The following is a 55891-nucleotide window of genomic DNA, read 5'->3' as shown; positions in this document are numbered from 1 at the left end:
GCCGTCCTGCAGCGTGCCCTCGACCGGCGGGAGGTCCAGCGGCGACGGCAGGAAGTCGATCACCGCGTCGAGCATGGGCTGGACGCCCTTGTTCTTGAACGCGGAGCCGCAGAGGATCGGGTAGGCGGTGCCCTCGGCAACGATCTTGCGGAGGCCGGCCTTGATCTCCTCGACGGACAGGTCGCCCTGCTCGAAGTACTTCTCGGTCAGGTCGTCGTCGGTCTCGGCGACGGCCTCGAGCAGCGCCTCGCGGAACTCCTGCGCCTTCTCGACGAGATCCGCGGGGATCTCCTCGATCGCGTAGTCCTCGCCCTTCTGGACCTCGCCGCGCCAGGTCAGAGCGCGCATCTCGATCAGGTCGACGACGCCGATGAAGTCGCTCTCGGCACCGATCGGGATCTGGATCGGGAGGGGCTTGGCGCCCAGGCGCTCGGAGATGGTGCGGATGGTGAAGTAGAAGTCCGCGCCGAGCTTGTCCATCTTGTTGACGAAGCAGATGCGCGGGACGTCGTACTTGGTCGCCTGCCGCCAGACCTGCTCGGACTGCGGCTCGACGCCCTCCTTGCCGTCGAAGACGGCAACGGCGCCGTCGAGGACGCGCAGGTTGCGCTCGACCTCGACGGTGAAGTCGACGTGGCCGGGCGTGTCGATCAGGTTGATCTGGTGGTTCTTCCAGTAGCAGGTCGTCGCGGCCGACGTGATCGTGATGCCGCGCTCCTGCTCCTGCTCCATCCAGTCCATCACGGCAGCGCCGTCGTGGACCTCGCCGATCTTGTAGCTGATCCCGGTGTAGAACAGGATCCGCTCAGTCGTCGTGGTCTTGCCCGCGTCGATGTGGGCCATGATCCCGATGTTGCGGACCTTGGCAAGATCAGTGAGCACGTCCTGTGCCACGGGTCTTTCCCCTGTCTTGAGCTTGTGGGCTCACTAGGGCTGGGAGCGCCCGGCCTGACCGGCAGGCCGGGCGGCACATCACCAGCGGTAGTGGGCGAAGGCCTTGTTGGACTCGGCCATCTTGTGAGTGTCCTCACGGCGCTTGACGCTCGCACCGAGACCGTTGCTCGCATCGAGCAGCTCGTTCATCAGACGCTCGACCATGGTCTTCTCACGGCGCTGCCGGGAGAAGGTGATCAGCCAGCGCAGCGCCAGCGTGGTGGAGCGGCCGGGCTTGACCTCGATCGGCACCTGGTAGGTCGCACCACCGACGCGGCGGCTCTTGACCTCCAGCGAGGGCTTCACGTTGTCCAGCGCGCGCTTCAGCGTGACGACCGGGTCGGTGCCGGTCTTCTCGCGAGCACCCTCGAGGGCTTCGTAGACGATCTTCTCGGCCACGGAGCGCTTGCCGTCCACCAGCACCTTGTTGATGAGCTGGGTCACGAGCGGCGAGCTGTAGACCGGGTCAGAGATAAGCGGCCGCTTCGGGGCCGGTCCCTTGCGGGGCATCAGCTCTTCTCCTTCTTCGCGCCGTAGCGGCTGCGAGCCTGCTTGCGGTTCTTGACACCCTGCGTGTCGAGAGAGCCACGGATGATCTTGTAGCGAACACCCGGCAGGTCCTTCACACGACCACCGCGCACGAGCACCATCGAGTGCTCCTGGAGGTTGTGACCCTCACCGGGGATGTAGGCCGTGACCTCGATACCGCTGGTCAGCTTCACGCGAGCGACCTTGCGCAGTGCGGAGTTCGGCTTCTTGGGGGTGGTGGTGTAAACGCGGGTGCACACACCGCGCCGCTGCGGCGAGCCCTTGAGGGCCGCCGTCTTCTGCTTGGCCACCTTGTCCTGGCGGCCCTTGCGGACCAGCTGCTGGATCGTTGGCATTCGCCGGCTGCTTCTTCCGTCTTCTGCGGGTTCCCCTTGCGGTTCACCCTCGTGTTTCTTGATCCCTCTCTGCACCCGAGGTCGGGCGTGTCGCCCGCTACTCAGGTCCGCAAGCAACAGTTCGACTGCCACCGCGAGTGGAGGACACCGCGGCCTCACGGGCACGCGGAGCGGCCCGACATGGGTCGGGCACGAGTAGCAAAGATACCCGCCCACGTCTACCTGGGTCAAAACGGGGGTACCGCTCCCGCCCGTGCAGTAGACATGGTCCGCACATCAAGCTCTACCTGGGGGAAGCGGTTTTGTCACAGCCCACCGCCGCCTCGTCACCCGACCGTGCGGTCAGCGCCGCGCAGGACCCGGTGGTCCGGCCGCGGACGCCGGCTCCCGGCCGTGGGCGGTGCGACTTTCGCCACAGCAGCTGTCCGACGTCCGCGTCCCGGAGGTGTGAGGCCATGTCGAAGCACCACTTCGCCGTGCGGAAGCTCGTCGCGGTCACCGCGTTGGCGCTGGTCGTCTCCGGCTGCTCGCTCTGGACCGAGCAGCCCGGCGTCGGCGAGTGCGCCAAGGTCGTGGACCTGTCCCGCGACAAGGCCGAGCTGACGAAGGTGGACTGCGCCGCGCAGGACGCCACCTACCGGCTGGTGTCCATCGAGCGCGGCGTCACCGCGCCCTGCCCCGGCGGCGACTACGTGGAGGAGGCGTCGGCGCGCAACCGCAAGACCAAGCGCAAGACGCGGGAGTGCTACTCGCTGAACGTGCACCAGGGCGACTGCCTCCAGCAGGTCGGCGACTTCGACACCAAGCTCGCCTGCGGCACCGGCACCCGCAGGGTCACCAAGGTGGTCGACGGCAGGTCGGACCGGTCGTTGTGCGGTCCCGACGACGACACCAGGACCTACGACCGGCCGCCGACGACGATCTGCATCACCAAATGATCCATACGCCCGACAGGCCGCAGAGGCGTTCGGTACGTTGCCGCAGTGCTCGATGACGAACAGCTAGCGGCTCGTAACGCAGAGTTGCGCGGCACGCTCGACACCCTGATGCGGGAGCTCAAGCAGCGCACGGACGGGTTGCGGGACGCACAGGCGGCGATCGCGGCGATGTCGGGTGTCGCGTCCTCACCGGACGGCAACGTCGTGGTGACCGTGGACGCGACCGGTGTGCTGGACGAGCTGGAGCTGGGCCCGCGGGCGTTCGACCGGGTGACCCCCGAACAGCTGGCGCAGACGATCACGCAGGTGGCCCGCCGTGCCGCGATGAACGTGCGCGAGCAGGTCAACGCCGAGATGGCCCCGCTCACCTCGGAAGAGGGCATGGTCGACCTGCCGGACGTCGTGCCGGGCGCACCGTCGCTGAAGGACTTCTTCAAGGTCGAGCAGCGCGAGGAGCCCGCCGCTCCGCCACCACCGTCCGATGAGGACTTCGGCTCCTCGGTGCTGCGCCGCGAGGCCCGCCCGGTGCAGCGCGCCGGTTCCGCCGAGTCCGACGACGAGGACTTCGGCGGCGACTCGATCATGGGCAGGGGCCACCGCTGGTGAGCGGGCACACGTGGATGGAAGCGGCCGGCGTGCGCTCGGCCGCGGCGAAGATGGGCCACGCGGGCGAGGAGATGGGCACGCACGCGGCGGCGCTGGCCCGCGGTCTCGACGCCGAGGGCCAGTGCTGGGGCAACGACGAGGCCGGCCAGAAGTTCGGCACCGACTACGCCCCCGCCGCGCAGGCCGTGCGCGAGGTGATGGCGAAGGTCGCGCAGACGTTGCAGGACATCGGGAAGAACCTCGAAGAGTCCGCGAACCTGATGGAACAGCAGGACGACTTCAACGCACGCGGCATCAGCGGTTAGCAGTCTGGGGGGATTGCCGCAATGGGCATCGAGATGCCCGCCGAGGTCCGCTGGCTCATCCCGATCGTGGTGGGCGACAGCTGGCCGGAAGGCGACGAGACGGCACTGCAACGCCTCGCCGAGGTGTGGCAGACCGCCGCGACCGACATCGACAACGCCATGCGCGAGGCCGACGACGCCGTGGCGCAGGCCACGTCCCACATGGACGGCGAGGCGGCGGAGGCGTTCAAGAAGTACTGGGAGAAGTTCGTCAAGGGCGAGGAAGCCACCTTGCCCAAGATGAAGAACGTCTCCGAGAAGCTCGCCACCGCCTGCCGCAACTGCGCCATGCAGATCGAGTACGCCAAGCTCTCGATCATCATCGCGCTGGTGATCCTGGCCATCCAGATCGCCGCGATGATCGCCTCCGCGGTGGCGTCCTTCGGCGCCTCGACCGCAGGCATCGTCCCCGCCCAGCTGGCCACCCGCGCCAGCGTGCAGATCGTGTTCCGGCAACTGGTGCAACGGCTGATGCAGCAGGTCGGCCGCAACCTCATCGGAAAGCTCGCCGTGCAGGTGGGCATCGAGGTGGCCACCTCCGTGGCCACCGACCTCGCCGTCCAGGGCATCCAGCTGGCCAAGGGCACCCGTTCCGAGCTCGACGGCAAGCTCACCCTCGACGCCGCCAAGTCGGGTCTCATCTCCGGCGCCGTCGGCTTCGGCGTGGGCGCCGGCGCGGGCAAGGCCCTCGGCGACGGCGTAGGCGACTCGATCGGCCGCTCCATCGGCCGCAACGCCGCCGAGGAAGCCCTCATCGGCGCCGGCTCCGCTCTGGCCGAGGGTGCCCTGTCCGAGGAGGGCATCCAGGCCGGGGACGTCCTCTTCGGCGCCACGTCGGGGGCGGTGAGCGGCAGCGTTTCCGGCCTCAAGTCGGGCATGGAGGGCGTGAACGCCGACTTCGACGCCCCTGCGGCCGGCGACATGCCCACCGCACGACCCGACGGTCCGCCCGCTGCGCCGTCCGCTCCCCCGGTCGCCCCTCCTGCGGCGTCTTCCGCTCCCGCAGTCGCACCTCCTGCGGCGCCGTCCGCTCCCCCGATCACCCCTCCTGCGGCGGCTTCGACCGCGCCGTCCGGGTCGGACAGCCCTCCCCCGCCGCGTGCCGCGGACGCGGTGAACACGTCGTTCGCGGGCCCACCCACCGACCAGCCGGCGCACCGCCCGGCCACGCCCGAAGCGGCCCCGTCCTCCGCTGCCCCGTCCTCCGCGGCGGCTGCTCCGCAGCAACCGCAGGGCTTTCAGCACGCTCCCGCACAGACCGGTCCAGCGCCGCAGGGTCCGGGCCAGCAGAGTCCGGGCCAGCAGGGCTCACCCGCCGCGGCTCGCTCGGTGCCGACGACGGCCCCCTCGACCTTCTCGCCGAGCAGCGCACCCGTCTCGACGCCGGGTGGGCACGCCGGCACCTCGCCGACCAACGCCGGTCCTCACCCGTCCGGCAGCAGCCACCAGCCCGTGCCCGTCGGCAGCAGCACGTCCGCACCCCACGGCCACACCGGCCCGGCACCGTCGGCACCTGCCCCCGGCAGTCAGGCGCCAACCGGCCCGGTCCCGTCCGGCCCCGCCTCCCACGGCACCCACGCGCCGAACGCCTCCGCCCCCTTCCAGCCGGCACCGACGACCTCGGCCCCACCGCCGAACGCTCCGCGCACACCTCCGGCGGACGGCGTGCACCAGGCGGCGACGTCGGCGCCTCTGCTCCCGCCGACGCACCGCACCGCCAACGACGTCCCCCAGCACCAGCCCGCCCACGTGCCGCCACAGCACGCCCAGACCTCCCCGCCGCAGCACGGCCAGGTGCCACCGCCGCAGCACCGCTCCGCTCCACCGGCAGCCGCTCCGGCACCGCACCGCGCTCCCCAGCCTCCCTCGTCCCCGCACCGGCCGGCCCACCCCGCGGGCCCGTCACCGCACGCCCGTCCGTTGCCACCGGCCGGGCCGCCCCCGCACCCCGCGCACGCACCACAGCCGCCTGCCGACGCCGCCACGCCGCACGAACGGCCCTCGCGCACGCCGTGGGAGGAGCACAAGAGGCTGCGGAGCCCGGTGCCGCTGCCGGACCGCTTCGAGCACCTGCGGGACGACGTCAGGCACACCCGGTCCGGCCTGTCGCTGCACGACGACGAGTTCAAGGCCTACTCGCAGTCGGCGGCGATGGTCGCCCCCGACCCGCACCGCTACACCGTGGACCTGCACGGTTCCACCGACGACGTCCGGGTGGGCGGCACCAGGCTGACGCCGGAGGACCTCGCCGACATCATCAGGTCGAGCGGCGACTGGGACGGCAGGCAGCCGATCCGCCTGGTCTCCTGCCAGACCGGCACGAGGTCGGACGGGTTCGCGGCCCGGCTGAGCCAGGAGCTCGGAGTCGACGTCGTCTCCCCCACCAAGGACGCGTGGGTCGACGACATGGGCAACGTCTTCGCGAGCTCGTCGCACTTCGACCACGTCCGCGGCGACTTCTCCCCCGGCTGGCCGCCGAACGGCGACTGGGTCACCTTCAAGCCGGACGGCACCAGCACCCGGCACGACCGCCCGACCCCGCCCGGCACGACCCCCACGTGGGGCGGCGCGACACCGGAGCACCGCCCGCGCGCATGGCGCCGCGGCGAACCGACGGACTGGGTGCGCGACGCGTCCGGCGAGTGGCACCCGGTGCAGCCGGACGGCCACCAGCGACCGGTCCACCCCGGCGCACCGCCACCGGGCTGGTCGGACCGGCAGCCACCGCGGCGGCAGGGACCTCCACCGGGGCTGCCGCCTCGCAGTGGAACGCCCGTGGGCGGGATGCCTCCGGGTGGGGTTCCGCAGCGCCCCGCCCACGGTCCCGGCCAGCCGTGGGCAGGGCAGCAACGCCCGCAGCACGGAGCCGACCCGCGCACGTGGCACCAGCAGCAACGCCCGCTCCAGCCACCGGTCGGCCGGCACCCGCAAGCAGGGCAGCACCCCCAGGCGGGACCGCGTCCGCAGCAGGCCGGACCACGCCCGCAGGCCGGACCACCTCCGCAGGCAGGGCCTCGCCCGCAAGCCGGACAACATCCACAGCCTGGTCAGCACCCGCAGACCGGTCAGCACCCGCAGCCCGCGCCACGTCCGCACACCGGCCAACACCCGCAGGCCAGGTCACACCCGGCAGCTGGGCAACACCCACAGGCCTGGCAACACCCACAGGCCGGACCACGTCCGCACACCGGCCAGCACCCACAACAGGGCAGGCCCGCACCACAGCAGGGCCAGCCCCCGCAGCACCACGGTCACCCGCAGCACAACGGCTACCCGCAACACCACAGCCACCCACAGCACCGCAGCCACCCGCAGCACCCCGACCAGTTGCGGCGCCCGATGGCGCCTCCCGCCGGTCACCACCCCCAGCAGGCACGGCACACCGCGCCGCCGAACGCCGGTCCTCCCCGCCCGGTGCACCCGGCACAGGGCCCGCAGCCACCTCGTCGGCCGATGCCCCCGGGCAGCACCCAGGACCAGCCGTGGAACCGACCGGCCGATCCGGCACGGCACCAGCCGGCCCCGGTCCAGCACACGGTCCCCACCCAGGCCGACGCACCGCAGCCCAGGAGCACGGAACCGGAAGCTCCTCGACGGCAGCGGTCGCTGGAGGACATGAGCCAGGCGGAGCTGGAGCAGCACGCCGTCAAGCTCTACGCGCTGGAGCACCCCGAGCTGTCCATGGCCGAGGTGTGGATTCGGACGGCGGGCCTCGAGGTCGGTCCCGACGGCAGGTTCATCGAGCCGGACGCGGCCTCGACCGCACCCCGCGAGTCGGCGCAGGACGCGATGCAGCGCAGGTTGAACAAGGCCGCGACGGAGTACGTCGACCGGGTGTTCAAGAACAAGGGGGAGATCACCGGCGGGCGCAACGACGAGAAGCCGACCTTCACCCCCGGTGGGGAGCTGCCGCCCGGCCACACCCGCCAGGCACCGCCCGGGATGCTCGACGGCGCTCCGGTGCGGGTGGACGTCTCGGCCATCCCGGAGAAGCCGGTCTACCGCGACGTCCAGGGCCTGCGGCAGATGCTCAGCCAGCCGCTGCTGCGCATCGACGGCGGCAGTGCGGCCGACATCCACGCCGGTCAGGGCATCGCGCCGCGCAACCCCGAGGCGCTGAGCATCAACAACCACGTGGCGGGCGGCGCGATGTCCGGGTTCGGCGACAAGATCGTCACGGGCTCCGCGCACGTGTCGTTCACGATGGACGTCGACCACGCGCCCGGCCGGTTCGAGACGAACATGAGGTTCAACGCCGACACCGACGTGAAGACGGAGAGCGGGCTCAACAAGAGGGTGGAGCGGATCACGGAGGCGTACCACCCGAACGGCGTCAACGTCGACTTCACCTACCACGACGCGGGCCAGAACGGCACGCACGGGGAGTCGGAGTACGTGTTCCCCGGCGGCATGGGCAACGAGTACGTCTACCGGACCTGGGAACGCGTCACCTACTTCGACGACAACGGCGACATCCACGACACCAGCGTCGGCAACCCCCAGGTGAACGAGAACTTCAAGTGGCTCGCGGAAATGCAGGAGCTGGAGGCAGAGCTATGAGCGGGGTGCCAGAGGTGCACGTCGACTGGTACCTGGGCAGGTCCCCCCTGCCCGACGTCGACGACGAGGGCATTGCCCTGGCCGCCCGCAACCCCGGTGGTCAGGTCGGCTACTACGACCTCCACCAGCCGCGGGAGAAGCGCGACGACACCCGGACCCTGAAGGGGCTCCGCGAGGTCGGCCCGGACGGTGCGTTCACCGGTGAGGAGTGGCGCAACCCCGGTTTCGTGCCGCACCCGGACACCGCGGGCACCAGGTTCCACACGGACTTCGAACTGGAGCTGTGGCGCACGATCAACGGGTTCGTGCGACTCGGGCCGTTCGCGCGGGCGTTCGCGGAAGCGGAGCTCATGGCCATGTGCGACGAGGGCGAGGAGCTGGTGCTCCGGCCGAACGAGCACGGCGACCGCACGCTCGACGTCTGCACCTCGTTCGTGCGGGTGCCGAGCACCTGGCCGCACTGGACGTCGGTGCGCGGCATCGACCTGATCAGGCACCTCGGCCACGGCCGCCACCACGTCGGCCTGCAGCTCAACCGGTCGTCCAAGCCGAAGCTGCGGATACCGGTGCAGACGCTGGCCGAGCTGCACCGGGCCGAGAGCGAACGAGTCAACGACCTCATGCGCGTCGGGCCGCTTCCCGCGACGCCGACGCCGATGGGCACCGCGATGCCGGGAGGACAGCAGTGAAGGCGATCTTGTCCGGTCCGCTGGGCAGGACCACGCACGCGGTCTGGTCCGACCAGCTCTGCGTCGCGCGGGCGGGGCAGGACGGTGCGCGCCAGTACGTCGTCGTCGATCCCGACCCCGATGACGACATCGCGGGCACGCCGTTGCAGCGCAGCCTCGTCGAGTCGTGGTTCACGCTCATCACCGTTGCCCTGGCCGGTGAGACCGCCGCCGAGGTCGTCGCCGCCGACGGTGCGGACCTCGTCACCAGCCCGCTCTCCCTGCGGGTTCCCCGGAGCTGGCGGCTGCGCGGGCCCGCCGGCGAGTTCGACCGGCTCTGCCAGGTGCGGGTCGACCACCTGTCCTTCCTGGACGAACCGCCCGCGGCGCACGGCGTCTCGCTGGCGTGGGGACCGCCGGGGGAACCGGACCTCGACGCGATCGTCGACGCGATCACGGCGGAGCTCGCCTCGTCCGCACCCGAGGGGTGGACGCGGATCAGCGTCGAGTGCGACGCGACGGCCGGGTGGCAGGTCCTCACGACCACGGTGACGACGGCGGACGGCGAGGAGGTGCACTGGCTGCCGTCGGCGGTGGTGAGCCAGTGGTTCCACCGGCTCAGGGCCGCGGGCTACTCCTACCCGTTCGGGGCGTGGTTCACCGCCCGCTACGTGCTGGAGGACGGAGGTCAGCCGACGCTGGCCTTCGACACCGAGGCCGAACCCGCCTGGCGGCCGTACTTCAGCGACCTCGCGGACTTCGCGGCCCAGGCCCTGCGGCACGAGCCGACGTTCTACCCGCGCAACCCCCGGTACGTGCCCGGCTGGCTCAGCGCGGCGCTGAGCACGACCGGCACGCTGAAGCCCGAGCCGCGGGCGAAGGCCCCGCACCGGCCGGAGCTGCTCCTGGCGCGGGCGGTCGACGGCATGTCCGCGGACGGCGTGGCGCTCGCCTACCGCACCCCGGTCGTGCGGTTCGAGAAGCAGGCGGTGCTCGACTACCTGCGCGGCGCACCGGTCGTGCTGTCCTCCCGCGGTCTCGCACCCGACCTGGTCGACCCCGAGCACCCGGAAACGGTGCCGATGGTGTTCCACACCGACGGCAGGTGGGTCTGGTCTGGTTCGGTACCGCACTACCTCGAACACCACGACATCGCGCCGGACACAGCCCTGCTCGCGCACATCAGGGCCAACCGGTACCGCCCGCCCGACCGGCTGCCCTCCGCGGTCAGGGCGCGGGCACTCGCGACGGCCACCGGCAGCGCCGAGGAGGAACCGGGGCTGCAGGAGGAGTTCGAGCAGGCGGCGAGCGCGGCCCTGGACATCGCCGCCCACCTCGGCCTGGACCCCGCGCGCTACTCGGTGGGCGAGCAGGTCGACGGCGCGTTGTGCCTGGTGCGGGTCGGTGACCGCTACGCCGTGTACTGGGTGAACGAGGACGAGCGGCGGTTCTACGCCGAGTTCGACAGCCCGGGAGACGCGGCGACCTACCTGATCGGGTTCTTCTACTCCTACGCGGGATCGCTGCAACGAGCGTGATCCCCACGCGGTGGCCACCTGGTTCACTGTGCGGCGTGGACGACCTGATCGCGGCGATGGCCTCGTTGACCGGCTCTTCCGGCGACCCGGAGGTGCTGGGCGGCGACCGCGGTGACGTCGTGGTGGTGCGGGTCGGTGACGTGGTGGCCAAGGCGCACGCGGCGGACACCGACGTCGAGGCGCTGGCGCAGCGGCTGGAGATCGCGGCCGCGCACCCGGAGCTGATGCTGCCGCCGTTGCGGCCGGTGCAGTTCGTGGACGACCGGCCGGTGACGGTGTGGCCGTACGGGACGCCGGTGAGCCAGGCGGACCCGGACGCGGCGCCGTGGGAGGAGAGCGCGCAGCTGCTGGCCCAGCTGCACGCGCTGCCGGCACGGGGGCCCGTGGCGGGGGCGCCGGAGCGGATCGTGCGGGCGATCAGGGCGTTGCCGCCGGAGCTGCCGCACGCGGACGTGGTGCTGGCGGCGTTCGCGGTGCTGCCGCCGCTGGGCATGTCGACGCGGGCGTTGATCCACGGCGACTGGCACCTCGGGCAGCTGGTGCACCGGGGGGCGTGGCGGTTGATCGACGTGGACGACCTGGGGGTGGGCGACCCGGTGTGGGACCTGGCCCGACCTGCGGCGTTGTTCGCGGCGGGCATCCTGCCGACGGACCTGTGGGCGCGGTTCCTGAACACCTACCGTGAAACGGGGGGTGTGGCGCTGCCGACATCAGAATGGGAAGCGCTCAACATCCCGGCCCAGGCGTACGTTGTGCAAATGGCAGCGCGGGCACTCGTGACCGGTCTGCAGGCCGTGGAACCGCTGGTCGAGGCTTGTCGTCGGATCGCTGCGGCGCATGAGCACGACGACCGCGGCTAATATCGTTTTTGTCCGGTCCCACCGCAGGAGGATCACCACGATGCAGTGTCCCAAGTGTCATGCGAACATGCGCACGTTCGACCGCATGGGCGTTCACATCGAGCAGTGCGACGGCTGCCGCGGCGTCTTCCTCGACTACGGCGAGCTCGAGTCCATCACCCGCCTCGAGGCCCAGATGCACACGCCGCCGCCGGCCGCTCCGGCCCCGCCGCCCGTCGCCTACCCGCAGCCGGTCCAGCCCGGTTGGGGCGCCGCGCCGCAGCAGGTCCACCACCACCACGGCGGCCACCACGGTTACGGCTACGGCCACCGCAAGCACCACGGCCTCTCCGGCCTGTTCTTCTCCTCCTGACGCCCGCGCGACGGCCCCGGACCCCCGACTCCGGGGCCGTTGACGACTACCGAGAATCAGGGCGATAATCGGTAGTCAAAGGGAGGAGGAGCGATGTCCGTCGCAACCGAGGCCGCCCAGATCCGCGACCTGTTCGACACCATCGAAGAGCTCGAGTCCGTCGCGTCTTCCCTGGCGGAGGACGACGAACGCCGCCACCGGCTGGACGGCGTGGTGGCGAAGACCCTGCGCCAGGCCCCGCCGGTGCGCCCGGTGGTGGCCGGTGAGCTGCTCGACCTCACCGAGAAGACCGTGAAGGCCTGGGCCCGCGAGGGCGTGCTGGCCATCCACAGCCAGGAACCGCGCATGCTGCTCGACACCGTGCGCCTGCACGAGGTGCTGCACCTCGTGTCCGACCTCCGCCGCGCCGGCAAGACCCGCGGCCTCCTCGACGAAGTCCACCGCCGCCTCAGCGACCAGTCACTGCTCGAACGCAGCGACCTCGCCGCCTCCCTCGACGAGATGCGCAGCGGCAGGGGACGCGTGGTCCGCCCGGTCTGAGATCCCCTTTGCTCCAGGTCGTAGAAACCCACACCGCCCACGCCCAGGCAGCCGGCCTCCGCGGCCGCGCCCGCGTCGCCTACGAGCGCTTCCTCGACGAGCTCGCCCACTCCGGCTGCGCCGCCCTCGGCTACCGCGTCACCGGCCCCGAACCGCTGCCGCGCCTGTGCGTGAAGCACCTGCGCGGTGCCGACCGGGTCGTCGTCGCCTTCCCCTCCCCCGACGTCGTGTGGGTGCTGCTGGTCGGCCCGCACGACGACGATCCCGGCCTCGACCTCTACGAGGTGCTGTACGAGATGGCCGGCGTCCGCCCGCGGTTGTCGGAGAAGCGCACGAAACCGCGGTGCTGCACCGACGAGTCCGGCGTGCCGCCGCTGGTGGACGAGCAGCTGGTCGACGACCTCGTCCTGCGGGCCCGCGCGCTGGCCCGTGCCCGTCGCCGCTGATCGCTGCCACACTCGGCTGATGCGCGCCGAAGTTGTCCTGGTCCGGCATGCCCGGTCGACGCCTCCCCGCCGCGGCGGCCCTGACGAGTACCGCAGGCCGCTGACCACGGAGGGCCTGGCGCAGGCCGAACACCTCGTCGCGCACCTCGCCGGGATCGAGCCCAGCCTCATCGCCTCCAGCCCGTACCTGCGGGCGGTGCAGACCGTCGAACCGTTCGCCCGCGCGCTGGGCCTGCCCGTGCGCACCAGCCACGACCTGCGGGAGTGGGACTCCGGCATCGACCCCACGCCGGACTACGCGCGCCACTACGCCGAGAGCTGGGCCAACCCGCACTTCGCCCGCCCCGGCGCGGAGAGCCTGCACCAGCTCACGGCCCGCGCCACGGCGGTCCTGACCTCGCTCGCCCGCGAGCACCGGGACGGCCCCGTGGTCATCGGCAGCCACGGCACGTTCGTGTCCCGCGCGCTCGTCGGTTTCGGCGTCGACACCGTGGACCACTCGTTCTCCCAGGCCATGCCGATGCCGGCGATCTACCGGCTCCGCTTCACCGAACACGGCGTCGAGGTCTCCGGGCCGGGGCTGTGAGTCACCGACAATAAAAGTTGTCAAGACAGCTGGAGTTGTCCTAGGCTTCGGGCATCACGACGAACGGAGACGGCGATGTCCTTCCAGGCCTACCTCGACGGCGCGGAGAAGAAGACCGGCAAGACCCCGGCCGAGCTGCTGGCGGCCGCCGCCGAACAGGGCTACGACGGCAGCACGAAGGCGGGCGTCTTCCTGGAATGGCTGAAGACGGACTACGACCTGGGCCGCGGGCACGGGATGGCGCTCCACCACGTGCTCAAGAACGGCGCGGAGATCAGCGCCAAGCACGTCGGCAGCACCGGCAGCCACCGGGACGACTCCACCGCGCTGCGGCTGGACGGCCTCGCCCACCGCTGACGGCACAAACGGAACGGCCCCCGGAGCAGAAGCTCCGGGGGCCGTTCTCCACTAGCGCGTTCAGCGGTAGTCGCGACCGAAGTCGTAGTCGTCCAGCGGCACCGCGGCACCAGTGCCCGTGCCGAAGACGTCCGGGGTGTAGTACCCGTCGTCGTACGAGGGGATGGCGTACGCGGCAGCGCGCGCCTCCTCGGTCGGCTGGACCTGGATGTTGCGGTAGCGGTTGATGCCCGTACCGGCCGGGATCAACTTACCGATGATGACGTTCTCCTTCAGACCGATGAGCTTGTCCGAACGCCCGTTGATGGCGGCGTCGGTCAGCACACGCGTGGTCTCCTGGAACGACGCGGCGGACAGCCACGAGTCCGTTGCCAGCGAGGCCTTCGTGATGCCCATCAGCACCGGACGTCCGGCCGCCGGCTCGCCACCCTCGGCGACGACGGCGCGGTTGCCCGACTCGAAGTCCGCGCGCTCGACCAGCGAGCCCGGGAGGAACTCCGTCGCACCCGAGTCGATGATCGTGACCCGGCGGAGCATCTGCCGGACGATGACCTCGATGTGCTTGTCGTGGATGGCCACACCCTGGGCGCGGTACACCTTCTGCACTTCCTGCACCAGGTGCAGCTGGGCCTCGCGCGGGCCCATGACGCGCAGGACCTCGTGCGGGTCCGGGGTACCTTCCAGCAGCTGCTGACCGACGGCCACGTGGTCGCCGTCCTGCAGCGGGCCGGTCGCCGTGTTCGCGAGGCGCTGACGCTTCGACAGCTTCTCGAACACGATCTCCTCGGAACCGTCGTCCGGGATCAGCGTGATCTTCCAGAAGCGGTCGCCGTCCTCGATGCGGACGCGGCCGTCGACGTCGGCGATCGGCGCCTTGCCCTTCGGGACGCGGGCCTCGAAGAGCTCCTGGACACGGGGCAGACCGGTCGTGATGTCGTCACCGGCCACACCACCCTGGTGGAACGTGCGCATCGTCAGCTGCGTGCCCGGCTCACCGATCGACTGGGCGGCGACGATGCCGACGGCCTCGCCGACGTCGACCAGCTGACCGGTCGCCATCGAGCGGCCGTAGCAGGACGCGCACACACCGACCGCGGACTCGCAGGTCAGGACCGAGCGCACCTTCACGCGGATGATGCCCGCGTCGACCAGCGACTGGAGCGCCGGGTCGCCGAGGTCGTCACCGCGGTTCAGGACCAGGTTGCCCTGCGCGTCGAGGATGTCGTCCGCGACGGTGCGGGCGTAGACCGAGGTCTGCGCGAACTCGTGCAGGCCGACCTTGTCGCCCAGCTGCTCGCCGACGGTCATCTGGACACCACGGGTGGTGCCGCAGTCGACCTCGCGGATGATGACGTCCTGCGAGACGTCCACCAGACGACGGGTCAGGTAACCCGAGTCGGCGGTGCGCAGCGCGGTGTCGGCCAGACCCTTGCGGGCACCGTGCGTCGCGATGAAGTACTCCAGCACCGACAAGCCCTCGCGGAACGAGTTCTTGATCGGGCGCGGGATGTACTCACCCTTCGGGTTGGTGACGAGACCACGCATACCCGCGAGCGAACGGACCTGCGTCATGTTGCCGGCCGCGCCGGACTGCACGATGACGCGGATCGAGTTGTCCTCGGGGAAGTTGTCTTCCATGATCTCGTGGACCTGCTCGGTGGCCTTGGTCCACACCTTGACCAGCTCGGAGTTGCGCTCCTCGTGGGAGAGCTGACCGCGCTGGTAGCGCTTCTCCACCGCGTCCGCGAGGCGCTCGTGCTCCTCGAGGATGTCCTGCTTCGCGGCGGGGACGAGGACGTCCGAGATCGCGACGGTCACACCGGAACGGGTGGCCCAGTGGAAACCGGCGTCCTTCAGCTTGTCCAGCGTCCGGGCGACGGTGACCATCGGGTACCGCTCGGCCAGGTCGTTGATGATGATGGCCTGCCGCTTCTTGGGCATGACCTCGTTGATGAAGGCGTAGTCCTGCGGCAGGATCTCGTTGAACAGCACGCGACCCAGCGTGGTCTCCGCGAGCCACGGCTGACCGGGCTCCCAGCCCTCGGGCTCCTGGCCCTTGGGCGGGTTCTTGTCGGAGACGCGGATCTTCACCATCGACTGCAGGCCCAGGACCTTGCGGTCGAACGCCATCAGGGCCTCGGCGGGCGACGAGTAGAAGTGGCCCTCGCCGATGTCGCCGGGCTTGTGCCGGGTCAGGTGGTACAGACCCGTCACCATGTCCAGACGCGGCATGGCCAGCGGCTTGCCGGACGCCGGGGACAGGATGTTGTTCGACGACAGCATCAGGACGCGGGCCTCGGCCTGCGCCTCGGCGCTCAGCGGCAGGTGGACCGCCATCTGGTCACCGTCGAAGTCGGCGTTGAACGCCTCACAGACCAGCGGGTGCAGCTGGATGGCCTTGCCCTCGACCAGCTGCGGCTCGAAGGCCTGGATGCCGAGGCGGTGCAGCGTGGGTGCGCGGTTGAGCAGCACCGGGTGCTCGGTGATGACCTCTTCCAGCACGTCCCACACGGCCGGGCGCGCACGCTCGACCATCCGCTTGGCGGACTTGATGTTCTGCGCGTGGTTGAGGTCCACGAGCCGCTTCATCACGAACGGCTTGAACAGCTCCAGCGCCATCTGCTTGGGCAGACCGCACTGGTGCAGCTTGAGCTGCGGGCCGACCACGATGACCGAACGGCCGGAGTAGTCGACGCGCTTGCCGAGCAGGTTCTGGCGGAACCGGCCCTGCTTGCCCTTCAGCAGGTCGGACAGCGACTTGAGCGGGCGGTTGCCGGGCCCGGTGACCGGGCGGCCGCGGCGGCCGTTGTCGAACAGCGCGTCGACGGCCTCCTGCAGCATCCGCTTCTCGTTGTTGACGATGATCTCGGGCGCGCCGAGGTCGATCAGTCGCTTGAGGCGGTTGTTGCGGTTGATCACGCGGCGGTACAGGTCGTTCAGGTCCGAGGTCGCGAAGCGGCCACCGTCGAGCTGCACCATCGGGCGCAGGTCCGGCGGGATGACCGGGACGCAGTCCAGGACCATGCCCTGCGGGTTGTTGCGGGTCGCCTGGAACGCGGCGACGACCTTGAGGCGCTTGAGCGCACGCAGCTTCTTCTGGCCCTTGCCGCTGCGGATCGTCTCGCGCAGGACCTCGGCCTCGGCGTCCACGTCGTAGTCACCCAGGAGCTTCTGGATGGCCTCGGCGCCCATGGCACCGGTGAAGTAGTCGCCGTAGCGGTCGTACAGCTCGCGGTAGAGCAGCTCGTCCGCGATCAGCTGGGCGCGCTCGAGCTTGGTGAAGGTGGACCAGATCTCGTCGAGGCGGTCCAGCTCGCGCTGGGCGCGGTCGCGGAGCTGGCGCATCTCACGTTCGCCACCCTCCTTGACCTTGCGGCGCACGTCGGACTTGGCGCCCTCGGCCTCGAGCTCGGCCAGGTCGGCCTCGAGCTTCTGGGCGCGGGCCTCCACGTCGGCGTCGCGGCGGTTCTCGACGCGCTTGCGCTCGACCTGCATCTCGCTCTCGAGCGTCGGCAGGTCGTTGTGGCGCAGCTCGGCGTTCACGCCCACGATGACGTAGGCGGCGAAGTAGATGATCTTCTCGAGGTCCTTGGGGGCCAGGTCGAGCAGGTAGCCCAACCGGCTGGGGACGCCCTTGAAGTACCAGATGTGCGTGACCGGAGCGGCGAGCTCGATGTGGCCCATGCGCTCACGACGCACCTTCGCGCGGGTCACCTCGACGCCGCAGCGCTCACAGATGATGCCCTTGAAGCGCACGCGCTTGTACTTGCCGCAGTAGCACTCCCAGTCCCGGGTGGGACCGAAGATCTTCTCGCAGAACAAGCCGTCCTTCTCGGGCTTGAGCGTGCGGTAGTTGATGGTTTCGGGCTTCTTGACCTCGCCGTAGGACCACTGGCGGATGTCGTCCGCGGTCGCGAGACCGATGCGGAGCTCATCGAAGAAGTTGACGTCGAGCACGTCTACTCTCTTCCCCTTTTTAGATCGGTGGCAAAGGAGCTGGTCGGAGGGCCGGTGAGGGACTGCGTCCGATTTCTTGGCTCGGAGGCAGCCCCATCACCAGCCGGCGAGGTGACTAGTTGACGACGTCGTCCACGGAGGGCGACTCGGACCTCGACAGGTTGATGCCGAGGTTCGCGGCCGCGCGCTCCAGGTCCTCGTCGTCGCCGTCGCGCATCTCGATCGCGGCACCGTCCGAAGACAGGACCTCGACGTTGAGGCAGAGCGACTGCAGCTCCTTGAGCAGCACCTTGAAGGACTCCGGGATACCGGGTTCCGGGATGTTCTCGCCCTTGACGATGGCCTCGTAGACCTTCACGCGGCCGAGCACGTCGTCGGACTTGATGGTGAGCAGCTCCTGCAGGGTGTACGCGGCGCCGTACGCCTGCATCGCCCAGCACTCCATCTCACCGAAGCGCTGACCACCGAACTGCGCCTTACCACCCAGCGGCTGCTGCGTGATCATCGAGTACGGGCCGGTCGAACGCGCGTGGATCTTGTCGTCCACCAGGTGCAGCAGCTTCAGGATGTACATGTAGCCGACCGACACGGGGAACGGGTACGGCTCGCCGGAGCGGCCGTCGAAGAGCTGCGCCTTCCCGTTCTCCTTGACCATGCGCTCGCCGTCGCGGTTCGGGATCGTCGAGCCGAGCAGGCCCGTGATCTCCTCTTCCTTCGCGCCGTCGAACACGGGGGTCGCGGTCTTGGTGCCGGGCTCGACCTCCAGCAGGTCCTCGGACAGGTTCTTCGCCCAGTCCGGGTCGCCGTTGATGCTCCAGCCCTGCTTGGCGATCCACCCGAGGTGGGTCTCCAGCACCTGGCCGATGTTCATACGACGCGGCACACCGTGCGTGTTCAGGATGATGTCGACCGGCGTGCCGTCCTCGAGGAACGGCATGTCCTCGACGGGGAGGATCTTGCCGATGACGCCCTTGTTGCCGTGGCGGCCGGCGAGCTTGTCACCGTCCTGGATCTTGCGCTTCTGGGCCACGTAGACGCGCACGAGCTCGTTCACGCCCGGAGGCAGCTCGTCGTCGTCCTCGCGCGAGAACACGCGGATGCCGATGACCTTGCCGTACTCGCCGTGCGGCACCTTGAGCGAGGTGTCGCGGACCTCGCGCGCCTTCTCACCGAAGATCGCGCGGAGCAGGCGCTCCTCCGGCGTCAGCTCGGTCTCGCCCTTGGGCGTGACCTTGCCGACGAGGATGTCGCCCGGCTGGACCTCGGCACCGATGCGGATGATGCCGCGCTCGTCGAGGTCGGCGAGGACCTCCTCGGAGACGTTCGGGATGTCCCGGGTGATCTCCTCGGCGCCGAGCTTCGTGTCGCGGGCGTCGATCTCGTGCTCCTCGATGTGGATCGAGGTGAGAACGTCGTCCTGCACGAGGCGCTGCGACAGGATGATCGCGTCCTCGTAGTTGTGGCCTTCCCACGGCATGATCGCCACGAGCAGGTTCTTGCCGAGCGCCATCTCGGCGTTCTCGGTGCACGGACCGTCGGCCAGGACCTGGCCCTGCTCGACCCGGTCGCCCTCGTTGACGATGGGCTTCTGGTTGATGCAGGTGCCCTGGTTCGACCGGCGGAACTTGTGCAGCGCGTAGGTGTTGCGCGCACCGTCGTCGGCCATGACGGTGATGTAGTCGGCGGAGACCTCCTCGACCACACCGGTCTTCTTCGCGACGACGACGTCACCGGCGTCGACCGCGGCGCGCAGCTCCATGCCGGTGCCGACGAGCGGCGACTCGGAGCGGAGCAGCGGCACGGCCTGGCGCTGCATGTTCGCACCCATCAGGGCGCGGTTGGCGTCGTCGTGCTCGAGGAACGGGATCATGGCGGTCGCGGCCGACACCATCTGGCGCGGCGAGACGTCCATGTAGTCGACGTCGGTCGGGTCGATGAACTCGACCTCGCCGCCCTTCTTGCGGACCAGGACGCGGTCGTCGGTGAAGTTGCCCTCGTCGTCGGTAGGCGAGTTCGCCTGCGCCTTGACGAAGCGGTCTTCCTCGTCCGCGGTCAGGTAGTCGATCTGGTCGGTGACCCGGCCGTCGACGACCTTGCGGTACGGCGTCTCGATGAAGCCGAACGGGTTGACCCGCGCGTAGGACGAGAGCGAACCGATCAGGCCGATGTTCGGGCCTTCCGGCGTCTCGATCGGGCACATGCGGCCGTAGTGCGACGGGTGGACGTCGCGGACCTCCATGCCGGCCCGCTCACGGGACAGACCACCGGGACCCAGCGCCGACAGGCGGCGCTTGTGGGTCAGACCCGCGAGCGGGTTGGTCTGGTCCATGAACTGCGACAGCTGCGAGGTGCCGAAGAACTCCTTGATCGCCGCCACGACGGGACGGATGTTGATCAGGGTCTGCGGCGTGATGGCCTCGACGTCCTGCGTGGTCATGCGCTCGCGGACGACGCGCTCCATGCGGGACAGACCGACGCGGATCTGGTTCTGGATCAGCTCGCCGACCGTGCGCAGGCGGCGGTTGCCGAAGTGGTCGATGTCGTCGACCTCGACCGGCACGTCGCCACCGGCGGCGGCGTCCATCATCGTCTCACCGGCGTGCAGGCGGACGAGGTACTCGATCGTCGTGACGATGTCGTCCTCGGTCAGCACACCGGTGTTGATCTCGGTGTCCAGGCCCAGCTTCTTGTTGATCTTGTAGCGACCAACCTTCGCCAGGTCGTAGCGCTTGTCCTTGAAGAACAGGTTCTCCAGCAGGGCCTGCGCGGACTCCTTCGTGGGCGGCTCGCCCGGACGCAGCTTGCGGTAGATGTCGAGCAACGCCTCGTCGGTACCCGCGGTGTGGTCCTTCTCGAGCGTGGTCAGCAACGTCTCGCTGAACGCGAACCGCTCGCGGATCTGCTCCGTGCTCCAGCCCAGGGCCTTCAACAGCACCGTCACCGGCTGGCGACGCTTGCGGTCGATGCGGACACCCACGGTGTCGCGCTTGTCGACGTCGAACTCCAGCCAGGCACCCCGGGACGGGATGATCTTGACGCTGAAGACGTCCTTGTCCGTCGTCTTGTCGACCGCGGTGTCGTAGTAGACACCAGGCGAGCGAACGAGCTGCGAGACAACCACGCGCTCGGTGCCGTTGATGATGAACGTGCCCTTGTTCGTCATCATCGGGAAGTCACCCATGAACACCGTCTGGCTCTTGATCTCGCCAGTGGTGTGGTTGGTGAACTCCGCCGTGACGAACAGCGGTGCCGCGTACGTCATGTCCTTGTCCTTGCACTCCTCGGTCGAGGCCTTGACCTCGTCGAAGCGCGGGTCGGAGAAGGACAGTGACATGGAGCCGGAGAAGTCCTCGATCGGCGAGATCTCGTTGAGGACCTCTTCGAGGCCGCCCGTCGGGGTCTCGTCGCCGGCGTCGACGCGGCGCTGGAACCACGCCTCGTCACCGGTGAGCCATTCGAAGGACTGGATCTGCAGGTCGAGCAGGTTGGGCGTCTGAAGCGGCTCGTGAATCTTCGCGAAGGAAACTCGCTTCGGCGCTCCAGGGATCCCCGACGTGGAGTTGGTCGCAGCAGTGGCCTTGGTCGCGCGAGAGATCGCCAAGATGCGTCCTTCCAGGGACAAATAGCTGGCTAGAGCGAACTAGCACGGCTGTCTAGGGTGCGGCGCTGCTCGACTAATCCACGCTCTCGGCGAAGGGCAAGCGGAAAATGGGCAGCGCAAAGGGGCAGTCTAGCCACACGCACGGCGACTGTCGAGAGGCACCTGGAAGGACCCTCCTCTTGCTCACCGACAGAGTGACCCTGCATGAGCGCGCAGTCAAGATGTCGAGCGCTTATCCACTCTCTGGATGGAGCGCCGTTCACCGACCGTCATCCAGTTGACCTGCACAAACACGTGTACGCCCGGTTTGGTGGGAAGTTGACGGCCTCAAGCGCTCTTACAGAGCGCCACGAGAAACCGTGTGACCGAGATCACGCGTGTCGGGTCTGGCGAAGGGGCCCTTTGGGGTGCTTCCAAGCCCTTTGCGGGCCTTGGACGAGGTTGTTGATCTTACTCGACCCCACCGAAGCGTTTGGCACCGACCATCCACCGGGTATGTGGCTCCCGGCGAAGGGCAGCGAGGCAGCCCGAACGTAACGTCCACACCCCCTCGGCAAGTGCACGCGGGGAGCTTTCGTACTCCAGGACGGCACGCGGGGTCCCCGCGTACCCCCAAGTCGGCACGCGGGGGCCCTGCGTACCCCGGGACGGCACGCGGGGGGCCCGCGTGCCGGTCAGCAGGACTGGAGTTGGCGGTCCTGGTCGGCGGTCGCGCCGAACATCCTCAGGTTGTCGACCTTCCAGCGGCCGCCGTCCTCCACGGCGCCGACCTGGAGCATGGCGGTGCCGCCGCCGGTCTGGTTGTCGGTGGTGCGGGTGGTGACCTGGTCGGCGAAGACCAGGACGGTGGCGCGGCCGTCGCGCAGGGACGACACGGCGGAGGAGACGACGCGAACGCTGACCACGAGCTTCTGCTGCGGGGCGATCTCGCGGACCGGGCCGAAGACCGCGTTGTACTGGCAGAGCGCCTTGCCGGTCAGGAGCTCCTTCGCGGCCTTCTCGGTGGCGGAGACGTCGGCGAAGTTGTACGAGAACGACTTCTCCACGGCCTCGCGGACCTGGCCGTTCACCGAGGACGTGGTGGCGGAGTCGACCAGCGCCGAGTCGTAGCCGCCCGACCTGGACTTGACCAGGAAGAACGTGCCGAGGCCCGCGAACAGCAGCGCGACCACGACCAGCGCGACCGGCAGCACCCAGCCCCCGGACGCTGACCTCGTACCGGCGACCTCGACCGGGAGCCCCTCCGGCTCGGCCTCCGCAGGCTCTGACTTCGCGGGCTTCGGAGCGGCCGACGGCGTCCAGTCCACCGCCTCGGGCGCCTTGAGCCCGGACTCCTCCGGCTCGACGGTCTCGGCGGACTGCCCGGCCTCCGGAGCCTCGACGACCTCACCCGCACCGGCAGCCTCGGCCCGCTCGACGGCCTCAACCGCCTCGGCCCGCTTCGCAGCGGCGGTCTCCGGCGTCACCACCTCGGTCGCCTCACCGGCCTCGGGCGCGGCGGCACGGCGGTTCAGACCGGCCACGCGCGGGCGGCCACCGGCGGGCGGCGTGGGGATGGGGCGGCGGCGGGGTGGGGGCACGTGCTCTCGTCCAATCAACTCTGGCCGAAGCCGGGACCGGGACCGGGTCAGACGCCCGCCCGCAGCGGGCCCAGCTGGCTCAGCTTCCAGCCGTCGTCCGTGCGGGTGAGCTTGGTCAGGTACCGGTTGATCTTGGTGACCTGCTGGCCGCCGTCGGGCGTCACGGTGCTCTCGACCACGGCGATCATCTCGGCGGTGCCCGCGCGGTCGTCCAGCTCGGACACGGCGGCGTCGAGGACCTTCGACGTCGTCACGGACTTCGCGTCGACCAGCTGCTTCTTGCGCGCGTCCTTGTCCTTGTCGATCTCCGCGCGCAGCTCGCCGGTCGACGAGCTCAGCCAGCGCTGCAGGTCCTCGTCGACCTTGCGGTAGTCGAGCGTCAGGAAGTTCGTGATGCCGACCTCACCCGCGCGCCGGGCCTCGTCGCGCGCGGAGGCGAACGACGACTCGGAGGAATGGGCCGCCGCGTACCAGGTCACGCCCGCGTACGCGGCGAAGCCGAAGGTCAGGACCGCGAGGACGGCGGCGACGGTGGTGAAGGTCCGCACTACTTCTTCCCCTCTGGCAGGCCCAGCAGCTGGCCCAGCGACGTCAGCAACGGCACCTCGGGCACGGTGGTCTGCGACCCGGTGGTGGGCTCCTGGCCGGGCTGGGTCACCGCGGTGCCCACCGGTGTCCCGCCGTACGGAGCATTCTGCGACCCGCGCACCGAGGTGGCACTTCCGGGCGCGAGCGCGCAGTAGGCCTGCGTGTTCAGCGGCACGGGTGCGGTGTCGGCGCCGGTGCGGATGCGCGTGCCCTCGTACCCGACCGTGCACGGCATCGGGTCGAACACGTTCAGCGCCAGCCCGAAGTGCGCCGACCCGTCGCCCGGCGCCACGGTGAAGCCACCGCCCACGGCGATCGGGTAGGTGACGGCGATCTGCTCCAGGCCGTCGCGTCGCGTCACCAGGATGTTCGAGGTGGTCAGCAGGTTCGCGAACACCACGCCCAGGTTCGGCCCGCTCTCCCTGAGCAGCGCCGACACCTGCTCGGACGCCGGCGGCACCGCGACGATGAGCCGCCGCAGGTCGCCGTCGGAGGCCTTCAGCTGCTCGGCGAGCAACCGCAGGTCACCGCTGAACGACCGGATGGCGCCGCCGGACGCGGCCTGCGTGGCCAGCACGATCCGCCCGTCCTGCAGCAGCCGCGTGGTCTGCGGCAGGTGCTCGCGCGCCGCTGCCGTGAACGCCGCGGTGTTGTCGATCAGCACCTGGAGGTCGCCGCCCGTGCCGTTGAAGGCCGTGTGCAGCTCGTCGACCACGACCTTCAGCGAGTCCGTCGGCACCGAGGTGGCGAACGCGTCGAGGTTCGTCAGCAGCCCGTCCACCGGCGGCGGCGTCTTCGTCGCCGACCGCGGGATCACCGACCCGGCCTCCAGGAACGGGCCGCCGTCGGTCTTCGGCCGCAGGTCCACGTACTGCTCGCCGACCGCCGACCGGTTGGCGACGACGGCCTCGGCCGACGCCGGCACCCGCGGTGCGTCGGCGTCGAGCTCCAGGTCGGCCTCGACGCCGTCGGCGGTCAGCCGCAGCTGCCCGACCCGGCCGATCGTGACACCGCGGTAGGTGACCTCGGCGTTGGAGAAGATGCCGCCGGAGTCGGCGAGCTGCATCGTCACGACGGTCGACGACGAGCGGAAGAGCCCGACGTAGTTCGCGCTGACGTAGGAGATGCCCAGCAACGCCACCAGGACGAACGCCACGACCTTGAGCTTCGTGCCCCGCGTGATCACTTGCGCCCCCCTCCCAGCAGACCGCCGAGGATGTCGCCGAGGCCCGACCCGGTGCCCTGGCCGATGCCGGGCAGCGGGAGGTTCGGCAGCGGCAGCGGAGTGCCCTGGCTCGGCGGCAGGATGCCTTCGAGCGGGGTCTGCCGCGACCGGCCCAGGTTGTCGAGGACGTTGCCCAGGTTGAGGTCCAGGTCGATGAACGCGTTGGTGTAGTCGCCCTTGATGCCGTCGACCGCCGCGTCCGGGAACGGGTAGGTCAGCAGCAGCTCGAACGCGTTCGGCAGGTTCTGCCCCGACTCGGCGAGCTTCGTCAGCGTCGGCTGCAACGCCTTGAGGTCGGCCACGATGTCGTCGCGGCTGCGGTTGACCGTGTCCACGGCGACGTCGGACAGCCTGGTCAGCGACTGCAGCAACGTCACCAGCTGCGTGCGCTGCTCGGCCAGCACCTTCAGGCCGGGTTCCAGGTCGGTCAGCGCCACGGTGATCCGGTCCCGCTGCTGGGCGAGGGTGGCGGCGAGCCGGTTCATCGAGTCGAGCGCGCGGACGATCTCCACCTTGTGCTCGTCCAGCTGCCCGACGAACGTGTCGAGGTTGCCGAGCAGTGACCTGATCTCCTGCTCGTTGCCCTCGAACGTCGCGTTGAGCTCCTTGGTGATGTTCTGCAGCTGCGCGACACCGCCACCGTTGAGCAGCAACGACAACGCGCCGAAGACCTCTTCGACCTCGGGGTTGCGGTTGGTCTTCTCGATCGGGATGGTCGCGTTGTCCGCGAGCTTGCCGCTCGCGTCCTTCGGCTTGCCCAGCTCGATGAACTTCTCACCGAGCAACGCCGACTGGCGCAGGTTCGCGTACGCGTTGGCCGGGAGCTGCACGTCGCCGTTGACGAGCAGCGTGACCTCGGCGGTCCAGCCGCCGGGAGCGAGGTCGATCCGCTCCACCCGGCCGACCGGCACGTCGTTGACCTTCACGCCCGCCTGCGGCACCAGGTCGAGCACGTCCTTGAAGTGCGCCTTCACCCGGTACGGGTGGTCGCCCACGTCCGCGCCACCGGGCAGCGGCATGTTGTAGACGCCGTCGAAGCCACCGGAACCGCAGCCGGAGACCAGCAACACCGCCGCGAGACCCACGACGAGCTTCTTCACCGGGGCACCCCCGCGAGCGGCAGGGGCAGCGGCAGCTTGCCCGCGTTGAGGTCGCCGAGCACCTCGGCGGGCGACTTCAACGGGATCGCACCGCTCAGCAGCGGCTCCAGCTGCTTGCACGTGTTCGCGAGCACCGGCGGCACGTTGTTCGGCGTCGCCTGCTGCACCAGCTTGCAGATCAGCACGATCGGCGGCTGGTTGAGCTCGTTGATGTTCGCGCGGGTGTCGAGCGTGCCGGACGCCGCGTTGTAGGAGTTCTGCAGGTTGCCCAGCGCCAGCGGTGCCACGTCCAGCGTCTCGGCCAGTGCCGCCCGCTGGTTCACGAGCACCTGCGTGATCGACGCCAGCTTGTCCACGTTGGACTTCAGCCCGGCGCGGTTGTCCTTGACGAACCCCTGCACCTGCCCCAGCGCGGTCGCCAGCTCGCTCAGCGCGGCACCGAGGTCGCCGCGTTCGTCGGCGAGCAGCTTCGCCACGTCCGCCAGCTGCTTGTTGAGGTCCCGCACCTGGCTGTCGTTCGCGGCCAGCATCGCCGTGAACTTCTGCAGGTTGTCGACGGTCGCGAAGAGGTCCTCCTTCGACCCCGACAGCGTGCGGGTGGCCTGGCCCAGGTTCTTCAGCGTGTCGTTGAGCGCCTGGCCGTTGCCCTCCAGGTTCTTCGCCGCGGAGTTCAGCAGGTCCGCGAGCGCGCCGTCGGCGTTCGCGCCGTTGGGCCCCAGCGCGGTCGTGAGCTTGTCCAGCGACGAGTACAGCTCGTCGAGCTCGACCGGTGTCGCGGTGCGCTCGCGCGGGATCACGGCGTCGTCGGCCATCGCCGGCCCACCGGTGTAGGCGGGCGAGAGCTGCACGTACCGGTCGCTGACCACGCTCGGCGAGACCACGACGGCCTGCGCGTTCGCCGGCACCCGCACGTCGCGGTCGACGGTGAACACCACCTTCACCGTCTTGCCCTCCGGCGTGACCTCGTCGATCGTGCCGACCTTCACGCCCAGCACCCGCACGTCACCGCCGGGGTAGACGCCGACGGCCGCCGCGAAGTGCGCGGTGACCTTGCGCCCGTTCATGCCGTTGAACACCCACCAGAGCGCGGCGGTCAGCACGAGCGCGAGCACGCACGCGATCGCGATGAACCGGCCGGCCCTGCTGTGCACCACAGTCGTCATCGCGCCACCCCCGGAGGCAGGCAGCCTTCCTCGTTGAACCCGACGACGCCGAGGTTCACCGAGGGCGGCAGCAGACCGCAGATGTAGGTGTCGAACCAGCGCCCGTTGCCCAGGGTGTTCGCGAACACCCGGTAGAACGGGGCCAGCAGCGCCAGGCTGCGGTCCAGGTTGTCCTGGTTGCGCTGCAGGATCGTGGTGACCCGGTCGAGCTGCTGCAGCGCGGGCTTGAGCTGGTCCTGGTTGTCCGCGACCAGCCCGGAGAGCTGCCTGGCCAGGTCGCGCGTGCCGCCGAGCACCGCGCTGATGGCCTCCCGCCGCTTGCGCAGCTCGCCCAGCAGCAGGTTGCCGTCGGCGATCAGCTTCTCGAACTCGGCGTTGCGGTCGGCCAGCGTCCCGGTCAGCTGCCGGGTGTTGTCGAGCAGCTTCGCGAGCTGCTCGTCGCGCGAGGAGATCGTCTTCGACAGCGCGGACAGGCCGTCCAGCGCGCCGCGGACGTGCTCGGGCGAGTTCTTGAACGTCTCGGACAGCACGGTGAAGCTGTCCGCGAGCTGCTTGGTGTCGATCTGGCCGACGGTCGTCGCGAGCCCGTTGAACGCCTCGTTCACGTCGTACGGCGCGAGCGTGCGTTCCTTCGGGATCGGGTCACCGGGCGAGAGCGGCTGCGAGCCCTGCGGGTCGAGCGCCAGGAACTTCTGGCCCAGCAACGTCTTGATGCGGATCATCGCGGTCGACCGGTCGCCCACCCAGGTGTCCTTGACCTTGAACGTCACCCGCACCCGGTCGCCGTTCAGCCCGACCTTGGTGACCTTGCCGACCTTCACGCCGGCGACGCGGACCTCGTTGCCCGGCACCAGGCCCGCGGCCTCGCTGAAGTCCGCCGCGTAGCTCGTGCCGCCGCCCACGATCGGCAGGTCGTCGGAGTAGAACGCGGCGAGCAGCAGCAGTGCGATCAACGTCAGGCTGATCGCGCCGGTGGCGATGGGGTTGCGCTGTTTCATCGGCGGCACCTCTGCTGTGTCACCGGCAACGCCGTGATGGGGACGGGGTTGGTGATGACCGGCGGCACGGCGATCTGGCCGCTGGCCTCGCACAGGTAGAAGTTGAACCACGAGCCGTAGGTCGCGGTCCTGGTGATCGTCTCCAGCTTGTTCGGCAGCCGCTGGAGCACGCCCTCGACGAGCACCTCGTTGTCCCCCAGCGTCTTCGAGACGATGCCGAGCTGAGCGATGTCGTTGCGCAACGGTTCACGGCCCTGTTCCAGCAGGCCGGCGGTCGCGTTGGTCAGGTCGCCGAGCGCGGTGATCGCCTCGCCGATCGGCTGGCGGTCCTGCGCGAGCCCGGAGACGAGCTGCTGCAACGTGACGACGAGGTTGTTCAGGTCGTCGCCGCGCGAGTTCACGGTGTCCAGCGCGACGTTGAGGTTGTCGACGACCTGGCCGATGACCTTGTCCTTGCCGGCGAGCGTGCTGGTCAGCGACGCCGTGTGCCGCAGCAGGCTGTCGATCGTGCCGCCCTCTCCCTGCAGCACCTGGACGATCTCGAACGACAGCTTGTTCACGTCGTCCGGCGACAGGGCCTGGAAGAGCGGCTTGAAGCCGTTGAACAACACCGTGAGGTCGAGCGCTGACCTGGTGCGCTCCAGCGGGATCGTGCCGCCCTCGGGCAGCACCGCGCTGGTGTCGCCGGTGCCGGCCTCCAGCGCGATGTACCGCTGGCCCACCAGGTTGCGGTACTTGATGGTCGCGGTCACCGCGTCGGGCAGCCGGCGGTCGCCGTCGATCGAGAACTCGACCTCGGCGGTCTTGCGGTCGACGACCCTGATCTCGTCGACCTGCCCGACGCGGACGCCGGCGATGCGGATGTCGTCGCCCTCGTTCAGGGCGGTGACGTCGGTGAACCGCGCCTTGTACCCGGTGGCGCCGGCCAGGTTGACGTTCGCGATGGTGATCGCCAGCAGGGTCGTGGCGAGGATCGTGACCACGGCGAACGTGATCAGCTTCAGCAGCGGGGCGAGCACACCCTTCACTCGACCGTCACCTCCGTTCCGCGCACCAGCGGTCCGAGCAGCAGGCTCGACCAGCCCGGCACGTCCTGCGGGTCCACGCCCATCCGCGGGCCGAACAGCGCCGCGATCATCCGGGCCTCCTCCGGCGAGTTCGCGAGGTTCACCGCGGTGGCCGACGACGGCGAGGTCGCGTTCCCGGCGGTCGCGGGCGGCAGGATCCCGTCGTTGGCGACGCGGGCGGGCGGCGGCGAGCTGGAGCCGTCCTTCACCGGACCCTCCGGCGGGTACTGCGGGAACGGGTCCGGCCGCGGGACCAGGTCGTAGCAGCGTGGCCCGCGCTTGTCCCGGTACTCGGGGTCGTCGATGCCGGGCTTGTACTTGCCGCGGGTGTTCGTGATCTCCAGCGTGATGTGCAGGCCGGGCTCGTTGGTGCCCACACCGAACGCCTTCTCGATGACCGGCTTGAACTCGCTGAGGCCCTTGAGCAGGCACGGGTACTCGGGCGCGTACTTGGCGAGCAGCTCCAGCGTCGGGCGGCTGGTGTCCGCGAGCTGGATGATGTTGTTCTTGTTGACCGCGAGGAAGCCCGTGAGGTCCTGCGAGGTCGTGGTGAGCGAGCCGTACAGCGCGAGCAGGTTGTCCCGCTGGTCGACCACGGTCTTGGTCGTCGCGGTCATGTCGTTGAGCGCCTGGAGCAGGTCGGGAGCGGCGTCGGAGTAGACGTTCGCGACGTCGGCGAGCCTGGAGATGTTCTCCTTGAGCGCCGGCAGCTGCGGGTTGAGCTCACCGAGGTAGGCGTCGAGCGACACCAGCGTCTCGCCGAGCGGCTTGCCGCGGCCGTCGAGCGCCTGCGACAACGCCGTGAGCGTCGTGGCGAGCTTCTCCGGCTGGATCGCCTGCAGCACCGGCATCAGGTTGTTCAGCACGCGCTCGACCTCGATGGCGCTGCTGGTGCGGTCCTGCTCGATGACCGCGCCCTCCCTGATGGCGGCGCCCTTGCGCTGCGGCAGCACGAGGTTCACGTACCGCTCGCCGAACAACGTCTTGGGCAGCAGGCGCGCGGAGACGTTGCCGGGGATCTGCTCGACCTTGTCCGGCAGCAGCGCGAGCTCCAGCTCGGCGCCGTCGCCGGTGGTGCGGATGGCCTTGACCGAGCCGACGATCAGCCCGCGCACCTTGACGTCGCTCGCGGTCAGCAGCTGGTTGCCGATGTGGTCGGTCTTGAGCGTCACCTTCACGTAGTCGCTGAAGGCGTCCTTGTAGAGCGCCACCGTGAGCGACAGGAACATGGCGATCGCGAGGAGGAACGCGATGCCCAGCACGCGCTTCTTCATCCGGCGATCCTCACCGTCGTCGTGGCGCCCCAGATCGCGAGGCTCAGGAAGAAGTCGAGCAGCGCGGTCGTGACGATGGCGGTGCGCACCGCCCGTCCGACGGCCACACCGACCCCCGCCGGCCCGCCGGAGGCGCGGTAGCCGTAGTAGCAGTGGGTCATGATGATCACGACCGCGAAGACCAGCACCTTGCCGAACGACCAGAGCACGTCGACCGGTGGCAGGAACAGGTTGAAGTAGTGGTCGTACGTGCCCGCCGACTGCCCGTAGAACTCCACGGTGATCGTCCTGGCCGCCAGGTAGCTGGTGAGCAGGCCGATCACGTACAGCGGGATGATCGCGACGAACCCGGCGATGATCCGCGTGGTGACCAGGAACGGCAGGCTCGGGATGCCCATGACCTCCAGCGCGTCGATCTCCTCGGAGATCCGCATGGCGCCGAGCTGCGCGGTGAACCCACTTCCGACCGTCGCGCTCAACGCCAGCCCGGCGACGAGCGGCGCGATCTCACGCGTGTTGAAGTAGGCGGACACGAACCCGGCGAACGCGCTCGTGCCGATCTGGTTGAGGGCCGTGAACCCCTGCAGACCGACGACGGTGCCGGTGAACACGGACAACCCGACCATCACGCCGATCGTGCCGCCGATGACCGCGAGCGCACCGGACCCGAAGCTCACCTCGGCCAGCAGCCGCAGCGTCTCCTTGGAGTACCGCTTCAGCGCGCGGGGCGTCCACGCCAGCGCCTTGAGGTAGAACGACAGCTGGTCGCCGAACCCGTCCAGGGTGGACAGCACCTTGTTCGCCATCAGCTCCCCTTCGCGGGCACGACCTGCAGGTAGATCGTGGTGAGGACGAAGTTGACGAAGAACAGCAGCAGGAACGTGATGACCACGGCCTGGTTGACCGCGTCGCCCACGCCCTTCGGCCCGCCCGCGGGGTTGAGCCCCCGGTAGGCGGCCACGATGCCCGCGATGAACCCGAAGATCAGCGCCTTGAGCTCGCTGATCCACAGGTCCGGCAGCTGCGCCAGCGCGCTGAAGCTCGCGAGGTAGGCACCGGGCGTGCCGTCCTGCATGATCACGTTGAAGAAGTAGCCGCCGAGCACGCCGACGACGCTGACCATGCCGTTGAGCAGCACGGACACCAGCATCGCCGCCAGCACCCTGGGCACGACCAGCCGGTGGATCGGCGACACCCCGAGCACTTCCATGGCGTCGATCTCCTCGCGGATCGTGCGGGACCCGAGGTCCGCGCAGATCGCACTGCCGCCGGCACCGGCGATGAGCAGCGCCGTCACGATCGGGCTGGCCTGCTGGATGATCGCGAGCACGCTGGCGGCACCGGTGAACGACTGCGCGCCGATCTGCCTGGTCAGGCTGCCCAGCTGCAACGCGATGACCGCGCCGAACGGGATGCTGACCAGTGCCGTCGGCAGCACCGTGACGCTGACGATGAACCAGCTCTGCTGGATGAACTCCCGCAGCTGGAACGGCCGCCGGAACGACGTGCGCACCACGTCGATGCCGAGCTGGCACAGCTTCCCGGTCTCCCGCAGCGCACCGGCGCCGGGAAAGGTCTGGGTGCTCACAGCACACCACCGGTCCGCGGCCACGGGCTCGGCGTGGGAGCCGCGACCGGCGTCCCGACGTGCACCCCGTACCGCACCTGCTCCTCGGTGGTGAGGCTGGCGATGATGCCCTGCTGCGCCTCGTGCGGCAGCCGGTGGATGATCGACATGACCCGGTCCTTGCGCCGGCGCACCGCGTCCCGGTACGGCAACCCGGGCGTCGGTTCCAGCTGCGGCACGACCCCGCGCATGTCCTCGTCCGGCGACCCGTCCGAGTGCCCGGCGTCCGCGTGCGCCTGCTCGGCGGCCATGGTCGCCTGGTCCTTCTCCTCGGACATGCCGATCGGCCCGAGCCGCCGCCCGTTGAGGAACTGCTCGACCACCGGCTCGTCGCTCGTGAGCAGGACCTCCCGCGGCCCGAACATGACGAGCTCCCGCCGGAACAGCATGCCGAGGTTGTCCGGCACGGTCCGCGCGATGTTGATGTTGTGCGTGACGATGAGGATCGTCGCGTCGATCTGCGCGTTGAGGTCGATCAGCAGCTGGCTCAGGTACGCCGTGCGCACCGGGTCGAGCCCGGAGTCCGGCTCGTCGCACAGGATGATCTCGGGGTCGAGCACCAGCGCGCGGGCCAGACCGGCCCGCTTGCGCATGCCGCCGGAGATCTCACCGGGGAGCTTCTTCTCCGCACCGACGAGACCGACCATCTCCATCTTCTCGAGGACGATCCTGCGGACCTCGGCCTCGCTCTTGCGGGTGTGCTCCCGCAGCGGGAAGGCGATGTTGTCGTACAGGTTCATCGACCCGAACAGCGCACCGTCCTGGAACAGCACGCCGAACATCTTCCGGATCTCGTAGAGCTTGTGCTCGGAGCACCGCACGAGGTCCGTGCCGTTGATGACGATCTTGCCCTGCTCCGGCTTGAGCAGTCCCACCAGCGACTTCAGGAACACGCTCTTGCCGGTGCCCGACGGTCCGAGCATCACGCTGACCTCACCCGGCGGCAACGTGAGCGTGACGTCCTGCCAGATGGTCTGCTTGCCGAAGGACTTGGTCAGACCCTCAACGACCACCTCGACGCCCATCCGCACCTCCGCACAGCCCGACGACGCCGACGGGACCGGCGTCACACCTGGGCAACGAGTTCGTTCGCGGGAGGTTACTCACCAGTTGGGTTAATGGCGGTTGCGTTCGGATAACAGCACTGAGCGTGACCTCGTGAAACGGTCACACGGCGCATGTCGTGAAGGTCCGGACACAGCAAAACGGGCGTGCACCCCCGTTGTGGGTGCACGCCCGTTTCAAGCGGCTGAACGCCAAGCCCCCGAGGGGGCCCGGATCACTTGAGGGTGATCTTGGCGCCGGCGGCCTCGAGCTTCTCCTTGGCGGCGTCCGCGACGTCCTTCGCGACACCCTCGAGGATCGGCTTCGGAGCGGACTCGACCAGCTCCTTGGCCTCCTTCAGGCCCAGGCCCGAGACGACCTCGCGGACGACCTTGATGACCTGGATCTTCTTGTCACCGGCGGACTCGAGGACGACGTCGAACTCGTCCTTCTCCTCGACCTCGGCGGCGGCGGGGCCGGCCGGGCCGGCGGCAGCGACGGCGACCGGAGCCGCGGCGGTGACCTCGAAGGTCTCCTCGAACTGCTTCACGAACGCCGACAGCTCCAGGAGGGTCATCTCCTTGAACGCGTCGAGCAGCTCTTCGGTGCTGAGCTTCGCCATGATCGGCGGTCCTTTCTAATTTCCCGCGCGAAAGCGTCGGGTGTGTCTTCGGGTGATCAGCTTTCGGCGGGAGCGTCGGCTTCGGCGGCGGGAGCCGACTCGGCCTTCTTCTCCTGCAGGGCAGCAGCCAGGCGAGCGACCTGGGAAGCCGGGGCGTTGAACAGACCCGCGGCCTTGGCCAGGTTGCCCTTCATCGCGCCCGCGAGCTTCGCGAGCAGCACCTCACGGCTTTCGAGGTCGGCGATAGCCGTGACCTCGTCGACCGAGAGCGGGCGGCCATCCATGAAGCCGCCCTTGATGATCAGGGCCTTGTTGTCCTTCGCGAAGTCGCGGATCGCCTTGGCGGCGTCGACGGGCTCGCCCTCGACGAACGCGATGGCGGTCGGACCGGACAGGAGAGCCTCGAGGCCCTCGATGCCGGCGTCCGCGGCGGCCAGCTTGACCAGCGTGTTCTTCGCGACGGTGTACTTGGTGCCCGCGCCGAGAGCGCGACGCAGCGTCGTGAGCTGCGCCATGGAGAGGCCACGGTACTCGGTGACAACCGCTGCCGAGCTGCTGCGGAACTGGTCCGCGAGCTCAGCGACCGCCGTAACCTTGCTGGGCTTCGCCATGATCGCCTCCTCTCTGGGCTGGGTGACCGCCGGTTCGAGAAGGCTCCGAAACAACAAAAACGCCCACGCGCACAAGCAGCACGGGGCGTCACGACAAGCTGAGCCTCGTCCTCCCTGCGCGGGCCGCCCGTGTTGCAACGGGGCCTTCGTTCTCCTCGCGGAGAAAACCAGCGGTCTTCGGTAGAACCAGGAAAAGAGTACTCGACTGTGTACGGCCACTCCAAATCGGCATGATGTGACCTGTGACGGACGAGCCCGGCAAGGATCTCGCACCCCGGCAGCCCCCGCAGCCGCCGCAGCCCCCGATGGACCCCGAACAGCTCCGGCAGTTCCAGGAGTTCCAGCGCTTCCAGGAGTTCCAGCGCTACCAGGAGGCCACCGGCCAAGCGCCGCAGGCACCCAGGCCGGGCCCCGGCAACCGGCTGCGGTGGGTGCTGTTCATCCTCGGCAGCGCGCTCTTCTGGCGCGTGCTGACGTTCCTCGTCGTGCTGGGCTCGGCGATCTGGGCCTACAACCACTTCTTCGGCACCGACGACCCCGGCGACATCGCGCAGGACAGCGGCGGCGTGACCGGTGCGGCACAGGGACTGTCCGCACCCGCGGGCCTGCAGGGCACCGTCGGCATGTTCTACAAGCACGTCTCCTTCGCCGACACGACCCGCGCCTGCACGCTGATCCTGCGCGACGACACCCGCCAGAAGTTCGCGAACGCCCACGGCGCAAGCGATTGCGCCGCCGCGGTGAAGGGGCTGCGGGCGCAGGTCACCAACGTCGACCGGTACCAGCAGGTCATGTTCCCGCCCGAGATGCTGAAGACCCCGACCTCCACCAAGGTCACCATCGACTCCTGCGCGCTGACCGTCGAGGGCGGCCCGCGGCTGGGCACGTTCGTCGTCGAGAAGGTCGGCTCCGGCTGGGTCATCACCGACTGGAACCCGAGCACCTGCGGTTGAGCAGGGCGGCTCGCCCGGTGTTCCTGCTGTCAGCCCGCACGCCGGGGTGAGCCGCCGAGGGACTCGACGGCACGGGCCAGGCTCTCCGCGCCCCGCCCTTCGGCGACCTGCCGGTCGACCAGCGCCTTGACGGCGTCGAGCCCCGCGAACGGCACGCCCTGCGCCTCGGCGGCGCGGATCAGCGTGGCCAGCCCGCTCTGGTTCATCGCGAGGCTCGACTCCCCGCCGGCGCAGGCGGCCGAGTCGACCTCCTCGGCGAACGCGACCAGCGCGGGGTGCAGGTCCACCAGCCACGACAACAACATCGGCGTGAGCTCGGTGGCCTTGATGCCACCGGCCCGCGCCAGCGCCGCCGCGTGCAGGAACCCGCCGATCAGCCCGTACATCCCGGCCAGGACCGCCACGTCGTACCCGGACGCGCGCCCGGCGTCGGCGCCGAGGAACGTGACCTTCCCGAGCAGCCCCAACCGCTCCCGCCACCGCTCGTGCACCGCGGCGGAACCGCTGCAGTTGATCGACGACGCCGCGGTCCCGATCGTCTGCGGCACCGCGTAGACCGCGCCGTGCAGGTACTCCGCGCCGTTCTCCCCGGCCCACCGCGCCACCGCGCGCGCCTCGTCCGGCGTGCCGGAGGTGAGGTTCACCAACGCCCGCCCCCGCACGTCCACCCCGTGCAGCACCTCCCGCACCGCCCGCTGGTCGAGCACGGCCACGACCACGAGCTCACCCGCCGCGACCGCCTCCCCGACGGTGGCCGCCGCGGTCGCACCACCCTCCACGAGCGCCAAAGCCTTTGCGGCAGAACGGTTCCACACCGTCGCGGGGTGCCCGCCCCGCAGGAACGCCTCCGCCACGGCACGTCCGAGGTTGCCCAGCCCCAGCACCGTGATCGCCTCAGTTGTCATGGCTCCAGCTTCGCCACCGGTGATCACCGCAACCAGTGACCGGAATGCCCCCGTCCATCAAATTCCTGCCATAGGCTGGGTCGCATGACCGCCGGCTCCGTCGCCCTGGTCGTGCCCGACGACTTCGGCGTCCTGGACCTCTACGAACTGGGCATCCTCGCGGCCGTCTTCGGCACGCCGCACCCCGACCCTCGCACGAGCGGACACCGTCATCGTCCCGTGGGTGCCGGAGGAGGTCATCGAGGACAACGCCCCGGTCCCACCCGCCCTGGTCTCCGCCCTCCGCGAAGCACACGAGGCCGACGCCCGCATCGTCTCCCTCTGCGTCGGCGCCTTCGCACTGGCCGAAGCGGGCCTCCTCGACGGCCGCAGGGCAACGGCCCACTGGATGCACACCGCACTGCTCGCCGAGCGCTACCCCGCGGTGCGGGTCGACGACTCGGTCCTCCACGTCGACGACGGCAACGTCCTCACGAGCGCGGGCATGACCGCGGCCCTCGACTGGGCTCGCGAACGCCTGGACGAACCGCTGACCATCGACGCCCTGGCCCGCCGCGCCGCCGTGAGCCCGCGGACGTTCTACCGCCGCCTGCACGCGGCCACCGGAACCACGCCGTTGCAGTGGCTGCTCAACGAACGCATCGCCAGGGCGCAGGCGCTGCTGGAGTCGACCGACCTGCCGGTGGAGAAGATCGCGGCGTTGAGCGGCATCGGCACGGCGAACAACCTGCGGCACCACTTCCTGAAGCAGGTCGGGGTGTCGCCCAGCGACTACCGGCAGACGTGGCAGCCGGAGCGGCGGAAGCGGGCCTCACCGCCCGTCGAGCAGCACTGAGCGACGCAGGCAAAAGGCCCCCGGCGTGCGCCGGGGGCCTTTCACGGGTGCTTCAGAACCGCGAGGCTCAGGCCTCGTCCACCAGCATGTTGCGGGTGCGGTTCGGGTCGACCGGGATGCCGGGGCCCATCGTCGTGGAGACGGTGACCTTCTTGACGTACCGGCCCTTGGCCGCGGACGGCTTGGCGCGGAGCACCTCGTCCAGAGCCGCGGCGTAGTTCTCGACCAGCTTCTCGGGGTCGAACGACACCTTGCCGATCACGAAGTGCAGGTTGGCCTGCTTGTCGACGCGGAAGTTGATCTTACCGCCCTTGATGTCGTTCACCGCCTTCGCGACCTCGGGGGTCACGGTGCCGGTCTTGGGGTTCGGCATCAGGCCACGCGGGCCGAGGATGCGGGCGATGCGGCCGACCTTCGCCATCTGGTCGGGGGTCGCGATCGCGGCGTCGAAGTCGAGCCAGCCACCCTGGATGCGCTCGATGAGGTCTTCGGCGCCGACGGCGTCCGCACCGGCGGCCTCGGCCTCTGCGGCCTTGTCACCGGTTGCGAAGACGATCACGCGGGCGGTCTTGCCCGTACCGTGCGGCAGGTTCACGGTGCCGCGGACCATCTGGTCGGCCTTGCGGGGGTCGACGCCGAGGCGAATCGCGACCTCGACGGTCGAGTCCAGCTTCACCTTGGACGTTTCCTTGGCGAGCTTGGCGGCCTCCAGCGGCGAGTACAGCCGCTCCCGGTCCACCAGCTCGGCTGCGGCCTTGTAGGCCTTGCTGCGCTTCATGACTCTGTCCTAACCGTGGATCAGTCGTGGTGAATGAGCCGCGCTCGGCTCTCCCACGCTTGCGAAAGAGAAAGATCAGCCTTCGACCGTGATGCCCATGGAACGGGCGGTGCCGGCGATGATCTTCGCGGCCTGGTCGACGTCGTTCGCGTTCAGGTCGACCATCTTGGTCTGCGCGATCTGGCGCACCTGCTCCATGGTCACCTTGGCGACCTTGACGCGGTGCGGCTCGCCCGATCCCTTGTCGACGCCGGCGGCGGCGAGGATGAGGCGCGCGGCCGGCGGGGTCTTCAGCTTGAAGTCGAACGAGCGGTCTTCGTAGACCGAGATCTCGACCGGCACGACCTGACCGCGCTGCGACTCGGTCGCGGCGTTGTAGGCCTTGCAGAACTCCATGATGTTGACGCCGTGCTGACCAAGCGCGGGACCGACGGGCGGCGCCGGGTTGGCGGCACCAGCCTTGATCTGCAGCTTGATGATCGCTGACAGCTTCTTCTTCTTGGGTGGCATGTCCGTACTTCCTGTTATTGCGGTGTCCGCGCGCGGCCCTGCCAGCCGCAGCGTGGCCGATCGGTTCCTCTTTCGAGGGAACCGCTCAGATCTTGGAGACCTGGCTGAACGACAGCTCGACCGGCGTCTCCCGGCCGAAGATCGACACCAGGACCTTCAGCTTCTGGCCGTCCGCGTTGACCTCGCTGATCGTGGCGGGCAGCGTGGCGAACGGGCCGTCCATGACGGTGACCGACTCGCCCACCTCGAAGTCGACCTCGATGGTCGGCTTCGGCGCGGTGGTGGAGGCGGCCTTCTTGCCCTCTGCCGGCTTCTGCTCGCCCTGCGGGAGCAGGAACTTCAGCACCTCGTCGATCGTGAGGGGCGAGGGCTTGGAGGTGGCCCCGACGAACCCGGTCACGCCCGGCGTGTTGCGGACGGCGCTCCAGGACGCGTCGGTGAGCTCCATGCGGACCAGGATGTAGCCGGGCAGCACCTTGCGCTGCACCAGCTTGCGCTGGCCGTTCTTGATCTCGGTGACCTCTTCGGTCGGCACCTCGACCTGGAAGATGTAGTCCTCCATGTCGAGCGTGTGGATGCGGGTCTCGAGGTTGGCCTTGACCTTGTTCTCGTAACCGGCGTACGAGTGCACGACGTACCAGTCGCCGGGCGCGTGGCGCAGGGCCTGGCGCAGCTCTTCGGCGGGGTCGGCGATCTCTTCGTCGATCGGGGTCTCGTCGATGGCGAGGACGTCGACGTCCTCGGCCTCGTCTTCGTCGGCCTCGTCCGCGACGTCGGCGTCAGCGGCGTCCTCGGAGTCCACAGCCTCCGACTCGACCGTCTCGTCGGCCGCGGTGTCCTCGGACACCTCGTCGTCGATGAGGTCGGTCTTCTCCTGGGCGTCAACGCCGTTGTCGGAGCTCACTGTGGATCTCGCTTCCTGGTTGCAGCGGCAGCTGTCCGGCTCAGCCGAACAACTCGAAAACAGCCGCGCCGAAGCCGAGGTCGAGAGCCCACACCAGCGCGACCATCACGACCACGAACACCAGGACTACGCCGGTGTACGTGACGAGCTGCTTGCGCGTCGGCCAGATCACCTTGCGGAGTTCGCTGATGACCTCGCGGATGTAGCGGAAGAACCGCCCGATCAGCGAGGGGCCCTTCTCCTGTCCATCACGGGTCTTCGTCGGGCGACCCTTCTTGGCGTCGTCGTCCGAGTCGTCGGACTTGACGGCGCTCTTCTTCGACTCAGCGCTGCTGCCGTCCTTGCGGGCGGCCGGGCGAGAGGAGGCACGACGTTCACGCCGCGCCGCAGCAGTGGACGGCCGGACAGCGCCTTCGCGCTCCTCCGGCTGGTCCTGCTCGCGGCCCTCGCTCATGCCGTCCTCCACTCCACCCATGACGCTTCGACAGCAGGGGCGACAGGACTTGAACCTGCAACCTGCGGTTTTGGAGACCGCTGCTCTGCCAGTTGAGCTACGCCCCTTCGGGATCTGCGAGAGATCCCCTGGCCACGCAGGAAGTGTACGGGAGCCTGCCCCGTCCATTCCAACCAGACCGCCCAAGCATCTGTCGAGCGGCCTGTCGCACACCCTACCCACACGAGTGCCGAGAAGACGAATCAGGGTCGGGCAACCGCGGCGGCGGTGTGACCAGAACCTCCCGTGAGCACGGCAAACACCACCGGACCGGGTGGCCCGGCGGTGTCGTTGATCACATCGTCAGGCCACGCGCACGCGGGCGAACGCGCCCGTCAACACCGACTTGCCGTCAAAAGCCGCGTTGATGTTGACCTTCACAGTTCCGTCGCCGAGGTCCTTGGTGACCTTCGCGGTCACCTCGACCAGCGCGCCCTCGTCGTCGTTGGGCACCACGACCGGCCGGCCGAAGCGGCAGCCGTACTCGACGATCGCACCGGGGTCGCCGATCCACTCCGCGACGATCCGCGACGCCACGGCCATCGTGAGCATGCCGTGGGCGATGACGTCGGGCAGGCCGACGTCCTTCGCGGTCTTCTCGTTCCAGTGGATGGGGTTGAAGTCCAGCGAGGCGCCCGCGTAGCGCACCAGGTCGGCGCGCGTGAAGCGGACGGACAGGGCCGGCAGCACGGTCCCGACTTCGTGGCTCACGCGTCTTCTCCCCTCACGACGAGCATCGACCTGGCGGTGGTGACCGGCTCGCCCTCGGCCGTGCTGATCTCGGTCCGGACGGTCACCATGTCGTTGCCCATGCGGGCCACGATGCCGTCGATGTGCGCCACGCACACGAGCTGGTCGCCCGCGGTGATGGGCCGGTGGTGGACGAAGTTCTGGTCGCCGTGCACGACCCGGCTGTAGTCGAGCTGCAGTTCCGGGTCGAACATGACCGTCTCGTTGGTCTTCATCGACACCACGATCGCGAACGTCGGCGGCGCGATGACGTCTCCGTACCCCAGCGCCTTCGCCGCTTCCGCGTCGCGATGAGCCGGGCTGTCGGCACCGATCGCGTCGGCGAACTCGCGGATCTTCTCGCGGCTCACGTCGTACGGCTGCGACGGCGGATAACTACGTCCGATGAAGGCGGGGTCCAGAGGCACCGAATGAGCCTATATGCGGCGAGGCCCGCCCCACGGTGTGGGACGGGCCTCGCCGAAAGACTCGCTACGCGCTCAGCGGGTTTCCTTGTGCGCGCGGTGCGTCTTGCAGTTCGGGCAGAACTTCTTGACCTCCAGGCGGTCCGGGTCGTTGCGCCGGTTCTTCCTGGTGATGTAGTTCCGGTGCTTGCACTCCTCGCACGCGAGGGTGATCTTCGGGCGTACGTCGGTTGCAGCCACGGTCCTTGCCTTCCTGAGAGCACGCGAACCCCGGACAACCCAGTGCGGGCTTACCGCCTGGCGGGGATGGGCAGCGAGGGTGCTGCCCGGGGGTCTGGGGGCTCGGCCCCCAAAATCATGGCGGAGTGAGGACGGCTGGCGCTCTCCGCCAGCACACCTCACCCACTCACGTAGCGGTGGCCGGACTTGAACCGGCGACACAGCGATTATGAGCCGCTTGCTCTACCAACTGAGCTACACCGCTTTAACACACCACAGCCGCGATGCTCAGCACCGCGGCCAGTAGTGGAGCCCCTTTACGGAATCGAACCGTAGACCTTCTCCTTACCATGGAGACGCTCTGCCGACTGAGCTAAAGGGGCTTGCTCTTTCGTTCTTGCCGAGCGAGGAGAACTCTACAACACCCGTCCACCAAGAACGAAATCCGGGGGTCCCTTCAGTGGACCAAGGTGAGCACCGTCTCATCGCGAGCACCCCTGACCTGCACCGTTCGTGCCCGCAGCCACGCCTCGAAGCGATCTTCGGAGAGCGGCCGGGAGATCAGGTACCCCTGCGCGACGTCGCAGCCCATGCCGACCAGCTGGTCGCGCGCGGCGTCGTCCTCCACGCCCTCGGCGACCACGACGAGACCGAGCGAGTGACCGAGCTCGACGATCGAGCGCACCACGGCCATGTCGCCGAGGTCGGTGCCCATGCCGAGCACGAACGACTTGTCGATCTTCACCTCGTCCACCGGCAGCTGGCGCAGGTAGGCCAGCGAGGAGTAGCCGGTGCCGAAGTCGTCGACCGCCAGCACGACGCCGATCGCGTGCAGGCGCCGCAGCACCGGCAGGGCGCGCTCGGGGTCGGCCATGACGCCGGACTCGGTGAGCTCGAAGGTCAGCAGGCCGGAGGGCACGTCGTGGCGTTCCAGCGCGGCCGCCACGCGGTTGGGGAAGTCCTCGTCGCCCAGCGTCCGCACGGACAGGTTGACCGCGATGGACATCCGCAGCCCGCGGTCGAGCCAGCGGCGCACCCGTTCCAGGGCGCGGTCCATCACGAAGTCCGTCAGCACGTCCACCAGGCCGGTGGCCTCGACGGCCGGCACGAACTCGTCCGGGTCGACGCGGCCGAACTCGGGGTGCGTCCAGCGCACCAGCGCCTCCGCGCCCACGACCTGGCGTGAGGGCAGGGCGACCTTCGGCTGGTAGTGCACGGAGATCTGCCCGGTCTCGACGGCCTGGCGGAACTGCGTCACGAGCTGGAAGCGGCGCAGGAAGATCTGGCCCATGCTCGGTGCGTAGGCCCGCACCGGCGTTCCCTCCGTCGTGGCGCGCACGGCGACGTCCGCCCGCTGCAGCAACGCGTCGGGGTCGGGGTCCTCGGTCTCGGAGTCCGCTTTGGACGCGTAGCCCACGACGGCGGAGGCCTCGACGGTCAGCCGGTCGACGGGGTACGGCACGGACAGGCCCGCGCGGAGCCGGTCGGCGATCTCGTGGGCCGTTGCCGCCCGCTCGTCGTCGAAGAACGCCGCGAACGCGCCGCCCTCCAGGCGGGCCAGCGGCACGTCGGCGCCCAGCGCGTCGCGCAGCCTGCGCCCGGCGGCGACGACCATGCGGTTGCCCCAGGCCTGGCCGAGCGCGTCGGAGACCGTCGACAGGACGTCGAGGTCGATGCGCAGCACCACGCCCCTCTTCGACTCGCGCAGCGGTTCGGCGCAGGCCTCGCGGAAGCCCGCGCGGTTGAGCAGGCCGGTCAGCGGGTCGTGGTAGGCGTCGTGGCGCAGGCGGGCGAGCAGCCGCCGGTTGTCCACGGCGGTCGCGAGGTGGGAGGCGAGGGTGCGCAGCAGCTGGATGTCGGCCTTGCCGAAGCCGCGCCACCGGGAGAGCCGGTCGTGCGCCTCGACCGCGCCGAGCAGCTGGGTCGCGCCGCGCAACGGCACGACCAGCGCCTCCTGCACGTCGCGGCGCAGCAGGGCCTCGGTGACGTCTTCGGTCGCGTCGGCCACGCGGTAGTAGCGGACGTGCGTGCCAGGCAACTGCAGGACCGGGTCCTCGCGCACGGCCCGCGGGTCCGTCGTGGTCATCTCCTCCGGCAGCGGTTCGCCGGCGACGAGGGTGATCATGGCTTCCTGCGGGTCGGTGCGCAGGCGCAGCACGACCCGGTTGGCGTTGAGCTGCTCGCGGATGCGTTCCGCGATGAGCTGCCACTCGTCCTCTTCGACGTTCGCGGTGAGGTCGTCGTCGGGCTGGCGCGGGCCGGTGCCGTGCTGGCCCGACCGCGCGACGCGGAGGCTGACCTCGCTCAGCGCCTCCAGGTCGCGCTGTTCGCGCAGCAGCCCGGAGTAGGCGAGGTAGGTGGCGATGATCCCGGCGAGCACCAGGACGATCAGCAGGCCGCCCCACTGCGTGGTCGAGACGATCTGGTAGCCGACGAGGCCGGCCGAGGTGTTGAGCAGCGCCACGACGAGCGTCTGGAGCACGAGGCGGAGGCTGTTGCCCACCCGCATCGACTTGCCCATGAGCCGCAGGGCGCAGAGGCCCAGGACGCTCGCGAGCAGCGGCACCGTGATCGTGCCGACGAACGCGCCCGCCCAGAACGGCCCGCCCTCGCCGACCACCCGGTTCACCACGGCCGCCGCGGCGAACGCGATGGAGATCTCCATGAACATCAGGCCCGCGTTGTAGACGGCGCGGTCCAGGATCCGCCTGCCCAGCAGCGTGCCCACGCCCGCGACTACGTGCGCGGCGAGGACGATCTCGAACGGGGCCACCAGCAGGCCGAGCACCAGCGGGATCTCGGTGAAGGAGATGGTCCAGGCGACGCCGCTGCGGACGTCGACGTTGATCGCGAGCTGCTCGGCCAGCAGGAAGCCGACGACGAGCAGCGGGCCGATCCAGAAGAGCGAGGTGTGCTCCTCCTCGGGGAGCCAGGCCGCGACCATGCCCGCGCACACGACGCCGGCCACCAGGAGGGTGACGGCGAACGCGCTGAACGCGCGGTTGGTCGACTTGGCCGACCAGGCGGCCGAGTTCGACACGGGGGCCGACGCTCGGTCGGACATCCAGCCTCCTCGTCGGCCTGGGGTGGGGACGCTCAGGCGTGACTGAGGGGTCCCGTACTTGATGATCAGGACCCCTCCAGGGGCACCAGAGTACCCCGCTCGGGGGACGAAATGGCAGGTCGAGCACCCCGCGTGACGCCTGTTCACCCAGACGTGGCTAGTCGGTCAGACGCCCCTGGAGCACCGTCACGGCCTGCCCGGAGAGCAGCACCCGATCTTGGGCGAGAGCAGCCCTGACGAACCCGCCGCGCGCCGACGCCTGCTCCGCCAGCAGGTCAGCGCGCTGCAACCGGGGCATCCAGTAGGACGCGAGCGTGCAGTGCGCCGATCCGGTGACGGGGTCCTCCGGGATGCCGACGGCCGGGTAGAAGCACCGGCTGACGATGTCCGCCTCGCCATCGCCGACCGCCGTGACGATCACTCCGCGTGACGACATCTGTGCCAGTCCTTGGACGTCGGGCCGCAGGGAACGGACCTCCTCCGCGCTGCCGAGCTCGATCAGGTAGTCGAAGCGGCCGACCGCGACGGACTTGATCGTCGCATGTGGGAGCGCCTCCGCTAGTCCGACTGGCGGGTCAGTCAACTCAGGTGGATCGGCCGGGAAGTCCATCCGGATCCACCCGTTGTCGGGTACGCAGGTGAGCACACCGCTACGCGTGGTGAACCTCTGCTCGCCGCCGAGCACGTGTGCGGTGGCCAGCGTGGCGTGCCCGCAGAGGTCGACCTCGACCTCCGGGGTGAACCAGCGCAGGTGGTTGTCGGGGGTGACGAAGGCCGTCTCGGCGTGCTTCATCTCGGCGGCGACGTGCTGCATCCACACGTCGTCGCGCGGTTCGGTCAGGAGGACGACCCCGGCCGGGTTGCCCGCGAAGCGCTTGTCGGTGAACGAGTCCACCACGAATATCTCCACCGGACCGACCCTGCCAGGTAGAAGTGGCCAGTGGACGACGACTTCTCCTTCACCGAGACGGACCCCGGCTCGATCGGGGCGACCTGGGGGCCGCTGCGGGTGCACCGGCTGCACTGGCGGCCCGGCTGCGACCTGCCCGCGTTGCTCGACGAGTGGGAGCCCCGGCTCACCGGTCTCGACGACCCCGACACCGCGGCGCTCGTGACCGTGCCGAGCCACGAGACGGCGACCGCGGCGCCGTTGCTGCACCACGGCTTCGCCCCGCTCACGGTGGTCGCGGAACGCCTCGCCGGGCGGACCGCCCCTGCGCGGCCCTCGACCGTCGCGGTGCGCCCCGCGACCCGCGCCGACCTGGACGTCGCGGTCGAGCTGAACCTGCACACGGTCCGGTACGACGCCGAGTTCGGCATGGTCACCGTGCGCGCGAACGGCGCGGAGCACCTGCGGGCGGCGCTGGCCGAGGTGCTCGACCGCGACCACGAGGCGATGTGGCTCGCGGTCCACGGCGGCACGCCCGTCGGGATGGTCTACGTGGACCTGCCGCGGCACGCGGGGTGGATGGACCGGTTCGCCGAGCAGCGGCCGTTCGCCTACCTCGGCCACCTCGGCGTGCGACCCGACGCCCGCGGCAGCGGCGCCGGCAGCGCCCTCGTCGCGCACGCCCACGCGGTACTGGACGGGGCAGGCGTGGCGTCGACGTTGCTGCACCACGCGCTGCCGAACCCGCGCTCGACGCCGTTCTGGTACTCGCACGGCTACCGGCCGCGCTGGACGACGTGGGTGCGCCGGCCCGCGCTGAGGTCCTCCCCCGGCGTGTCGCCGTGACCCGAACGGCCTACTGGGTCAAGCTCACGGCGTTCGCAACCGTGAAGAACCCGGACCGACCCGTACTTGTGGAACGAATGCGGACTCTTTTCGACAAAGGGACAAGTGGACCGGACACCACACCTGGGGGTCGAGATGGAGCTCAGCGGAAGAGCCCGCGCGATGCTGAAGGCTGTCGAGGCAGGCAGGGCCGAGGTGACGGGCGGCTCGGAACCGGAGCTGTACGTCGACGGCCTGCCGTGCTGCGACCAGACGGCGACGCACGACCTCGTCCACGCGGGACTGCTGCGCGCGGCCGAACCGACCCGGTTCGAGCACCGCGTGTGCGCCGAGCTGACCGAGGACGGACGCGCCGCGCTCGCGGCGAGTTGATCGCCTGATGATCGAACATTTGTTCGACATGAGGTATGCTGCGCCGTGAGGCCGGCACGCAAGGGAGAGGAAGCTCTTGCGCGCCGGCCTCGCTCTTCGAGACGCCGGATCAGCCGGCTTTCTGCTGGGTGCCGACGTTCATGCGGTTCCACAGGTTGATCGCGCCGATCACGAGCATGAGCCCGGCCAGCTGCTCCTCGTCGAAGTGCTCCGCGGCCCCGTTCCACACCTCGTCGCTGACGTGCACGTGCGTCACCTGCTCGGCCAGCGCGAACGCCGCCTTCTCCGCGTCGGTGTAGTACGGCACGTCCCGCCACCCCGCGATCGCCCAGATCTTCTGGTCCTCGACGCCCGCCTCGCGCAGCAGCCTGGTGTGGTGGTCGATGCAGGCCCCGCAGCCGTTCATGATGCTGACCCGCAGGCAGATCAGCTCCGCGAGGTCCTTGTCGACCCCGGTGGTCGCGGCCGCCTCGGACAACGCCAGCAGCGCCTGCATCGCACCGGGAACGCTCAGCACCGGGTTGGCAATCCTCATGGTTCGTTCTCCCTGTCTTCGTCGCCTGTGCCCTGTTGACCCGGCGGGCGGCGAACGTGTGACAGGCCGGCGCGAGAACTTCTCCTCAGGCGCTGACGCCCTGGCCGAGACCACCGTCGACGGCGAGCTCCGACCCGGTCGTGAAGGTCGCCTCGAACGCGAGGAACAGCACGGCTTTCGCCACCTCGTCGGACGTGCCGTGCCGCTTGAGCGGCGTGATCCGGTCGCCCTCTTCCTTGAACTGCTGGACGACCTCGTCCGGCACACCGGTCACGCCCATCGACGGGGTGTCGATGAACCCGGGGCTGACGACGTTGACCCTGACCCGCGGCGCCAGCTCCGCCGCGAGCCCCCTGGCGAACGCCCTGACCGCGGCCTTGGCCCCGGCGTAGACGCTCAGCCCCGGCGACCCCAGCACCGTGGCGACGCTGGTGGTGAAGACGATCGAGCCACCCTCGACGACCAGCGGCGCGAGCAGCTGGGCGGTGAAGAAAGCGCCCTTCGTGTTCACGTCGAACGTCGTGTCGTAGTCGGCCTCGCCGGTCTGCGCGAACGGCGTCAGCGTGGAGAAGCCGACGTTGACGAAGAGCAGGTCGATGGTGCCGAACCGGCGCCTCGCCTCGTCCCTGAGCCGTGCGATGTCGCCGAGGTTCGCGGCGTCCATCGAGAGGCCGTGCTCGACGTCGTCGGCCTTGCGCCCGGTCAGCAGCACCTCGGCGCCTTGTTCGAGCAGCCTGTCCACGACCGCGCGCCCCATGCCGTGCGTGCCGCCGGTGACGACGGCCTTCTTCCCCTGGTACCTCACCTGATCACCTCGATGACGCTCGCGATGCTGTGCGTGCCGTGCCCCTGCTCCTGCGCGCGCCGGTACAGGTCGTGCAACGCCTGCGGCAGCGCGGTGTCGAGCCCCTGCTCCCGGTTGGCCTCGGTGAGCATGCGCAGCCCGGCCACGTTGATGTCCAAAGCGGACACCTCGGTCTCGTAGCTCCGGTGCCGCGTCTCCTCCCCCATCTCCGGCAGCATGCCGCCGAGCTCGTTCAGCCACTGCGCAACCATCGGCGTGAACTGCTGCGGCGTGATGCCCTCCGTGCCCAGCAACGCGACCGCCTGCAGGTACCCGGCGAACGTCGCCCACATGATCCCGAGCAACCCGAGGTCGTACAGCGCGGCCAGCCCGGCGTCCGCCCCCACGTGCACCGGCTCGCCGAATGCGTCCAGCACGTGGTGTTCCTCGTTGCCGCTGAAGAAGATCCGCGCACCCGGCGTCCCGATCTGCTGCGGCACGGCCATGATCACGCCGTCGACGTACTCGACCCCGTTGTCCGACGCCCACCGCGCGGTGGCCCGCGCCTCCTCCGGCGTGCCGCTGGTGAGGTTGACCAGCGTCCTGATGTTCTTGCTGAGCAACGGCTGCTGCACCGCGTAGGAGGTCAGGCACGTCACCACGACGTCCGCCTCGAACGCTTCCTCGGTCGTGCGCACCCTCGTCGTGCCGGCCGGCGTTGGTTTGTCCGCCGACCTGTTCCACACCGTCACGTCGTAGCCCTTTTCGACCAGGGCGCAGGCGAGCGCGCTGCCCATGCGGCCGAGGCCGAGCACGCTCACCGATTTCTTGGTCCCCATGGCCGAAATCGTCGTGCCGACACTGACAGAACGACAAGTACCTACTATTTTGTCAGGTACCCACCTTTTGGTAAGGATCGAGCATGAAACCACGGACGTACTCGTGCGGCCTCGACGCGGCCATCGACGTGATTGGCGGCCGCTGGAAGGCCCTGATCCTCTGGGCCCTGCACCACGGCCCGATGCGCACCGGCGAACTGCGCCGCTCGGTGTCCGGCATCAGCGAGAAGATGCTCATCCAGGTGCTGCGCGAGATGGAGGCGGACCGGATCGTGCACCGCGAGGTGTTCCACGAGGTACCGCCGCGCGTCGAGTACTCGCTGACGCCGCAGGGCACGCGGCTGAACGACGCACTGCTGCCGTTGGGCGATTGGGGCGAGGAGAACATGACCGACATCGCGCGCCGCCGCGGCGTGGAACCGGCTCCGCGGCACGGGTGAGCGTTCGAGCTCAGTCCCGATCGGACGAGCTGAGCCGGAAAACGACGAGGGGTCCCTGTCCGCAGACAGAGACCCCTGGCGTCGAGTGGCGGGTAGAGGATTCGAACCTCTGTAGCTTTCGCGACGGATTTACAGTCCGCTCCCATTGGCCGCTCGGGCAACCCGCCCCACACCGTCGTAACGGTGCGGTGGGAACAATACATAACCCCGTCGGGCGGCCTCAAATCGGGGTCCCCCAGTAGCATCGGTGCTGCACGAAGACCCCGAGATCGTTGAGGAGTGAAGTCGTGGCGGACCCGTCGTTCGACGTGGTGAGCAAGGTGGACCGGCAGGAGGTCGACAACGCGCTCAACCAGGCGGCCAAGGAGCTGAGCACGCGCTTCGACTTCCGCGGCACCGGCACCACTGTGGCCTGGGCCGGCGAGGAGGCGATCACCTTCACCTCGGAGACCGAGGAGCGCTGCAAGGCGGCGATCGACGTCTTCCAGGAGAAGCTGGTGAAGCGCAACATCTCGATGAAGGCGTTCGAGGTGGGTGAGCCGGCGGTGTCCGGGAAGGTGTTCAAGGTCACGGGGAACCTCGTGCAGGGCATCTCGTCGGAGAAGGCCAAGGAGATCGCGAAGAAGATCCGCGACGAGGCGCCGAAGGGTGTGCAGGCGCAGATCCAGGGTGACCAGCTGCGGGTGTCGGGCAAGAAGAAGGACCACCTGCAGGACGTCATCGCCCTGTTGAAGGGCTCGGACTTCGGCATTGCCCTTCAGTTCACCAACTACCGGTGAAGGGCATCGTCCTCGCCGGTGGCAGCGGGACGCGCCTGCACCCGATCACGCAGGCCGTCTCGAAGCAGCTGTTGCCGGTCTACGACAAGCCGATGATCTACTACCCGCTGTCGGTGCTGATGCTGGCCGGCATCCGGGAGGTGCTGATCATCTCCACCCCGGTCGACCTGCCGCTGTTCCGGCGGCTGCTGGGTGACGGGTCGCAGTGGGGCATGCGCTTCGAGTACGCCGAGCAGGCGGCTCCGAACGGGCTGGCCGAGGCGTTCGTCATCGGCGCGGGCTTCGTCGGTGGTGACGACGTGGCGCTGGTGCTGGGCGACAACATCTTCTACGGCCAGGGCTTCTCCAGCACCCTGCAGCAGCACGCGTCCTCTTTGGACGGCTGTGTGCTGTTCGGGTACCAGGTGAAGGACCCGGAGCGGTACGGCGTGGGCGAGGTGGACGCGTTCGGCAAGCTCATCTCCATCGAGGAGAAGCCGAAGCAGCCGAAGTCAAACCGGGCGATCACCGGGCTCTACTTCTACGACAACGGTGTGCTGGACATCGCCGCGAACCTGAAGCCGTCGGCGCGGGGCGAGCTGGAGATCACCGACGTCAACCTGCGCTACCTGCGCGAGGGGCGGGCGCAGCTGGTGGAGCTGAGCCGCGGGTTCGCGTGGCTCGACACCGGCACGCACGACTCGATGCTGGAGGCCGGGCAGTTCGTGCAGGTGCTGGAGCACCGCACGGGCGTGCGCATCGCTTGTCCCGAGGAGATCGCACTGCGCATGGGGTTCATCTCCGCGCAGGAGTGCTACGCGCTCGGTGAGAAGCTCGGCAAGTCCGGTTACGGCGAGTACCTGATGGCCGTGGCGCAGAGCACGCGCTAGCGCCTGGCCATCTCCTCGAGCCTGCGGATGCGGTCGGCGATCGGCGGGTGGGTCGAGAACCACTTCGCGAACTGCTCCCCCGAACGGAACGGGTTCGCGATCATCAGGTGGCTCTGCGACACCACCTCCGGTTCCGGTGCGAGCGGCGCCGCCCGCGTCCCGAGCTCGATCTTGCGCAGTGCCGAGGCGAGGGCCAGCGGGTCGCCGGAGAGCTCGGCGCCGGACGCGTCCGCCTGGAACTCGCGCGACCGGCTCACGGCCAGCTGCACGACGGTCGCGGCGATCGGGCCGAGCAGCGCGATCAGCAGCAGGCCGAGCGGGCCGGGGCCGTCGTCGTCACCGTCGTCGCCGCCGAAGATCCCGGCGAACAGGGCGAGGTTCGCGAGCATCGTGATCACGCCGGCGAGCGCGCCGGCCACGCAGCTGATCAGGATGTCGCGGTTGTAGACGTGGGCGAGCTCGTGGGCCAGCACGGCGCGCAGCTCGCGTTCGTCGAGCAGGTCCAGGATGCCGGTCGTGCAGCACACGGCGGCGTTGCGCGGGTTGCGGCCCGTCGCGAACGCGTTCGGGGCGACCGTGGGGCTCAGGTACAGCCGCGGCATGGGCTGCCTGGCCTTCTGCGACAGCTCGCGCACGATCGCGAACATGACCGGCTGCTCCACCTGGGACACGGGCCTGGCCCGCATCGCCCGCAGCGCGAGCTTGTCGGAGTTGAAGTACGCGTAGGCGTTCACGCCCAAGGCCAACAGCAGGCCGATGACCAGTGCCGTGCGGCCGAACAGGCTGCTGATCACGATGATCAGCGCGCTCATCCCGCCGAGCAGCAAGGCCGTCTTCAACCCGTTGATGTGCTTGTGCACGGTTCCGCCTCCGGGTTCTTCACGTCCTACCCCTCAACGAACCCGGACGCCTGCCAGTTCCGGTGGCCGTCTCCGGTGCGGGCTCCGCGGCCGGGTCGAGCGCCGGTGGCGGCGGCACCTGGTCGACCCACGTGGCGAGCACGTCCCGTTCGTGGACGAGCTCGGCCACGGCACCGTCGCCGTCGAGCGAGCCCGTGCCCGGATAGCCGAACTCCGGCGCCCAGTGCAGGGCGTCGAACGGGCAGACCTCGACGCAGATGCCGCAGTACAGGCACTGGCCGTAGTCGATCGCGAACCGGTCGAGCACGTTGCGGCTGCGCGGCCGGGCACTGCCTGGCTGCTGTTCGACCTCGGTGTGCGACGTGATGTGGATGCACCAGTCGGGGCACTCGCGCGCGCAGATCATGCACACGGTGCAGTTGGCCTCCAACAGCGCGATAACGCCCCTCGTGCGCGGCGGAAGGCTGTTCTCCGGCCCGGTCATGACGTGCCTTCCTCTTCACGGCGCGGGCCCCACGACGGGTCCGGCACTCCGGGTGGTGCGGTGCGGCGGCGGCTCGGCGCGCTGGTGTTGTCCTCGCCCGGCTCCAGGCGGCCCGGCCATGGGCGCACCACCCGTGCGGCCAGCACGAAGTCCTTGCGCAGCGGATGGCCCTCGAAGCTCTCGGGCAGCAGCAGGTGGTCCGCGGGCGCGGTGAGCGTGATGCCGAACATCTCGGCCGCCTCGCGCTCGTGCCACTCTGCGCCCTTCCACAGGTGGGCGACGCTCGGCAGCACCTCCTGCTCGCCGACCTCGGTGCGCGCCATGACGCCTTCGCGCGTCCGCGGGTCGATGACGTGCAGGAACACCGCGTGCCGCTGTCCGGCGGCGCCCGGCCGGCCCGCGTCCTCGACGCCGAGCCAGTCGAACATGACGAAGCCCTGCCCGTGGTGCGCGGTGGCCACGGCGAGCCAGTCGGCCAGCTCCACGTGGTGGACGGTCTGGCCGAACGCGGTCTTCGGGGTGGCGGTCACGCGTTCACCAGCCGGTGCAGCGCCTTGAGGCCTTCGAGCAGCGCTTCCGGCCGCGGCGGGCAGCCGGGAACGGCGACGTGGACCGGCAGCGCCTGGTCGATGCCCTTGGTGACGCTGTAGGAGTCCCAGTACGGACCGCCGGTGTTGCTGCACGCGCCCACTGAGATCACGTACTTCGGTTCCGGCATGGCCTCGTAACTGCGGAGCACAGCGGGCAACATGACGTCCGTGACGGTGCCGGAGACGACGAGCACGTGCGCCTCGCCCGCGCCGTCGACCGGCGTGACGCCGAGGTCGGGAAGGCGGTCGAGCGCTGCCATCACCTCGACCCCGCAGCAGGCGAGTCCGAGTTCGAGCACGGTGACCTGGTAGGTGGTGCCCCATTCCAGGCGAGCGGAAGCCGTCACAACCAGCGAGGGTAATACTTGGGGGCCCGCCGGCTTGCGCCTGGCGGACCCCCACCCCCCAATGATTCCCCCCGGAATCGGCTCCCACGCGTGGTCGCCGCGGATAGTTTTGTACACCGCCAGATAAGTGTCCAGGGATTTACCGGCAGAATCTGCAGATTATCTGTCTGCGAACTGCGGTCAAGTTCAGTTCAACTGATCGGTAGAACACCAGAGAGGGTTCCGATGTCCGGCTCGTCCCAGTTGGTGCTGCCCACCAGCACCTCGCTGCACCGTCTGCTGAACATGCCCGGCGCTCTCCTGGACACCACGATGGACCAGCTCAGGACGCTGTTGACGGTGCACGAGACCCGGTCGGCCCTGCGCGCGGCACGGGCGCTGGGACGTGAGCAGTCGAGCGTGCAGAAGCAGCTGGACACGTTGAACAGGAACTTCCGGGAACTGTGCGGTGAACCGCTGGTGGTGAAGCAGGGACGCGGAAGAGACGTGCTGTTCACGCCCACCGGTGAGTCGCTCGTCGAAATGGCGCGGGAGACGCTCGCGGACTGGCTCGACGGAATTCACGAGTGCCGCCGCAAGCTCGGGACGACCGTCACCGTCGGCACCACGCGATACATGCTGGACACGCTCGCGAAGGCGTGGCACCACGTCGCCGACGAGTTCCGCGAGCGCGACGTGGACCTCAAGGTCGTGCACATCCGCACCAAGGACATCTGGACGAAGCTGGAGACCCGCGAGGTCGACGTGGTGTGCGGCAGCGTCGTGACGCGGGCGGGCGCCGGCTGGGAGCGGCCGGAGTTCGACGTGATCGAGTGGCGGCGCGGCGGCCTGGCGCTGCTGACGAACCTGCCGGACGCGGTCGTCGGCGAACGGGTGCGGGTGCCGCAGCTGCGGTCCCTGCCGCTGGTGGTGCCGGGGGCGGGGCTGATCGCGGAGTTCCTGCGCGGCTGGTTCGGCCCCGACTACCGGCAGAGCATCGACATCGCCGCGGAGATCGACGAGATCCAGTACGGCATCTCGCTGCTGCGCTCGAACCTCGTCCAGGGAGCCATGATCGTGACGTCCGGTTTGGGCGTGGTGGCGTCGAACAACGAGCTGCGGGAGGGAGGCGGCCTCCGGGTCGTCGAGCTCGCAGATGACTCGCTGGAGCGGCTCGTCGGCGTTTTCGCCCGAACGGACGAACTGTCGAAGCACCCGGCCGATCACCCGCTCAACCTGCTGTGGGCGGCCTTCACAGCAGAAGCGCCCCGGCCGTAGCCGAGGCGCTCCCGGGGTCCTGCGGGTGCTGCGCTACTGCGTCTTCGCGGGTGTCATGGCGTCGTGCTCAGGCCTGCGGGGCTCGACTTTGGGACGGTGCTGGGCCTTGGCCATCTTGGCCAGCCAGCTCGTCGCCTCCGAGCGGATCTTCGCCAGCTCGGTGTCGGGTGCCTGTTGCTCGTTCATCGGCCACTCCCTGCGTTCGGGGGATCGCTTCGATGGGAGCACTACCGGGCGTGCGCCCGCTAGGGCCGCCATGCTTGTGGGTGAACTCTGTTGACAGCATCGCCCGCCGATGGGGTTCCCGCACCCTGGGGCGACCGTTCTCAGTACCCCAGGTACCCGCCGCCCAGGTTCATGTTGACCAGACCCGGGTGGTTGTGGAAGCCGCCGTAGCGCGCGTAGGTGTAGCGGACACCGGCGATGATGTTGTCGACCGGCGCCAGGATGTTGTCGTACCCCGGCAGCTTGTACGCGCGGAACGTCGGGTCGATGCACTGCATGAGCCCCTTGGACGGGGTGCCGCGCAGCGCGTTGGAGTCCCAGTTGTTGACGGCGTTCGGGTTGCCGTTCGACTCCTTCATGATGATCGTGTAGATCTCGTCGAGGCTGCTGTTGTCGATGTTGGTGCCGTTGGCCTGCAGGACCTTGATGGCTTCCTTGATCCAGCCCTCGACCTCGCGCTGCTTGGCCGGCTTGCGCATCTCGGCCTGGAGCTCCGCCTCGACGCGAGCCGCCTCCACCCGCTGCGCGTGCGCGTCCTTGGCGATCTTGCTCGCCTGCTCGAACGTCTGCATCGCGTACATCTGCTGGAACTGCAGCAGGCGCCCGACCTCACCGCCGGGGTTGACGTCGTGCACGGTCTTCAGGGCCTGCTGCGTCTGCGGAGCCGCCCCGAGCTCGGCCGCACCCGCGGCGAGGTCGGTGGAGGAGCCACTGGTGGCCGCGTTGGCGATGGCGGCCGTGCCGGCGGCGACACCCGCCGCGACGACGATGGCGCTCACGCGGTGGGCGAGCGGGACCTTGTCGTCCTCGGCGCGGTGGGAACCGGGCTTCACTTCTGCTTTGGGCACGACCGTGTACACGGTTCGGCCGGCGGCCTTGCTGTGCCGGGCCAAGGGGGAGCCTCCTGCGTCGGGGAGCTTGGTCTCCGGCGTTCCCGGCGGGGGATTCCGGGCGGACCCGCGGAACCCGTCGAGCTGCGGTTCCCGTGTCCTGCCAGTGACCAAACCGTTATCGGCGGGCGAGAACGTAACCTCGCGTCACGAGCACAGGCAAGCCTGGGCACCCGTTCGGTGACTCTCGTCACGTTTCCGATGACTTGGGCGATCCGTTGCTAACACACAGTCAGCACTGCTGTGAACGCTTCCGTGATGTGTTCATCGTTGCCTCCTGGCGAACCGGCGGAGCTGTCTGCCGACTCGGTGCTCGCTTGGCACACAGTTCTGACGAGAGGTACGGAAGCGTGGCCGCCGCGGTTCACGGCCGGTTGTTCTGGCGCCTCTGCTCCAGCGCCTTGAGCACCCAGTCCGCGCTGTCGCTCGGCCCGCTGTTGAACGCGATGGCCGCGTCCGGCTGGAGCCAGTGCACGAGGTTCACCACCTGCTGGAACACCTCCAGCAGCTCCGGCTGCTTGCGGATGCCGCCACCGACGACCACGCAGTCGTACCGCTTGGCCTTGAGCCGGTCGGCGATCCCGGCCAGCGCGGCGTCGCCGAGCTGGGCGAAGTCGACGAGGTGGAGGTCCTCGGCGAGACCGAGCTCGGCCGCGAGCCTGCTGCCCTGCTCGATGGCCGCGGCGACGGCGTCCGGGTCGTAGCCGGGGATGGTGTGCGGGTCGAAGCCGATGACGAGAACGGTGGGCACCCGCCGGAGGCTACTGCCGTTCGGTGGCCCTCGGCACCGTTGACGAGGGCCACCGGTTCAGGACGCGGGTGCCACCTCGAAGCCCGCGATGCCGACCCTCATGCCGAGGAGCCACATCAGCGCGGTGGCCGCGCCCAACAACAAGGCAACGCCGAGCGCGAGCGTGAGCAGGCGCAGCAGCAGTGACCAACTGGACGTGTGGTGGCGGATCGTGGACCAGAGGTTCTCGGCGGGTCCTTCGCTTCGGCGG

At 69.4% G+C, this 55891-nt stretch carries 58 protein-coding genes, 4 tRNA genes and 1 pseudogene (1 of these 63 running past the window's edge); 20 read left to right on the top strand and 43 right to left on the bottom strand.

Going from position 1 to position 55891, the window contains the following annotated elements; all coding sequences use genetic code 11:
- From fusA to rpsL, 3 genes are all read right to left on the bottom strand, one after another.
- Positions 1–894, bottom strand: partial view of an elongation factor G gene (fusA, locus tag ACZ7CH_RS03850; RefSeq protein ID WP_360395728.1) — the 5' end (the start) only. Its footprint begins 1209 nt before the window's first position; the window shows 894 of its 2103 coding nt (coding positions 1–894); its start codon is at positions 892–894; its stop codon lies off the left edge, out of view.
- Between the two features lie 78 nt (positions 895–972).
- Positions 973–1443, bottom strand: coding sequence for a 30S ribosomal protein S7 (rpsG, locus tag ACZ7CH_RS03845; RefSeq protein WP_030478293.1), 471 nt, complete (start codon positions 1441–1443; stop codon positions 973–975).
- Positions 1443–1817 (bottom strand): 30S ribosomal protein S12, encoded by a 375-nt coding sequence (gene rpsL, locus ACZ7CH_RS03840; RefSeq protein WP_030473471.1) that lies wholly within the window; start codon positions 1815–1817, stop codon positions 1443–1445. Before rpsL ends, rpsG begins: the two co-directional genes overlap by 1 nt.
- A 455-nt stretch (positions 1818–2272) precedes the next feature.
- Here rpsL and ACZ7CH_RS03835 point away from each other — a divergent pair, with 455 nt between their 5' ends.
- The 12 genes from ACZ7CH_RS03835 to ACZ7CH_RS03780 all read left to right on the top strand — a co-directional run bounded on the left by ACZ7CH_RS03835 (position 2273) and on the right by ACZ7CH_RS03780 (position 13612).
- Positions 2273–2755, top strand: coding sequence for an LppU/SCO3897 family protein (locus ACZ7CH_RS03835; RefSeq protein ID WP_470373104.1), 483 nt, complete (start codon positions 2273–2275; stop codon positions 2753–2755).
- 45 nt (positions 2756–2800) lie between these two features.
- Positions 2801–3361, top strand: coding sequence for a YbaB/EbfC family nucleoid-associated protein (locus tag ACZ7CH_RS03830; protein WP_470373103.1), 561 nt, complete (start codon positions 2801–2803; stop codon positions 3359–3361).
- The gene (locus ACZ7CH_RS03825; RefSeq protein ID WP_360395723.1) at positions 3358–3666 is read left to right on the top strand and encodes a WXG100 family type VII secretion target; all 309 of its coding nucleotides are present in this window, start codon (positions 3358–3360) and stop codon (positions 3664–3666) included. Before ACZ7CH_RS03830 ends, ACZ7CH_RS03825 begins: the two co-directional genes overlap by 4 nt.
- Before the next feature lie 21 nt (positions 3667–3687).
- On the top strand, positions 3688–8265 hold the full coding sequence (locus tag ACZ7CH_RS03820; protein ID WP_470373102.1) for a WXG100 family type VII secretion target: 4578 nt from the start codon (positions 3688–3690) through the stop codon (positions 8263–8265).
- A complete protein-coding gene (locus ACZ7CH_RS03815; protein ID WP_458434478.1) occupies positions 8262–8954 on the top strand; it encodes a hypothetical protein in 693 nt (230 codons plus the stop codon). Before ACZ7CH_RS03820 ends, ACZ7CH_RS03815 begins: the two co-directional genes overlap by 4 nt.
- Entirely contained in the window at positions 8951–10471 is a 1521-nt protein-coding gene (locus ACZ7CH_RS03810) for a hypothetical protein (protein WP_470373101.1), read from the top strand. Before ACZ7CH_RS03815 ends, ACZ7CH_RS03810 begins: the two co-directional genes overlap by 4 nt.
- Positions 10472–10506: 35 nt before the next feature.
- Positions 10507–11331 (top strand): phosphotransferase family protein, encoded by an 825-nt coding sequence (locus ACZ7CH_RS03805; RefSeq protein WP_470373100.1) that lies wholly within the window; start codon positions 10507–10509, stop codon positions 11329–11331.
- Positions 11309–11683 (top strand): TFIIB-type zinc ribbon-containing protein, encoded by a 375-nt coding sequence (locus ACZ7CH_RS03800; RefSeq protein WP_470373099.1) that lies wholly within the window; start codon positions 11309–11311, stop codon positions 11681–11683. Before ACZ7CH_RS03805 ends, ACZ7CH_RS03800 begins: the two co-directional genes overlap by 23 nt.
- Before the next feature lie 93 nt (positions 11684–11776).
- Positions 11777–12223, top strand: a complete 447-nt coding sequence (locus ACZ7CH_RS03795) for a hypothetical protein (protein WP_360395711.1) — start codon at positions 11777–11779, stop codon at positions 12221–12223.
- Positions 12224–12231: 8 nt separating this feature from the next.
- A complete protein-coding gene (locus ACZ7CH_RS03790; protein WP_360395709.1) occupies positions 12232–12669 on the top strand; it encodes a hypothetical protein in 438 nt (145 codons plus the stop codon).
- 19 nt (positions 12670–12688) lie between these two features.
- Positions 12689–13255: a histidine phosphatase family protein gene (locus ACZ7CH_RS03785; protein WP_470373098.1), complete on the top strand. Its 567-nt coding sequence runs from the start codon at positions 12689–12691 to the stop codon at positions 13253–13255.
- Between the two features lie 75 nt (positions 13256–13330).
- On the top strand, positions 13331–13612 hold the full coding sequence (locus tag ACZ7CH_RS03780) for a DUF4287 domain-containing protein (protein WP_458430179.1): 282 nt from the start codon (positions 13331–13333) through the stop codon (positions 13610–13612).
- Between the two features lie 60 nt (positions 13613–13672).
- Here ACZ7CH_RS03780 and ACZ7CH_RS03775 read toward each other — a convergent pair whose 3' ends face one another.
- From ACZ7CH_RS03775 to rplJ, 15 genes are all read right to left on the bottom strand, one after another.
- A complete protein-coding gene (locus ACZ7CH_RS03775; RefSeq protein WP_360395703.1) occupies positions 13673–17569 on the bottom strand; it encodes a DNA-directed RNA polymerase subunit beta' in 3897 nt (1298 codons plus the stop codon).
- A 115-nt stretch (positions 17570–17684) separates the two neighbouring features.
- Positions 17685–21170: a DNA-directed RNA polymerase subunit beta gene (gene rpoB / locus ACZ7CH_RS03770; protein WP_360395701.1), complete on the bottom strand. Its 3486-nt coding sequence runs from the start codon at positions 21168–21170 to the stop codon at positions 17685–17687.
- 674 nt (positions 21171–21844) lie between these two features.
- Positions 21845–22750 (bottom strand): hypothetical protein, encoded by a 906-nt coding sequence (locus tag ACZ7CH_RS03765; protein ID WP_470373097.1) that lies wholly within the window; start codon positions 22748–22750, stop codon positions 21845–21847.
- Between the two features lie 47 nt (positions 22751–22797).
- Positions 22798–23298, bottom strand: a complete 501-nt coding sequence (locus ACZ7CH_RS03760; RefSeq protein ID WP_360395697.1) for a nuclear transport factor 2 family protein — start codon at positions 23296–23298, stop codon at positions 22798–22800.
- Positions 23298–24524: an MCE family protein gene (locus tag ACZ7CH_RS03755; RefSeq protein ID WP_470370019.1), complete on the bottom strand. Its 1227-nt coding sequence runs from the start codon at positions 24522–24524 to the stop codon at positions 23298–23300. Before ACZ7CH_RS03755 ends, ACZ7CH_RS03760 begins: the two co-directional genes overlap by 1 nt.
- Complete coding sequence (locus ACZ7CH_RS03750) at positions 24521–25663, bottom strand: MCE family protein (protein ID WP_470373096.1); 1143 nt, start codon at positions 25661–25663, stop codon at positions 24521–24523. Before ACZ7CH_RS03750 ends, ACZ7CH_RS03755 begins: the two co-directional genes overlap by 4 nt.
- Positions 25660–26826, bottom strand: a complete 1167-nt coding sequence (locus ACZ7CH_RS03745; RefSeq protein ID WP_360395691.1) for an MCE family protein — start codon at positions 26824–26826, stop codon at positions 25660–25662. The genes ACZ7CH_RS03750 and ACZ7CH_RS03745 overlap by 4 nt, the downstream gene beginning before the upstream one ends.
- A complete protein-coding gene (locus tag ACZ7CH_RS03740) occupies positions 26823–27824 on the bottom strand; it encodes an MCE family protein (RefSeq protein ID WP_470373095.1) in 1002 nt (333 codons plus the stop codon). The genes ACZ7CH_RS03745 and ACZ7CH_RS03740 overlap by 4 nt, the downstream gene beginning before the upstream one ends.
- Positions 27821–28852, bottom strand: a complete 1032-nt coding sequence (locus ACZ7CH_RS03735; protein ID WP_360395687.1) for an MCE family protein — start codon at positions 28850–28852, stop codon at positions 27821–27823. The genes ACZ7CH_RS03740 and ACZ7CH_RS03735 overlap by 4 nt, the downstream gene beginning before the upstream one ends.
- Entirely contained in the window at positions 28849–30165 is a 1317-nt protein-coding gene (locus ACZ7CH_RS03730; protein WP_470373094.1) for an MCE family protein, read from the bottom strand. The genes ACZ7CH_RS03735 and ACZ7CH_RS03730 overlap by 4 nt, the downstream gene beginning before the upstream one ends.
- A complete protein-coding gene (locus tag ACZ7CH_RS03725) occupies positions 30162–30971 on the bottom strand; it encodes an MlaE family ABC transporter permease (protein ID WP_360395683.1) in 810 nt (269 codons plus the stop codon). The genes ACZ7CH_RS03730 and ACZ7CH_RS03725 overlap by 4 nt, the downstream gene beginning before the upstream one ends.
- Positions 30971–31753: an MlaE family ABC transporter permease gene (locus ACZ7CH_RS03720; protein ID WP_360395681.1), complete on the bottom strand. Its 783-nt coding sequence runs from the start codon at positions 31751–31753 to the stop codon at positions 30971–30973. The genes ACZ7CH_RS03725 and ACZ7CH_RS03720 overlap by 1 nt, the downstream gene beginning before the upstream one ends.
- A complete protein-coding gene (locus ACZ7CH_RS03715) occupies positions 31750–32817 on the bottom strand; it encodes an ABC transporter ATP-binding protein (protein WP_458430173.1) in 1068 nt (355 codons plus the stop codon). The genes ACZ7CH_RS03720 and ACZ7CH_RS03715 overlap by 4 nt, the downstream gene beginning before the upstream one ends.
- A gap of 254 nt (positions 32818–33071) precedes the next feature.
- Positions 33072–33458: a 50S ribosomal protein L7/L12 gene (gene rplL, locus ACZ7CH_RS03710; RefSeq protein WP_360402180.1), complete on the bottom strand. Its 387-nt coding sequence runs from the start codon at positions 33456–33458 to the stop codon at positions 33072–33074.
- Positions 33459–33514: 56 nt separating this feature from the next.
- Positions 33515–34069 (bottom strand): 50S ribosomal protein L10, encoded by a 555-nt coding sequence (gene rplJ, locus ACZ7CH_RS03705; RefSeq protein ID WP_360402183.1) that lies wholly within the window; start codon positions 34067–34069, stop codon positions 33515–33517.
- 242 nt (positions 34070–34311) lie between these two features.
- Here rplJ and ACZ7CH_RS03700 point away from each other — a divergent pair, with 242 nt between their 5' ends.
- The gene (locus tag ACZ7CH_RS03700) at positions 34312–35022 is read left to right on the top strand and encodes a hypothetical protein (protein WP_458430172.1); all 711 of its coding nucleotides are present in this window, start codon (positions 34312–34314) and stop codon (positions 35020–35022) included.
- A 29-nt stretch (positions 35023–35051) separates the two neighbouring features.
- Here ACZ7CH_RS03700 and ACZ7CH_RS03695 read toward each other — a convergent pair whose 3' ends face one another.
- On the bottom strand, positions 35052–35927 hold the full coding sequence (locus ACZ7CH_RS03695; RefSeq protein WP_470373093.1) for an NAD(P)-dependent oxidoreductase: 876 nt from the start codon (positions 35925–35927) through the stop codon (positions 35052–35054).
- Positions 35928–36117: 190 nt separating this feature from the next.
- Between ACZ7CH_RS03695 and ACZ7CH_RS03690 the strand changes: the two are divergent.
- Positions 36118–36762: pseudogene (locus tag ACZ7CH_RS03690) on the top strand (GlxA family transcriptional regulator); the annotation flags it as partial.
- Positions 36763–36829: 67 nt separating this feature from the next.
- Here the strand turns inward: ACZ7CH_RS03690 and rplA are convergent.
- The 12 genes from rplA to ACZ7CH_RS03630 all read right to left on the bottom strand — a co-directional run bounded on the left by rplA (position 36830) and on the right by ACZ7CH_RS03630 (position 44794).
- A complete protein-coding gene (gene rplA / locus ACZ7CH_RS03685) occupies positions 36830–37540 on the bottom strand; it encodes a 50S ribosomal protein L1 (RefSeq protein WP_360401883.1) in 711 nt (236 codons plus the stop codon).
- Positions 37541–37615: 75 nt separating this feature from the next.
- On the bottom strand, positions 37616–38050 hold the full coding sequence (gene rplK / locus ACZ7CH_RS03680; protein ID WP_360401880.1) for a 50S ribosomal protein L11: 435 nt from the start codon (positions 38048–38050) through the stop codon (positions 37616–37618).
- An 85-nt stretch (positions 38051–38135) separates the two neighbouring features.
- On the bottom strand, positions 38136–38954 hold the full coding sequence (gene nusG, locus ACZ7CH_RS03675) for a transcription termination/antitermination protein NusG (protein ID WP_360401877.1): 819 nt from the start codon (positions 38952–38954) through the stop codon (positions 38136–38138).
- Positions 38955–38994: 40 nt separating this feature from the next.
- Positions 38995–39408 carry a preprotein translocase subunit SecE gene (gene secE, locus ACZ7CH_RS03670; protein WP_360401874.1) on the bottom strand — a complete coding sequence of 138 codons (414 nt, stop codon included), beginning with the start codon at positions 39406–39408 and terminating at the stop codon, positions 38995–38997.
- Between the two features lie 34 nt (positions 39409–39442).
- Positions 39443–39515: transfer RNA gene (locus ACZ7CH_RS03665), tRNA-Trp, on the bottom strand.
- Positions 39516–39750: 235 nt separating this feature from the next.
- Positions 39751–40158, bottom strand: a complete 408-nt coding sequence (locus ACZ7CH_RS03660) for a MaoC/PaaZ C-terminal domain-containing protein (protein WP_470373092.1) — start codon at positions 40156–40158, stop codon at positions 39751–39753.
- Complete coding sequence (locus ACZ7CH_RS03655; protein WP_360401868.1) at positions 40155–40604, bottom strand: MaoC family dehydratase N-terminal domain-containing protein; 450 nt, start codon at positions 40602–40604, stop codon at positions 40155–40157. Before ACZ7CH_RS03655 ends, ACZ7CH_RS03660 begins: the two co-directional genes overlap by 4 nt.
- A 72-nt stretch (positions 40605–40676) precedes the next feature.
- Positions 40677–40841, bottom strand: coding sequence for a 50S ribosomal protein L33 (gene rpmG / locus ACZ7CH_RS03650; protein WP_053733184.1), 165 nt, complete (start codon positions 40839–40841; stop codon positions 40677–40679).
- Between the two features lie 171 nt (positions 40842–41012).
- Positions 41013–41085, bottom strand: a tRNA-Met gene (locus tag ACZ7CH_RS03645).
- A gap of 42 nt (positions 41086–41127) precedes the next feature.
- A tRNA-Thr gene (locus tag ACZ7CH_RS03640) sits at positions 41128–41203 on the bottom strand.
- Between the two features lie 74 nt (positions 41204–41277).
- A complete protein-coding gene (locus tag ACZ7CH_RS03635) occupies positions 41278–43884 on the bottom strand; it encodes a putative bifunctional diguanylate cyclase/phosphodiesterase (RefSeq protein WP_360401865.1) in 2607 nt (868 codons plus the stop codon).
- A gap of 157 nt (positions 43885–44041) precedes the next feature.
- Entirely contained in the window at positions 44042–44794 is a 753-nt protein-coding gene (locus ACZ7CH_RS03630; RefSeq protein WP_470373091.1) for a PhzF family phenazine biosynthesis protein, read from the bottom strand.
- A gap of 30 nt (positions 44795–44824) precedes the next feature.
- On the opposite strand from ACZ7CH_RS03630, the gene ACZ7CH_RS03625 reads away from it, so the two are divergent.
- Together ACZ7CH_RS03625 and ACZ7CH_RS03620 are read left to right on the top strand one after the other, a co-directional pair.
- Complete coding sequence (locus ACZ7CH_RS03625; protein WP_360401859.1) at positions 44825–45619, top strand: GNAT family N-acetyltransferase; 795 nt, start codon at positions 44825–44827, stop codon at positions 45617–45619.
- A gap of 162 nt (positions 45620–45781) precedes the next feature.
- Positions 45782–45991, top strand: coding sequence for a hypothetical protein (locus ACZ7CH_RS03620; RefSeq protein WP_458430167.1), 210 nt, complete (start codon positions 45782–45784; stop codon positions 45989–45991).
- Positions 45992–46100: 109 nt separating this feature from the next.
- Here ACZ7CH_RS03620 and ACZ7CH_RS03615 read toward each other — a convergent pair whose 3' ends face one another.
- From ACZ7CH_RS03615 to ACZ7CH_RS03605, 3 genes are all read right to left on the bottom strand, one after another.
- Positions 46101–46526, bottom strand: coding sequence for a carboxymuconolactone decarboxylase family protein (locus ACZ7CH_RS03615; RefSeq protein ID WP_360401853.1), 426 nt, complete (start codon positions 46524–46526; stop codon positions 46101–46103).
- An 85-nt stretch (positions 46527–46611) separates the two neighbouring features.
- Positions 46612–47331: an SDR family NAD(P)-dependent oxidoreductase gene (locus ACZ7CH_RS03610; RefSeq protein ID WP_470373090.1), complete on the bottom strand. Its 720-nt coding sequence runs from the start codon at positions 47329–47331 to the stop codon at positions 46612–46614.
- The gene (locus ACZ7CH_RS03605) at positions 47328–48149 is read right to left on the bottom strand and encodes an NAD(P)-dependent oxidoreductase (protein ID WP_470373089.1); all 822 of its coding nucleotides are present in this window, start codon (positions 48147–48149) and stop codon (positions 47328–47330) included. The genes ACZ7CH_RS03610 and ACZ7CH_RS03605 overlap by 4 nt, the downstream gene beginning before the upstream one ends.
- An 83-nt stretch (positions 48150–48232) precedes the next feature.
- Here ACZ7CH_RS03605 and ACZ7CH_RS03600 point away from each other — a divergent pair, with 83 nt between their 5' ends.
- On the top strand, positions 48233–48589 hold the full coding sequence (locus tag ACZ7CH_RS03600) for a winged helix-turn-helix transcriptional regulator (RefSeq protein ID WP_470373088.1): 357 nt from the start codon (positions 48233–48235) through the stop codon (positions 48587–48589).
- An 86-nt stretch (positions 48590–48675) separates the two neighbouring features.
- Here ACZ7CH_RS03600 and ACZ7CH_RS03595 read toward each other — a convergent pair.
- Positions 48676–48756 (bottom strand) — tRNA-Tyr (locus ACZ7CH_RS03595).
- Between the two features lie 120 nt (positions 48757–48876).
- Between ACZ7CH_RS03595 and ACZ7CH_RS03590 the strand changes: the two genes are divergently transcribed.
- Positions 48877–49368, top strand: a complete 492-nt coding sequence (locus ACZ7CH_RS03590; protein ID WP_470373087.1) for a YajQ family cyclic di-GMP-binding protein — start codon at positions 48877–48879, stop codon at positions 49366–49368.
- Positions 49365–50237 (top strand): glucose-1-phosphate thymidylyltransferase RfbA, encoded by an 873-nt coding sequence (rfbA, locus tag ACZ7CH_RS03585; RefSeq protein WP_470373086.1) that lies wholly within the window; start codon positions 49365–49367, stop codon positions 50235–50237. Before ACZ7CH_RS03590 ends, rfbA begins: the two co-directional genes overlap by 4 nt.
- On the opposite strand, the gene htpX is transcribed toward rfbA, so the two are convergent.
- The 4 genes from htpX to ACZ7CH_RS03565 are packed head-to-tail and all read right to left on the bottom strand — an operon-like array spanning position 50234 to position 52518.
- Positions 50234–51097 (bottom strand): zinc metalloprotease HtpX, encoded by an 864-nt coding sequence (gene htpX, locus ACZ7CH_RS03580; protein WP_470373085.1) that lies wholly within the window; start codon positions 51095–51097, stop codon positions 50234–50236. The two genes, rfbA and htpX, sit on opposite strands and share 4 nt — an antisense overlap.
- Positions 51098–51116: 19 nt before the next feature.
- Positions 51117–51581, bottom strand: a complete 465-nt coding sequence (locus ACZ7CH_RS03575; protein WP_470373084.1) for a 4Fe-4S binding protein — start codon at positions 51579–51581, stop codon at positions 51117–51119.
- Positions 51578–52111, bottom strand: coding sequence for an NADH-quinone oxidoreductase subunit C (locus ACZ7CH_RS03570; RefSeq protein WP_470373083.1), 534 nt, complete (start codon positions 52109–52111; stop codon positions 51578–51580). The genes ACZ7CH_RS03575 and ACZ7CH_RS03570 overlap by 4 nt, the downstream gene beginning before the upstream one ends.
- On the bottom strand, positions 52108–52518 hold the full coding sequence (locus ACZ7CH_RS03565; protein WP_470373082.1) for an NADH-quinone oxidoreductase subunit B: 411 nt from the start codon (positions 52516–52518) through the stop codon (positions 52108–52110). The genes ACZ7CH_RS03570 and ACZ7CH_RS03565 overlap by 4 nt, the downstream gene beginning before the upstream one ends.
- A 225-nt stretch (positions 52519–52743) precedes the next feature.
- Between ACZ7CH_RS03565 and ACZ7CH_RS03560 the strand changes: the two genes are divergently transcribed.
- A complete protein-coding gene (locus ACZ7CH_RS03560) occupies positions 52744–53775 on the top strand; it encodes a LysR family transcriptional regulator (protein WP_360401825.1) in 1032 nt (343 codons plus the stop codon).
- A gap of 33 nt (positions 53776–53808) precedes the next feature.
- On the opposite strand, the gene ACZ7CH_RS03555 is transcribed toward ACZ7CH_RS03560, so the two are convergent.
- From ACZ7CH_RS03555 to ACZ7CH_RS03540, 4 genes are all read right to left on the bottom strand, one after another.
- On the bottom strand, positions 53809–53961 hold the full coding sequence (locus ACZ7CH_RS03555) for a hypothetical protein (RefSeq protein WP_360401822.1): 153 nt from the start codon (positions 53959–53961) through the stop codon (positions 53809–53811).
- 140 nt (positions 53962–54101) lie between these two features.
- On the bottom strand, positions 54102–54848 hold the full coding sequence (locus ACZ7CH_RS03550; protein WP_360401819.1) for a transglycosylase SLT domain-containing protein: 747 nt from the start codon (positions 54846–54848) through the stop codon (positions 54102–54104).
- Between the two features lie 406 nt (positions 54849–55254).
- Positions 55255–55641 (bottom strand): hypothetical protein, encoded by a 387-nt coding sequence (locus ACZ7CH_RS03545; RefSeq protein WP_470373081.1) that lies wholly within the window; start codon positions 55639–55641, stop codon positions 55255–55257.
- 57 nt (positions 55642–55698) lie between these two features.
- Positions 55699–55891: hypothetical protein (locus ACZ7CH_RS03540; RefSeq protein WP_470373080.1), on the bottom strand; the 193-nt coding region annotated here is incomplete at its 5' end.

The sequence above is a fragment of the Lentzea sp. NPDC037011 genome, assembly GCF_055607425.1.
Note: the sequence above shows the minus strand (reverse complement) of the source record. Positions and strands in the feature narration are given on the sequence as shown.

Excerpts from the sequence above, each read along its gene's own strand:
- ACZ7CH_RS03575 (WP_470373084.1), bottom strand. The coding sequence starts at position 51,581 with ATGACCGGGCCGGAGAACAGCCTTCCGCCGCGCACGAGGGGCGTTATC.
- ACZ7CH_RS03560 (WP_360401825.1), top strand. The coding sequence starts at position 52,744 with ATGTCCGGCTCGTCCCAGTTGGTGCTGCCCACCAGCACCTCGCTGCAC.
- rpsL (WP_030473471.1), bottom strand. The coding sequence starts at position 1,817 with ATGCCAACGATCCAGCAGCTGGTCCGCAAGGGCCGCCAGGACAAGGTG.
- rplA (WP_360401883.1), bottom strand. The coding sequence starts at position 37,540 with ATGAAGCGCAGCAAGGCCTACAAGGCCGCAGCCGAGCTGGTGGACCGG.
- secE (WP_360401874.1), bottom strand. The coding sequence starts at position 39,408 with ATGAGCGAGGGCCGCGAGCAGGACCAGCCGGAGGAGCGCGAAGGCGCT.
- ACZ7CH_RS03725 (WP_360395683.1), bottom strand. The coding sequence starts at position 30,971 with ATGGCGAACAAGGTGCTGTCCACCCTGGACGGGTTCGGCGACCAGCTG.
- ACZ7CH_RS03600 (WP_470373088.1), top strand. The coding sequence starts at position 48,233 with ATGAAACCACGGACGTACTCGTGCGGCCTCGACGCGGCCATCGACGTG.
- ACZ7CH_RS03745 (WP_360395691.1), bottom strand. The coding sequence starts at position 26,826 with ATGACGACTGTGGTGCACAGCAGGGCCGGCCGGTTCATCGCGATCGCG.
- ACZ7CH_RS03635 (WP_360401865.1), bottom strand. The coding sequence starts at position 43,884 with ATGTCCGACCGAGCGTCGGCCCCCGTGTCGAACTCGGCCGCCTGGTCG.
- rplL (WP_360402180.1), bottom strand. The coding sequence starts at position 33,458 with ATGGCGAAGCTCAGCACCGAAGAGCTGCTCGACGCGTTCAAGGAGATG.
- ACZ7CH_RS03740 (WP_470373095.1), bottom strand. The coding sequence starts at position 27,824 with ATGAAACAGCGCAACCCCATCGCCACCGGCGCGATCAGCCTGACGTTG.
- ACZ7CH_RS03615 (WP_360401853.1), bottom strand. The coding sequence starts at position 46,526 with ATGAGGATTGCCAACCCGGTGCTGAGCGTTCCCGGTGCGATGCAGGCG.
- ACZ7CH_RS03800 (WP_470373099.1), top strand. The coding sequence starts at position 11,309 with ATGAGCACGACGACCGCGGCTAATATCGTTTTTGTCCGGTCCCACCGC.
- ACZ7CH_RS03785 (WP_470373098.1), top strand. The coding sequence starts at position 12,689 with ATGCGCGCCGAAGTTGTCCTGGTCCGGCATGCCCGGTCGACGCCTCCC.
- ACZ7CH_RS03715 (WP_458430173.1), bottom strand. The coding sequence starts at position 32,817 with ATGGGCGTCGAGGTGGTCGTTGAGGGTCTGACCAAGTCCTTCGGCAAG.
- ACZ7CH_RS03555 (WP_360401822.1), bottom strand. The coding sequence starts at position 53,961 with ATGAACGAGCAACAGGCACCCGACACCGAGCTGGCGAAGATCCGCTCG.
- ACZ7CH_RS03605 (WP_470373089.1), bottom strand. The coding sequence starts at position 48,149 with ATGGGGACCAAGAAATCGGTGAGCGTGCTCGGCCTCGGCCGCATGGGC.
- rplJ (WP_360402183.1), bottom strand. The coding sequence starts at position 34,069 with ATGGCGAAGCCCAGCAAGGTTACGGCGGTCGCTGAGCTCGCGGACCAG.
- ACZ7CH_RS03795 (WP_360395711.1), top strand. The coding sequence starts at position 11,777 with ATGTCCGTCGCAACCGAGGCCGCCCAGATCCGCGACCTGTTCGACACC.
- ACZ7CH_RS03815 (WP_458434478.1), top strand. The coding sequence starts at position 8,262 with ATGAGCGGGGTGCCAGAGGTGCACGTCGACTGGTACCTGGGCAGGTCC.
- ACZ7CH_RS03780 (WP_458430179.1), top strand. The coding sequence starts at position 13,331 with ATGTCCTTCCAGGCCTACCTCGACGGCGCGGAGAAGAAGACCGGCAAG.
- ACZ7CH_RS03620 (WP_458430167.1), top strand. The coding sequence starts at position 45,782 with ATGCTGAAGGCTGTCGAGGCAGGCAGGGCCGAGGTGACGGGCGGCTCG.
- rpsG (WP_030478293.1), bottom strand. The coding sequence starts at position 1,443 with ATGCCCCGCAAGGGACCGGCCCCGAAGCGGCCGCTTATCTCTGACCCG.
- ACZ7CH_RS03835 (WP_470373104.1), top strand. The coding sequence starts at position 2,273 with ATGTCGAAGCACCACTTCGCCGTGCGGAAGCTCGTCGCGGTCACCGCG.
- rplK (WP_360401880.1), bottom strand. The coding sequence starts at position 38,050 with ATGCCACCCAAGAAGAAGAAGCTGTCAGCGATCATCAAGCTGCAGATC.
- ACZ7CH_RS03820 (WP_470373102.1), top strand. The coding sequence starts at position 3,688 with ATGGGCATCGAGATGCCCGCCGAGGTCCGCTGGCTCATCCCGATCGTG.
- ACZ7CH_RS03695 (WP_470373093.1), bottom strand. The coding sequence starts at position 35,927 with ATGACAACTGAGGCGATCACGGTGCTGGGGCTGGGCAACCTCGGACGT.
- ACZ7CH_RS03730 (WP_470373094.1), bottom strand. The coding sequence starts at position 30,165 with ATGAAGAAGCGCGTGCTGGGCATCGCGTTCCTCCTCGCGATCGCCATG.